The sequence below is a fragment of the Nostoc sp. NMS4 genome, assembly GCF_017115095.1.
GTDB lineage: Bacteria > Cyanobacteriota > Cyanobacteriia > Cyanobacteriales > Nostocaceae > Nostoc.
Window position 1 is genome coordinate 1 of sequence record NZ_JABXKI010000073.1, and the last position, 46,212, is coordinate 46,212.

Below are 46,212 nucleotides of genomic sequence, written 5' to 3' on the forward strand. Positions count from 1 at the left end.
CTGAGTTAATAACTCGCTTTACTAGTAATAAAAAATCTATTTTATTGATTTGTAATGGCAAACTTATCAGATGATCCAAATCTAGGCGATGAAAATTTCAATCTAACTGGTAACATCGGCACAAATTTCTGGTTTGACCAAGGTTTTACACAGCTAGTATACTTTTTTGCTGTGATTACCGTTGCAGTACTATTTTTGATGAGTTGGGTAATTTTACACGAAGCTCTACCAGCCATTAAGCAGTTTGGATTGGGGTTTTTGTGGGGTCAAGATTGGGATACAGGTAATCAGATTTTTGGTGCATTACCCTATATTTATGGAACTTTGGTAAGTAGTGCGATCGCTATTTTTTTTGCTGTCCCGGTGGGAATGGCAGTAGCCTTAGTCACGAGTGAAAACTTTCTACCTATATCGCTGCGAACCATCCTAGCATTTGTTGTTGAATTAATTGCCGCAATTCCCAGTGTAATTATTGGTTTATGGGCGATTTTTGTGTTTATTCCAGTTCTAGAACCTCTACAAAAGTGGCTAGCTAGTACTTTTAAATGGATACCACTGTTTAATACAGAAGACCCTTCTGGGACTAATATGTTGACTGCTGGAATTATTCTAGCCATCATGATTTTGCCCACAATGGCAGCAATTAGTCGTGATGTCTTAATGGCTATTCCTAAAGAATTACGTAGTGCATCTATGGCTTTAGGTGGCACTCGTTGGGAAACAATTTTTCGAGTCTTGTTACCATCGGGATTTTCTGGAATAGTCAGTGCAGCAATGCTCGCTTTAGGGCGGGCTTTGGGTGAAACAATGGCTGTCACGATGGTGATTGGTAACTCTGCTCAAATCAGCGCTTCTTTGCTCGATCCAGCTTATACAATTCCCTCTGTATTAGCTAATGAATTTGCCGAAGCTGAACCGGGTTTACATATAGGTGCTTTAAGTTATTTAGCATTAATTTTGTTTGGGTTAACTCTAATTGTAAATATTGGCGCTGTACTATTGGTAAAGTGGGTTGGCAGGAAAAATAAATAGTACTATCTCATTTGGAGATTACTACAAATAGCTGAGTGTAAGAAGACATTACATTTATCAATCAAAAATTGTCAAACTTATGAGTGGTTATATTAAGTCAGAAACAGATGAATCTTTGGCGGCAGAATTATGCAGTCCTCTGCCAACAGAACGATTAATATTTACTTATGCAATGAATGCGATCGCCTTTGGTTTGACAGGTCTAGCACTCATTCCTTTATTATCAATTTTGTGGGAAATTTTCTTCCGGGGAATATCTGGACTCAAATCAGAAATGTTTGTCAAAGCAGTTATTGATAATGGCTTTGGTAATGCCATTTTGGGAACCATAATCATGGTGGTAATTGGTTCTATTTTAAGTATTCCCACAGGGATCATGACAGGAATTTTCTTAGCAGAATTTAGTCAAACCAACCCAGCTGCTAGTATCGTTCGTTTTATCACTAGTATTCTTACAGGCGTGCCTTCAATTGTTGTCGGCGTATTTGCTTATGGTGTGATAGTTTTGGTAACTAAAGGATTTAGTGCGATCGCAGGTGGTTTTGCTTTAGCCGTGATTATGCTACCTGTAATTATACTGACAACCGAAGAATCCTTAAAACTAATTCCCACATCTCAACGCCTCGCCTCTGCTGCTTTAGGTGGAACTCGCTTTCAAACTACTTTTCGCATTGTTGTAACTACAGCAATCCCTGGAATTACTACAGGCATTTTATTAGCAATAGCTCGTGCGGCTGGTGAAACAGCACCTTTAATTTTTACTTCTTTATTTAGTCTAGATTGGTCAGAAGGATTGTTAAGTCCAACAGCTTCTTTACCAGTATTGATTTTTAACCTCTACAATGACCCCGACCCACAAAAAAGTCAATTAGTATGGACTACTTCTATAGTTCTACTCGGTTTAATTTTATGTGTCAGTATTGTTTCCCGCTTAGTTATTAGGCAGAGAAGACTAAATTGAAGAAGAATTCAGAATTCAGGAGTCAGAATCAAGATGTTTGCAGACTCGCTCTCAGCAAAGCTATAACAAAGACTTTACGCTGCACTATTCGCTTTTTCGGTCAGAATACATACTAAATTCTAAATCCTGACTCCTGAATTCTGTTTTGATAAATTTTTATTTCGCACCCTGAGCAAGCATGAGTAACCTAATTCCAGCTATCAAAGTTAAAAATATCAGCTTTTACTATGGCACAATAAAAGCAATTGAAAAGGTGTCAATAGACATTTATAAAAACCAAGTAACCGCAATTATTGGCCCTAGTGGTTGTGGTAAATCTACCTTCATCAAAATTCTTAATCGCATTAGCGAATTAGAAGGGCCTGTAAAAGTTGAAGGAGATGTAGAATTTTTTGGTCAAAATATTTACGCTCCTCGTGTCAACATCAATCGGTTACGTCGCCAAATTGGTATGGTGTTTCAAAAACCAAATCCTTTTGGAATCAGCATTTACGAAAATGTTGCCTACGGGATGAAAATAGCAGGTAGATATTCAAAATTAGAATTAGATGAAATTGTCGAATCTGCACTTCACAGCGCTGCTCTTTGGGATGAAGTCAAAGATAAGCTCAATAAATCAGCTTTAGGGCTTTCTGGTGGTCAACAACAAAGATTATGTATTGCCCGTGCTTTAGCAGTCAAGCCAAAAGTTCTGCTGATGGATGAGCCTTGCTCCGCTCTTGACCCCATCGCTACCATGAAAGTTGAAGAACTACTCCACAGTTTGCGGTCTGAGTTGACAATTGCGATCGTTACTCACAATATGCAGCAAGCCGCTCGCGTTTCTGATTTTACCGCTTTCTTTAGCACCGATGAAAGTCGGATTGGTCAAATGGTTGAATTTGGTGCTACAGAGCAAATTTTTAACAACCCATTAGACCCCCGCACCCGCGACTACATTTCAGGGCGTTTCGGTTAAGGTACGTTCTAGCGTGACTGATTGATTTTTGTCGAGATGTCTTGTATTAGATAATACTCATAAAGTGTAGTTTAAAAAAATTAGTAATTTATCTTTATAAATAAATTAACTCCTCACTACCCATGAGGGGTATATGATATTAATATTTTTATGTTATACCAGCCCAAATCCTTTTTCATAAGAAAGGATGATATATAGTTAAGGGGCAAAAGATGAGTATTGAAAAACTTTAAACAAAATATATTTAAATCTAATCAAAAATATTCAGTTACCTCAAAGATGGTATATTAATTGAATATTGAAAAAAGTTATGATACGTCAAGTTGAGAAACACATAATAAAAGAGGTGCATGAGTGGTTTGATTATTGCGCTGAAATTACCACAGTTTCCCGCCAGCTTTACAATACGGCTCAATTCACTCAACGCCAAGGGTTTTTCTATGGGTGGGGAACTCGAACACAAGCTAAATTAGACTCTCTATTTAAACAAGACGAAAATTACAAAGCACTTCCTGCAAAAGTTGCTCAACTTGTATTAAAACAAAATGCCGATGCCTCTTCTTTTTTCTGTAGCTTAAATCCTCTTCATGCAGCGATAGACATTGGAGTGGATAATCTCGCAACCATTGTTTTTAACGATCCGACAATCCAACCGATTGCTGTAAATGGTAAGCCGCTAAAATCGGCTAATCAATTTTACAACAAGCAGATTGCAAAATTCCGGGGCTTCCTGCCTAGCGGAAAAGGTAAATCACGGCGTATTACAAATATTGTTCGCAACCGCAACAACTGGCGTTTAACTCCATTGTTCCGGCGCGAACGTGCTAAAAGTGGTGTTGCTTAAACCCAAGTTTTATCATGTCTGATTATATTTGACTAGAAAATTTGGAACTATAAAAAGTCTGTAAAAGATAAATTTTGGCACACAAGTTTAATACAAGTACGTACTAACAGTTTATCTGCTGCATGGCTACTGTATGGCTACGTAATTTCCATGAATCTCTCCTTTTGGAGGTAACATAGTGAAACAGCGACGTTGATTTTTACTACTTTACCTAGTCAAGTTTTGTTTCACACGTTTTAGGAATATGAGTAAACTAATTCCAGCCATCAGAGTCAAAAACTTCAGCTTCTCTTACGACACTCAAAAGATAGTTGAAGGCGTGTCAATGGATATTTACCAAAACCAAGTCACGGCAATTATTGGTTCTAGTGGTTGTGGGAAGTCTACTTTTCTTAAATCGTTAAATCGTATGACTGAATTAGAAGGAGATGTGAGGGTTGAAGGAAAAGTAGAATTTTATGGGCAGAGTATCTATGAGCGTCGTGTCAACATCAATCGCTTACGTCGCCAAGTTAGCATGATTTTTTCCAAACCAAATCTTTTTCCCATGAGCGTTTACGATAATGTTGCTTATGGGGTGAAGTTAGTTGGATGGCATCCGAAAGTCGAATTAGATGGGATTGTTGAATCTGCCATCAAAGCTGCCGAACTTTGGGATGAAGTGAAAAATAAGCTGCACAAATCTGCTTTAGAGCTTTCTGGCGGTCAACAGCAAAGATTATGTATTGCTCGTGCTTTAGCAGTCAAACCGAACGTTCTATTGATGGATGAGCCTTGTTCAGGTCTCGATCATATAGGTAGTATGAAAATTGAGAATTTGATCCATAACTTGCGCTCTGAGTTGACAATTGTGATTGTTACTCACAATATGCAGCAAGTTACTCGCCTATCCGATTTTACGGCTTTCTTTTATAGTAATGAAAATCGCATTACTCAAATGGTTGAGTTTGGTACTACAAATAAAATCTTTACTAACCCTGTGGATTGTCGCACCCGTGACTACGTTTTCGCTCGCGTCATGTGAAGTGTTTCTAAAATTCTAGCTATTCAGAGGGTTACTACATGGTGCAAGCGGAAATGAGGGGTTAAATTTAATTTCCGCTTGCTTTGAGTTTTTCTTGTGCTGGGCAATACGAACTGACATTGACAGTATTTTTTTATACTATATATTTAAAGACAAGTATTTGCTCTATACCACCTAATCATGAAATGTCCCCGGTGCGAATCTACTTCATATCGTAAAAATGGTCGTCGGAATGACAAGCAGAATTACCTCTGCAAAAATTGTGGTAAACAATTCCTTGAGTCTGCATTCCCGCGTTCCCTAGAAACTGACTTGCTTGCTAACAGCAACGGGCATAGTAAAGTATCTATACCTGAAGCTAGAGAACTTTTTTTAGTAAAAAACCTATCAGAAGAAAAAGTTACAGAGAAAAGTCTTAGCCCTTTTAGTTTTATCTTAGCTGAAGAACTGCTGCAAACTATATTATCGTCTGATTGGCTAGAATCTGCTGCGTTCAATCAATTACTTCTCAAAATTCAGCAAAAAAATGAAATTAAACCTCAGCTAGAAACAGGAATTTCTCTTTTACTTTTGGATGCAGAAAACTTAAAATTAGATATTAATTCAGAATTATTTTTAGCTAGCATCTGCAAGTATCCTCTGCAAGTGAAAATAGCATTTGCTAACTGGAGAAATTCAAGTACTGGTAAGCAAGATATTGAATTATATAACCGTGGCTATCAACTTGTCCATGTACCTGGAGGTAAGGACAGTGCTGATGCAAAAATGATCGCATTTGGTTCTTGTATTTTAGACTCTTATCCAACAGTTAAAGAAATCTTGGTCTGTTCTGGCGATGGAATCTTGATTCACCTTTGTAACCAACTTCAAAACCAAGGATTGATTGTTTATTGGGTTCGTAGACAAGGGCAAACTTTGCATATAGACAACCGAAATAGTGGCAAAGTTACTGATTATTCCTTAGCAAGGGCAGCAGAAATTCCATCTTTGGAAAAAGTGGTTGAGATAATTGAAGATTTAATTAAAACTGAACAGGAATCAATTAATGAGCGATTAAACAGTTTAGTCAATGTTGCGAATTTATTTCAAGAAAGATGCGATCTTATTAATATTAAAGAGCATCCCAAAAAACCAGAAGTTGAGAAAACAATCCCCGGTTTAAATAACTCATTTACTGAATCTATTCAAGAAGAAGAAAAAAAAGAAGATTTAGCGGAAAATCCTAATGGTAAAACATTAGATAAAATGCTCTTAAAAATTATTCAAGATATACAAATCAAGTCTCCTGAAACTAAATTATCTGTGTCTAAGCTAGGCTCAGAGTTACGGAGAATAACTGGGGAATCTCCTAATTCAATTATTAAAAAATTAAAGTTAGGTTCCAATTTTACTAAATATTTAGAATCATCTCCCATATTTACATTAAAGGCGATTGGCAAGGAATATGAGGTAATGGCGCTACTCTGCGAGTAAATACTTTTTAGATGTTTACGTACAACCTGAGCCTGTAATTCTGTATTATGTAAAAAGATGTAAAGAAATGTAAATAATACAATGCAGGATAAAGTTGTTGTTATTGTCGGTGCTACTGGTGGTATTGGTTCAGCTTTAACACAAAAACTTGCGCCTACTGGAGTCCGATTGGTGTTGGCTGCGAGAGATGCGGTTCGTTTAACCGCACTGGCTGCTGATTTACCAGGACAAGTTTTGACTGTTCCTACCGATATTACTGACCCCCAACAGGTAGATATTTTGATCGAAAAAACCATCGCTGAGTTTGGTCAAATCGATATTTTAGTGAATGCGGCTGGTGCTGGTATACTCAAGCCCTACAACAGCCTGGAACCTGCTGATTTAGACAAGATGCTAGATGTCAACTTAAAAGGCAGCTTTTACACCACTCAGGCGGCGGCTGAAGAGATGCAAAAGCGCAAGTCTGGTCACATCTGTAATGTAGTTGGAATTCTGGGTAAGCATTCGATGGGGATGGCTGCTGCTTATTCGGCTTCTAAATTTGGTGTTGTTGGTTTCAGCAAATGCATGGCAGAGGAACTAAAGCGTTTTGGTATCAAGTTCACGTTATTCTACTTTGGTGGGGTAGATTCTCCTTTCTGGGATAACGTCAACCTAAAAGTAGACCGGAAAAAAATGCTCAGTGCTGAAACTGCTGCCAATGCGATTTTCTTTGCCCTTTCTGCCGAACCGCAAGCTGTGCCAATGGAAATTAACATTCAACCTGATAGTCATTTGTTCTTTTAGAGTGGCAGTACGTGTACATAATTCTTGCTTAGGAAGGACGTGAAAATCTAGCAAAAAAGGCAAAATTTACAGATATATAAACTGTTATGCTGGATTTTCAATATCTATGAAAATTGATCGCGTTCATTTTTATGTAGAAGATGCCAAAGTGTGGCGGGACTGGTTTGTACGCCATCTTGGTTTTCAAGCAGTAACCGATCGCATCAGTTCATTTCACACTTGTACAGAAGTGGTAAAAAGTGGCGATGTCTGCTTTTTTCTGTCTTCACCACTATTGCCTACAAGTCCAGTAGCTGAGTTTCTGCGCCAATATCCACCTGGCGTGGCAGATGTCGCTTTTGCTGTGGAAGATGTTGAAGGCGCGATCGCCCTAGCTGAAAAACACGGTGCTACAATTCTACAACCCATCCAGGAACGCCAGGTGGGTACGGAATTTCTCAAATATGGCAAAATTGCCGCCTGGGGTGGATTGACTCATACTTTGATCGAAAGGTCATTAGTTTTTGACAAAGGACAAATGACAAATGACAAAGAACAAATAACCAATGACAACACTTTTACCGCCATAGATCACGTAGTTCTGAACGTGGCAGTTGGTGAATTGGATGGTGCTGTAGCTTGGTACGAAAAGATTCTAGATTTTCAACCCCAGCAAGCATTTAAAATTAAAACCAATCACTCTGCTTTACACAGTCAGGTGATGGTTTCGCGTAACGGTAGCGTCCAATTGCCAATTAATGAACCGGCTTCGAGGAATTCTCAAATTCAGGAGTTTCTTGATGTCAATCGGGGGCCAGGAATTCAACATATTGCCTTGCGGACGACTAATCTTGTGAGTGCGATCGCTAAATTTCGTGCTAGTGGTTTATCCTTACTCTCGGTTCCCGAAACCTATTACACCCAGCTAAAACAGCGTCCAGGACTCACCCTATCACCTCTAGAACTAGAAGCGATCGCCCAACAAGAAATTCTCGTAGACTGGCAAGAATATACTTCTTTAGAGGGAGGAAATACTGCGCCCTTATTACTACAAATTTTCACCCAGCCAATATTTGAACAGCCGACATTTTTCTTTGAATTTATAGAACGCCGTTTCCAAGCTCAAGGTTTTGGCGAAGGTAACTTTCGCGCCTTATTTGAAGCCATTGAAAGCGAACAAATCAAACGCGGTACGCTGCAATGATGCCTGAGTACAAAATATCAATTGAAATTCAGCCAGACTCCAAACAAGTTGATTTTTCTGAGATAATTTTAATAAAAATTAACATTTTCCGCCGATGCTAAGACTGATTACTGACTTCGACGGTCCCATTATTGATGTTTCCGAACGGTATTACCGCGTTTATCAATTCTGCTTAGAGAAAACCCGTCACCCAAACCAAGAAGTGCAAGAACTTCCGAAAGCGGAATTTTGGCAGTTAAAGCGATCGCGTGTTCCTGAAAAACAAATCGCCTTAAATTCCGGGTTAGACGAAGCCCAAGCCCAAGAATTCGCCCAATTGCGGCGGCAAACTGTGCATACAGAACATTATTTTAACTATGATACTCTCGCGCCTGGTGCTGTGGATGCACTGTTAAAAATTCAACAAGCTGGAATTGATTTGGCAGTTATGACCATGCGCCGAGTTCGAGAACTAGATTATGCTTTCAAAAAATACGATTTAGGTAAATTTTTCCCAGAAGATCGTTGTTATTGCCTGAGTAACGACTACGTTAAAACTCGTGATATTGAAGATAAGCCCTTGTTAATGGCTAGGGCATTAAAAGAACTGCCCCCAGTTGCTGATACCTGGATGGTGGGAGATACGGAAGCCGATATCACTGCTGCTAAAAATTATAGTATTAAAGTGATGGCTGTAGAATCTGGTATCCGCGATCGCACCCAATTAGAACTTTACCACCCCGACTTAATCGTTAAAGATTTTAGCGCTGCTGTCGATTTAGTCCTAGAACCTAAACGCCTTGTCTAGAAAGACTCTGTAGGCTGCAACAGCTTGAATTATATAATTACTCCCGGTTCGCCCATTTTTTTAGGAGTTAGGAAAATAAATATACCTAAAAGCGTATTTTCAAAAATGAATATCGTTGTCGAGAATTTGGCAGTCAAGAACCTGGTAAAGAACCATAATTTAGCTAAAGCAATTAGTGATTGTGGTTGTCAGAATTTACCAGACAACTAAAATACAAGTCAGAAAAAGAGGGAATCATTGTGACGAAGATTTTCAGACGCTAATTACTGAAGAAATGGAAAATTTGCCTCATTATGAGGATTAAAGAAGAATTCAGGAGTCAGAATCAAGAATTTTTATCAGTATAATATCCTGGATATTGTTAAAAAATTCGCCGCTAATAACTCTTACCTTCGCGGTTTGATATCCTAACTATGTCCACCCAAACTATGTCCACCCAACCCAAAATTCAAAGCATATACACTGATGGTGCTTGCACTGGTAATCCTGGCCCTGGTGGTTGGGGTGTTGTCGTCTACTTCAGCGACGGTTCAATCCACGAAATGGGCGATGCATCCTCTTATACCACTAATAATAAAATGGAGATGCAAGCTGCGATCGCCGCCCTTGAATTTCTGCAAACATCTCAACAAGCCCAACCCATTACCCTTCATACCGATAGCGAATACCTGATTAACTGCGTTACCAAGTGGGTGAAAGGCTGGAAAAATAAAGGCTGGAAAAAGTCAGATGGTAAACCCGTCCAAAACCAAGACCTTTTAGAAATCTTAGATGAACTCAATACCCAACAAGTAAAATGGCAACACGTCCGGGGACATTCTGGTAACATAGGTAACGAACGTTGTGATGCGATCGCTCGCACTTATGCAAGTGGCAAAACCCCCTCCCTACAACAATTATCTTCCATAGATTTTTATAAATCTTTACCTTCCACAAATGAACTAAATGTAGCAAAAGTAGCTGATTATGAAAAAAACTCCAGAATAACTAACCAAAGTCCACAAAAAATCAGTACTTCTGCACCCGAAATAACCGTTATGGAACCATCAACTGGGCCAACTGCGACTGTAAGCGATGAAAAACCATCAGAAATGAGGGTATCGCAACTTCGCAGCTTGGTTGAAACTCTGCGTATAGCTGACGAAATTTCTGAAAAAGGCTACTTAATAACCAGTTCTGAATTAGCAGACTTGATGGATGTCCACGCCAGCGCTGTCACCAGTCGTGGAGATCAATGGCGTTGGCGAAACTGGATAGTGTCACGGGTACGCCGTGAAGGAAATCAAATTCTTTGGGAATTAGAACGCGGGGATCAAGTAGGAGGGGAAGAGGACTAAGGAGTTCTGAGTGCTGAGTCCTGAGTTTTGAATTTTTAACTCTTCACTGCTCACTCTAAACTCTTCACTGCTCACTCTAAACTTCCTACTCAGCACGGGCTAAACCTTAGCTATCCGCTAACAGCACTCCCTACTCAGCACTATACTTGCGTCCCCGCCACTCGCGTGGGGTGCGGAACGCAGATAAGAAGATTCTTAGGACAGCTAGGGGATCGGCCAAAGGGGAAAGCCAGAATAACCAGCTGCCTTTAGCGTTTGTGCGATCGTAGGAAGGTGCGATCGCAATCAGCATACCAAAGCGAATCACCAGCAGGAATAAATTCAGTCCCAGCAGTAAAAATAGGGGAGTGGGCGAATATGAGAGTGTGGGAGAAATCAACAAAAAAGTTAGGACAATTAAAATGGGTAAACCTTGAACCGATGTGAGTAGCCATAAATCTCCCCACAGTTGAGAACGAGAAGTTGCATCTTTGAGGTCGAGACTCCGCCCCCATTCCTTCCACGTCTCCATCGCCCCTTCATACATCCGTACCTTCAACACCTTCGCGCCATCTAAAAAGCCTACTTTATACCCTTGGATAGCAATATTCCGTGCCAAGGTGACATCATCACAAAAAGAACCACTTGCACTGCTATAACCACCCACAGCAGCTAAAACGGAGCGGCGACACAAAAAACACTGCCCATTTGCCATTACGCGTTCTGGTTGCTCTGTATCGATCCCGGCTGGGTCAAATCGGTAAAGCAGAGTCATCAACAAAGCCGGTTGTAGCCAGCACTCCCCAGGATATTTGAGGATGAATTGAGGTGAAAGAGAAACCAAATCATAGCCTTGTGTTTCGGCTGTCTTCACCAAACCAGCAACTAAACCAGGATGTGGTTGGATATCAGCATCCAGCCCCAGAAACCACTGACTAGCCTGTGAGCTATATAGAAAACCATTATGCAACGCCCAAGGTCGCCCCACCCAACCAGAGGGTAAGGGATCATCTGTCATCAGGCGAAAGCGCGGATCTTTCTGCTGTGAGGCTTTTACCAAGTCGGGAGTACCATCACTGGATTTGCTGTCTACAACCATAATTTCCCGAACTTCATAGCTTTGCTGACTTAAACCAGCCAACAGAGGGCTAATGCGAAGCGCCTCGTTCAGTGTGGGAACGACGATACTAACCCTACCCAAAAGCTCAGGTGTCGGCTGTTGGGGTTCTATTGCAGGATTGCGTCTTGGCCCCTTTAATAAGCGCGAAAACAGAATTGCAGTTGCTGGTACTTGGATAAGTAACAATAAAAGAGAGATAGCGCTTTCTACTATCAAAGCGTTGTCATTAGTCATTAGTCATTAGTCATTGGGCGTTAGGAGTGCTGTTAGCGGATAGCTAGGGTTTAGCCCGTGCTGAGTTAGGAGTTAAGAGTTAAGAGTAGAGACGCGATTAATCGCGTCTGTACAAGAGTTAGGAGTTTTGTTTATCTCCTTGTCCCCTTGTCTCCCTTGTCTCCCTTGTCTCCCCTGCCCCCTACTCCCCACTCCCTAATTTCTAGACTTATTTCAAGGCAACTTCAACCTTTGCCTTTGCTACTGATACTTCTTTGGTTACTGGTTCAACAGTAACTTGAGCAGGTGTGGTTGAACTCCTTGACCACAGCGCTACAGCCGGAATCACACCTAGCAATAAGCCAATTAACACAGGAATGGAGAATCCAGCGGCCAAGCTGAGTCCGGCGGCGAAGGCAAAGTTAGTTAAATAAACGACTAAAGGTAGATTGAGTTGCGATCGCTCTAATTTAATCGAGGTATTTCTCCACAATAATCCTGCCACACTCATAAACAGAGCGCTAGTCCCAAACCAACCTAAATAGTTCTGGTAAGGTGTTCCAAAAAAAGCTCCTGGTTGTTCCCAATACCAGAACGGCAGAGAAGTTTGACTCATAGCCGGTTCAAGGGCAAAGTCCCAGCAAGTGAAGAGCAAAGCACCAACGGCGATAGCAGCAATATGGCGACCCCAACTGGGTTTTTGAGCCACTTTCAAACCAGTTCTCGCAATTAAGTAAGACGACAACCCAACATAAAACCAAGATAGAGGAATTGTGAAAGGAACTAGCCCCCCAATTTTATAACCCAAGCCACTTAAGTAGCTATAATCACCAAATGGAAACCCTGTACTAGTTCCCAGTAGTTCACTCCCCAAAGAGATAAACATAGCCGGTAGCATAAATGCTAGCCAAGTTCCTAATCCCAATGTCCGGTAGGCATAAATAGAAACAGCTATTGTCCCTAAGATGATATCAACTACACCACCGCCAGCCATACTTAACTGTACGGCAGTTTCTCCTACCTGCGATAAGTTAAAAATTATTTCGGCATTAGGTACTACCAGTAGCATCCCTACCAGTCCAAAGGCTTTTGACGCGATATGACCAATGAGGCATACGCGTTCAGCAATAATAAGTTGTCTCATGATAATTCCTTAACAAGATGTGACACGCGGCTACTCGGCTGCTAACAGTTTACAAATCTTTAACTAATTTGTACCGCAATTCTCGACAAACTTGTTTGGCTTTCTTGGGAATAGCATAAAGGTCTATTGATTGAAGCTACTATAAAAATATGATGGTAAACTTACTAGTTTAAGCCATATATTCAAAATCTACATATTATCTGTAAGAACTTATGGTTTCTTCTGTTACCGATGTCCATTTATACTGGTAATTCGTTAAAAACGCGAACGTACCTTTAGGTCGAGGAGTGTCAAGCAATAAGACCTTAACCCCATACTAGAAATATAAACCCATGTCAATTTTGAAAAGAGTTCCTTGGGTATCCCTGGCGCTAGTACTGCTGAGTTACAGTACTTTGGGCTGGGTAATATCTGAAACACATGCTTCTATATCTGTATGGGTGGCAACCGTAGTTGCTATCTTGCTTCTAATTGTAACTTTAACGGCTCCTTGGCCGAAGATGACATATTACTACAGTCTTTTTCTGCAATCAAATACTAGGGCTTTCGGCGTTGCCGTCTTAGCAGCTTTCTTATTCTTTATTATGATTGCCTGGTTTCGGGTATTTCTTGATACTTTACTCATCATTTCAGCAACTATATTAGTCAGGATAGACTTTCAAAGAGCGGGTCTTAGGGAAGGGCTAGCTTTTTCAACTGCCTCTATCTTTTCATTGGGAGGTTTAGCTTTGGGTGCGCTAATCTACAAGTTTATATATTCTCAAATTCCGCTAACGTGATAAAATATATCAAAAAATATATCAAAAGCTTACCCATAACTTTCTTTTTCGCTCAGATTCTCAACTTCTTAAAAAAGCCAGGAATCTTGTTTACTATTTACTTCGGTTTAAAACGCAGGTTGATCGAACAGCAGTAGAGAGAGGAAAAAATCCATAATAAAAATGGATACCCAACTAGTAACAACTGCTTTTGTTGCCGATTCTCCTACTTCCTTTGCTCCCCCTTTAGTAGTTAAACCCCAGCTACAGCCAATGACAGCAACCAGCACTCCAAAAATAAACCCTTTTAGCAAAATAATAAATAAATCTGACGGTTCTAAAAAATTTCTGACTGATTCTAAAAATGTTTCGGGAATAATTTGGTAAAACTTTGATGCGGCAAAAACTCCGCCGATGATGCCCATAACTAAAGCCAAAATTGTCATCAAAGGTACCATCAAACTACAAGCAATTACTCTAGGAAGTACTAGATAATCAATGGGATCGGTTTTGAGCATATAAAGTGCATCAATTTGCTCGGTGACTCGCATTGCACCTATTTCTGCTGCAAAAGCAGAACCTACTTGTCCCGCCATAATACTAGCGGTCAAAATTGGAGCCAATTCTCTACAAAAAGCTAAAGCAAAAGCACCTCCCACAGCATCAACAGCCCCAAATCTTACTAATTCTCTCGCCGTCTGAATAGTAAAAATCATTCCGGCAAAACCGCTAACAAGGAGAACTGGAGAGATAGAACCTGGCCCAGCCGTAACAAGATGTTGCAAAATCTTGCGATAGTACGTTTTCCCTTGGAGTAAATGTAGCCACACTTGACCAAAGAGCAGTATTGCTGCAAAACAGCGTGTAATCCAAGATTGCTCAAAATTTGTTTTTGGTTGCAATTTTATCGTCCTTACGACTGATTTTTTTTGCACATTTGTTATATCAATTCTCCAAAATAAGACTACAGATACAAATGGTGGAAACCCAGCCAGATGTAATCTGACTTTAGCTGAAAATAGCACATAAAGCATTGTGAGCTTTTTTGCTGCTGCTCTCATGCGTTGTCTGCTAGTCTGGTCTGTCAAACTAGGAAAAGTAATTGAATCAACTCAAAAGGTTTAAAACTTTAATCATATTTCCAAATAATGTTAAATAATTTTTTATGAGCAGAATAAAATACATAATATTTGTGTTGTTATTAATACTACCTTTCTGCGTGGTGCATCCGGCTTTTGCATCTGTATGTCGCAATTACGATGTCTACGACGGGCTACGCCACCAGATTTGCATTCTCAGTATCAGCAGAAGTGCTAAAAATTACTGGGAATACAGGGTAACCGTTAGCGTGGATGGCATCAAAAGACCCACAGAAGTTTACAATTGTCGGGAACGAGTCAAGGTTCAACAAGCTGGGACGGTTTCGCCTTTTGAGCAAAAAGGCCCTGGTGAGATGATATGCAGCTTTTTTAATTCTTCTCGGCGGTAAACACGCACCAGATAATGAAGACGGTGAAACCTAGATAGATGAATACTGTTAGCCATTCTTGCCAGCTACCAAATGGGTTGTTCATCAGCAAAAGCCGATTAATATTTATTAATCCTACACGCTGATGTTACCAGTAGGTTGCTGTATTTTGAAAGTTGAAATACTCACCGTCCAGCATGAGCAGTGATTCTTGACGCTTCAACGGATTCTGCTACCGAAATAGTCTTACAATTCCTCTGCGTCCGTTTAGAGTCGTGGCGATTCCCCATCCCGACTTGTTCTATGTTTTTGACGGCGTTCCCATCTCTATCGTGTTCAGTGTTGCAATTTAAGCAAAGTATTGAACGAATAGAAAGGTCAACTTTGCCCCATTTAAATCCACATTCGGAGCATACTTGGCTTGTAGGTTACCATCTGTTAACTGTGCGAAAATCACGGCTAAGTTTTTCGGATTTAGCCTCGCACAAGTTCCTAAATTCTCTCCATCCTTGCAAGCTAATTACTCTAGACAATCGGCGGTTTTTAACCATTCCTGACACGTTTAAATCTTCCAAAACAATAGTCTGATTTTCGCTAACTATTTTGGTAGATAGTTTATGCAAGAAGTCTTTGCGGGTATCTGTAATTTGATTATGCAGTTTTGCAATCTTAACGCGAGTGATATTTCTGCGTTTTGATTTTTTAGGCTGACGTGCTAGTTTTTTCTGGAGTTTGCGAATTTTTCTATTCTTACTTGAATAATTAGGACTTTCAGCCGTTTCGCCATTACTCATGAATGCAAAAGTTTTCAAGCCTAAATCAATACCTATGCTTTGGTTTTTAGCATCAATATGAATAGGCTCAGTTTATACTACAAAACTCAAAAAATAACGATTAGCACAATACCCATTTTTCTGATAAAGGAAGACTAGTCAAAAAATCTTAGCTAATTTTCTGGAATCGGTAACAACTGGGTGGTAGTACATATTAGAGCATCGATATTATACTGAACTTCTATAACTAACCTTCGGGGAATATATCCCCATTGTTTCCACTCAAAAACCCGATCGTGAAGATCGGGTTTTTGATGTTTATTAGGACTAATTAGTAAAGCAGTTGGCATACATACCTGTGCGGATAATGTGTAGCGTGCGATCGCATCGCCAGATCTCCACTTTTGCACCTATAGCTTAGACTGATAAAAAAGCTTAGTATCGATGAATCAAAGTGCAAGTGGTACTCCCAGCCTAAAAAAACACACTCATGAAAACCCTGTTGCTACTAAACAACAGCTATTTGGGAAGCAACTAATTGTCCTTACCTTGGAAATGCTTTTGGCATTACCTCTGGGTTTACTCCTGGCAAAATTCCAAATTGGCAGAGTTGCCTGGATATTTGGCGGGATTGCGGCTGGTACAGTTATTCTCCAAGGATGTCGCATTTTTTATCAATATTCTCCCCAACCTAACCGCACCGCCAGAAAAGTGGGAATGGCACTTGTCGGCTTAACTGTCGGGGCTTCCAATGCCCACGCTAATCTAGCCAGTGTTGCTTCTGGTATTCCCATATTTATTTTTCTTACCTTATTTATGCTGTTGAGTGGAAGCTGTATCGGTTACATTTACTCCCGCGTCAGCAAAACCAACCTATTTACAGCAATGCTGGCTACAGTTCCTGGTGGTGTCGGAATTATGGCAGCGATCGCAGCCGATTACAATAAAAATGTTAGCTTGGTTGCCCTCGTTCAGGCGATTCGCGTCACCTCTGTAGTTGTTCTAATTCCCTTCATCGCTAGGACATCAGTTGGTAATGATTATCCGCAAACACTCCCAATCAACGCTGCTTGGCTCAATCTCGATCCATCTCAACTAGAATTACTCTTATTAGTACTGCTAATCACTGGATTAGTAGTTTATCCAGCTATATTATTTAAAATTCCTGCCGGCGATTTCTTTGGTGCATTGTTGATTGGGATCGGGTTTAATCCTTTGCTACATTCGCTGCCTTTTGTGGGTGATATTAGCTTTAGTCCGCCGCCAATAATAAACTTATTGGGTCAAATGCTTCTGGGAATTACCATTGGTGAATATTGGGGAGACAAACCCAACTTTAAAAAGCGGACTGTCGGCTATGCTTTGATGTCTGTGGGCATGACTCTCGTAGCCGGAGCGATCGCTGCTATACTTGCGATGCAATTAACCTCTTGGGACTGGTTAACCTGTCTTTTAGTCACAGCACCAGGAGGATCGGCAGAAATGATTCTAGTTTCCCTGGCATTGAATCATAATGTTGAAATTGTCACAACTGGTCATTTAGTGCGACTAATTGCGATTAATAGTTCCTTACCACTTTGGGTGTTTTTGTTTCGCCGTCTAGATGAGCAAGTTTCTGAACCAGTTTAATTTGCTTAAAAATAAAGGTTATAACAGAGCGATCGCATGAAATTTAATCCAGATTGTGTACCAAAATTCCGAGCGTTCCACCTATCACATATAACTAAACAGATTTTCTGTCAAAACAACTTTAGCAAAGACGATACTCTGAGTCAATTACTCAGCTTTTAATTATGAAAATACAACGCACGATTTACTGGGACAAGCTGACAGAGATTCAAGAATTAAAAGAGTTTTTTGAAGAAGATTTTCAAGGGTTTAAAAATCTCATAGAAAATCGTATTGAAGAGGTTGAAAAATTTTCTGATGAAGCTCTAGATAAATTTAGCAAACTGCGGGCGTTAGAAGTAACTAATGGTTGCACTCAATGGGGATTTCGTCGCGGCGATAAAGAATGTTTGTCTCTAGAACAGACCCGTGAATGTATGAATCTAGTCATGGGATTTATGAAACGGACAGAATTATATTTCCCCAGTGAGGGTCAAATTGAATTTGATGACGAAGAAAAAGCATTTATTCAAGCAGTGCGATCGCTTTACAAAGATGCATTTAAAAACAATGTTAAAGAGTCAGAGCGTGAATACTACGCTGCATCAATAGCCCAGTTTATTGTCATTGGGCATGAACGTATGGAGCGAGCTATGGTATTAGTCAAGCAAAATTATGAAACTCTCTTTTCGTCCTACTACATTGAACGAGGACAAAAATATATTGCTCCCTATTTAAGAGGGTTTGAATAGACATCTCTGAAATATAGCAGTCCTAAATCTTTAGAGGAGTTGGGGTTCTACATTTAGAATTAAATTCTGATTATTTACGGAGCTAAATAATGAGCCTTTCAATTGAGCGTGTTTTAAGTGAAATTGATCAATTGACTCTAGTAGAGCAGATGCAGGTATTAGAGCATTTGGTGAAGCAGATCAAGCAATCTGTTGAAGCTGTTGCTGTAACTGAAAAGCCTAAGCATAAGGTGACTGATTTTTATGGGATAGCTCCCAATCTACTAGAGGGAATGGATGCTCAGGTATGGGTAAATCAGTTGCGGGATGAGTGGGAAGATCGCGAAGCATGGAAGTCAACTTAACGTTAAAAGGGCGGTTAGAAACCGCGTCTACACAGACGAAACCCGCCTACGCGGGTTAAAAACATTAATTTTCTCTTAGTCCGCGTAGGCAGACTTTGTTTGTGTAGCCGCGAATTCCATGAGACTGTTGGCGAATTAATAAGGGGTTTAACCCATCATTCCTCATTACTCTAATTTCAGTCCGTTTCAACGGACTTGAGCTATTAGCCCGAAATTTATTTCAGGGCGGGAAAGCAACGCCAAACCAATGTTTTAGGGGTGAGGGGTCAAACCCATCGAGAATTGACCAACAGTCTCATTCCATTCGCCCAGGCTTAAGTTGACACCAATGGCAGGATACCCACCCCACAAGATGGATAATTTATTTCTTGGAAATCCCTTAAAGGGGGTAACTAAAGTTTGCTAGAGGTTTAAATTTCGCCTCTTAACCTGAACACTCAAATAGATGTAAACCCAACCTTTGGGAAAGTTCTTCACAAACCTTTACCCCCCGTACACTATTACCACGCACATCCAACAACGGTGAAAAAACTCCGATGCCCATTTTATTGGGTACAACGGCGATAATCCCGCCACAAATCCCGCTTTTCGCCGGAATCCCAATTTTATAAGCCCACTCACCCGCAAAGTTGTACATCCCACAGGTATACATCACACTCAAAATATCTTTGATGTAACGCTTATCTACCGCCTGTTCTTTGGTGATGGGGTTAATACCTCTGTTAGCAAGAGTAGCCGCCATCACTGCTAAGTCTTGGCAATTCACCATCACAGCACACTGCTGGAAATAAAGATCCAAAGCCTCTTCAATATTCGGGTCAATCATGCCAAAGTTGAGCATCAAATGCGCCATTGCGCGGTTGCGATGCCCTGTACTGCGTTCTGAGGTAAAAACTGAAATATCAACAAGCACGTCGCGGCCAATATATCGCCGAAACATATCTAGCATTCGGTTGAGGCGTTCAGTAGGGCCGGAACCTATAATTAAACTAGTAGTGGCGATCGCACCTGCATTTACCATTGGATTATAAGGTCGCTTCGATTGCTCATCCAAAACAATCGCGTTGAATGCATCCCCCGTCGGTTCTACGCCAACTCTAGTTAAAACGTAATCCAGTCCATGATCTTCTAAGGCAAGTCCATAAGCAAACACCTTAGAAATTGACTGAATGGTAAAAAGTTGCTCGTAGTCCCCAACTTTGTAAACCTGACCATCTACTGTCACAATGCAAATGCTGAACAAATCCGGGTTTGCCTTTGCCAGTTCGGGAATGTATTTCGCTACTGCACCCTCTCGCAGTGACTTGTACTGGGAATGCAACTCGTAAAGAAAAGCTAATAATGGCGATGGTTCTATTTCTAAATCTCCTGGATGTGCTTGGTTAGTCATTAGGCAGATGGCATTTCCCAAAATACCTACTATATATAGAAGAGGTACACCTGTATATCCCTACAGTTACAAATATTTTGTCAAAAACAGCTTGCTCTCAAAAATCATCCTTGAGCAATTACTGAAATTAAACCAGATAAGATGTATTTTTTGTTACATGAAACATCTGTTATCCAAGCGATCGCAAAGTTTTCTTAATTTTTAAGTCATTAATCCTGAAAAATATTAACTTGGGTATTGTCCTTTTTTTTATACTCAGCAATACGGTATCAAGAAGTTATATATATCACCCATATCAGTCTAGTTATGGAGAACAAAAGTAATGATTGATGTAAGTAGAAAAAACTTTAAAAAAAGAGATTAGACTCAAACTAATTTGCATAATTATTTAAGATGTAACTCATATCACGACTTATTCAGAGTTAAATCTAAATATTTCATTAAATAAATGATTTTAAGTATTTATGCCGATGCCATTTAATAAAAGTTATATTAGCTTCTTATAGGAAATAGCTAAAATCAATGTGATCTAGAATACACGAGTAGTTACGAGCCTTTAGAAGTGATGTGAATAGGGTATCGCTACTTTAGTGTGAAATAAGCGTAAAGTTTTTTTAATAAATTTTTGACTTGCATTAAAAAGCGTTACATAGCCAAAGTCCGCTTTTGAGAAAGGTTTCGCCCTTCAAATTGGCATGGGAATTTGAGAAAGTGGCCGATAGTTACGCTAAAACCCTGATCCCCATGCCAAAAGGTTCGTGTTAGTCTGTTGCAGTTATAAGGAACAAAGTGAAAACGGAACGAGTTCGAGTTTTTCAAAAGGGAAATCACTTTCATTAGTGAAAAATCCCGCAAGTTATAAAACTTTAAGTTCTACAGTCGCTTTCAAAAACGGACGCATGAATCAAAGACATTTGTGGATTATTGTTGCCCTGTCTATGGCTGCTTTGGGTATACCTTCAGTCGGTTGCACTCAAACCACCAAGGGGAATGCGCTAGCATCCCAAAAATCACCTGCCCCTGATGTGGTTAAGGTGGGAGAGTACCAATCCAGAGCAGGGAAACAAACCTTGGATGCTGTGATTACAGAAATTCATCCTCACAACATTAGAGGACGTAAGGCGGCAACCCTTTTTATCAAAAATATACCTGTTCTGACCTTTTTGAGTTCTGTATCAAATACGAATCTTGAGACTAAAAAAGTTGGTGCAATTGGCAATACTGGGGGCGTACAAGGGTACGCCCTTATTGCTAGCAATTTACCGAATGCATTGAATACTGGGAACGCAACAGATGCGATTAACCAGATCAGCGAGGGTGACAATGACCCGGTTCAGATAGCTGGTGTAATAGCAGCTAAGATTAACCAGTTGAACCGGGAAAACGTAGATGGTAGTAAGATTACCGTCAGTTGGAAAGCAGGGGAAAAATCTACTGCCAACCAAGCCCAAAACAAAAGCGTTCCCCTCCAACAAAATGGCGATCGCTATATAATCAAAATTAATGGCGAAGAGTTGGTAGAAATCAACGAAGGTACGCGATTAGCAGGTACTACCAACGATCTAGCGCAAGATGCATTGCAAGCAACCAATCGCCTACGGAGACTACTAGGCAATGCGTCTCCCCTAAAAGAAATTGCGAATTTACCAGTGCGTCAACCAATATCAATACCAAAGCTACCCCAACAGATTGCCGTCGGAGTAGTGCGAGCCACCTTGAGAGGCATGGCTTCTTATTACGGCTATGATGGCTCTGGTACTCGTACTGCTAGCGGTCAGAGATTCAATCCAGAAGAAATGACTGCCGCCCATCGCAGCTTACCCTTTGGTACGCAAGTGCGTGTAACCAACACCCGCAACGGTCGTTCTGTAGTACTGCGGATTAACGATCGAGGCCCATATATTCGAGGTCGAATCATCGACGTATCTGCTGGCGCAGCTCGGATTTTGGGAATGATGGGCAGTGGTGTTGCACCAGTACATATTGAGGTCTTGGGGAAATAATTTAGAGGCTGGGGAGTGAGGGAGACAAGGCAGACAAGGGAGACAAGGCAGACAAGGAGATAAACAAAACTCCTAACTCTTGTACAGACAAAGATTTTTCGCGTCTCTCTACTCCTAACTCCTAACTCTTAACTCAGCACGGGCTAAACCCTAGCTATCCGCTAACAGCACTCAGCACTCCTAACGTTCAATCACCTCTTCCGTCTATTTCGGATATAAACTAACGGGGGAGGGATCGATAAGAACTAGGGGTATTTTTGTGCGCTTGCTGACAACAGTTGCAGCTTTACGCTGCTATTTAACTAAACGCTGCTCAGAAAACAAGCTAATTGCGGTTACTGAGGATCTGAGACTAGATGAGATGACTGGCTGGTATCAGACGGCAGTTGGTCTGGTGCCAACGATGGGGAATTTACATCAAGGTCATTTAAGCTTAATCCAACGGGCGCGGCACGAAAATTCTACGGTGATTGTGAGTATTTTCGTCAATCCCCTACAATTTGCTCCTAATGAGGATTATCAACGCTATCCCCGCACTTTAGAGCAAGACCAAGAATTTTGCGAACAAGCTGGGGTAGATGCCATTTTTGCACCGACTCCGGGAGAAATGGCAGTTCCTCAGAAGAATATACAAGAATCTAAGGTTACACAAGTTATCCCCCCATCTGCTATGATCACAGGCTTGTGTGGTCGTTCTCGGCTGGGTCACTTTCAGGGTGTTGCTACGATTGTTACCAAACTTTTCAACTTGGTACAGCCTGACCGTGCCTACTTTGGTCAAAAGGATGGTCAGCAACTAGCAATTATTAAACGCTTAGTAGCTGACTTAAATTTGCCAGTAGAAATTGTTGCTTGTCCAACAGTGCGGGAAGCGTCGGGTCTTGCCTTCAGTTCTCGCAATCAATATTTGACTGCAACGGCACAAGAGCAAGCGGCTGCATTATATCGTGGCTTGCGACGAGCTGAAGCTGCATTTATTGCTGGCGATCGCAATAGCAACAAGTTGATAGCAGTGGTACAGCAAGAAGTGGCAATGGTCAGCACGGTCTGTGTGGAATATATTGAATTGGTTGAACCGACTACGTTGATGTCTTTAGAAAAAGTTGAGGAGGAAGGAATATTGGCGATCGCAGCTCGTCTTGGTGCTACACGTTTGATTGACAATATAATATTGCGCGATCGTCAACCCATTATCGCCATTGATGGCCCGGCTGGTGCTGGAAAATCTACAGTGGCGCGGCAAGTGGCAGCAAACCTGAGTTTAGTGTATTTAGATACAGGAGCGATGTACCGTGCTGTCACTTGGTTAGTATTGCAAAAGGGGATTGATATTGATGATGAGTGTGCGATCGCAGAATTAACTAATCAGTGTAAAATTGAACTTACTCCTAACCAGGATTTACAATCGTCCGTGCGGGTTTGGATTGATGGCACTGATGTTACCCAGGTAATTCGCACCATTGAGGTAACTTCTCTTGTATCGGCGATCGCGGCACAAAGCGCTGTCCGTCAAGCACTGGTTAAACAACAGCAAAGTTGGGGTAAAAGAGGTGGTTTAGTTGCTGAAGGTCGGGATATTGGTACTCATGTATTCCCCGATGCCGAAGTGAAAATCTTCTTAACCGCTTCTGTAAGTGAACGCGCCCGTCGCCGCCATCAAGACTTTAACACCCAAGGTCAACCCGAAGTGAGTTTAGAGCAGCTGGAACACGACATTGCCGAACGTGACTGGAAAGATAGTACACGCAAAGTTTCTCCTTTGCAAAAAGCTGCCGATGCGATCGAACTTCAAACTGATGGTTTGGACGTTTCTGAAGTCACCGCACAAATCGTTAACTATTACCAACAGCGTTTATCTCAGTGTTAATTACCGCTATTTGCTGTTAGTTTTTTAGTTTTAAAGGGTGGTGGGTGAGTGAATAATCACTCACCATCCTCAAAATTGAAGAAGAATTCAGGAGTCAGAATCAAGACGCGACTCGAAAATCTAATCTTTAGGCAGCTGTAAAAATATTCTAAATTTATTTAAATATTAAATCAATCTCGCTTTCGACTGATTTTTCACATCGTAATTAATCCTACTAAAGATAGAAGTATGAAAGCTTTAATTGCTAAATGCTAATTAGTTATTGGCCTTTCATAATTAGGACTTAGGCACAGGTAACGAAAAATCGAACCACAGTAGACGCTTTGCGGCTACTCTACGAGAATGCTAAGAGCGAACCCGCAGGGTGGCGCAGAGAACACAGAGAAATGAAAGTTTTAGAGATATTTTGCGTAAGTCCTGATAATGAAATATTAGTCATTTTTATTTATAGTCAGGAATTGCTAGCGATTTGACTTATCACCGAAGTACTTTGTTTTCATATTCACTTTGGTAGTAGAATGACGATGTTAAGTTTTATGTTCCCTGATTAAAGACATAAAACCTCTAAAAATAAAAGCTATTAATTTTCCAAACATCTGCAATAGCTTAAAACTGGAAACCGGTAAAGAGAGGATTTGACACAATGGCATTTGTACAAGACCCACTACCCTTTGAAAAGAATGCTCTAGAGCCTTTTGGCATGAAAGCTGAAACTTTCGAGTATCACTATGGCAAGCATCACAAAGCTTATGTAGACAACCTCAACAAGCTCACTGAAGGTACAGAACTTGCTGATAAGTCGCTGGAAGAAGTGATCAAAATTTCCTTTAAAGACTCTTCTAAGGTAGGAATCTTCAACAATGCGGCCCAAGTTTGGAACCACACTTTCTTCTGGAATTCCTTGAAACCCCAAGGTGGTGGCACACCCACAGGTGAACTCGCAGCCAAAATCGATAAAGATTTTGGTAGCTTCGACAAATTCAAAGAAGAGTTCTCTAACGCGGCTGCAACTCAATTCGGTAGCGGTTGGTCTTGGCTCGTCGATGATGGTGGTACGCTGAAGGTGATCAAAACACCAAATGCAGAAAATCCCCTAGCTCATGGTCAGAAGGCACTCCTAACCTTGGATGTTTGGGAACATGCCTACTACATTGACTATAAAAACGCCCGTCCAGCGTTCATCAAGAATTTCCTAGACAACTTGGCCAACTGGGACTTTGCTGCTGAAAACTTGGCTAAAGCTTAATTACTTGGCAGCTTTGAACTGGCTGCGATACCTTTTAGCCAGAGATGTAAAGTAGAAATAATTCAGTTAACACCCTTGTCAGCAGTCACGATAGTAGTCAGTCAAGTTTAAATTCATGGGTAAACGAGTTCGTAGTAAGGACTTTAATCCTTATTTTCTAAGCACTAAAGTGCTTACTACAAACCCTGAAAATTAGCTTAGACATTGTACTAGTATCGTGACTGTTTTTGGTTAGGTGTTGAGGGATGGTGGAGAAATCAAAATATAAAATATATGGATAGCCAAGAACTAGCGCAATACATCGAAGCTACGAATAGCATCTCTAAACCTTGGGTATTGGTACAACTGCGCCTCAAGAAATTGCAAGAGCGTCGAGCCACCCTGACAAACGATGTTTATACTAAAGAATTAGAAGATATTTACCAAGACTTGATGAATTTGGGGGAATGGTGGCGCGGTATTGAAGATGAGGTATTTTAAAGTGAGGAGTTATGAGTTATGAGTTTTCCTAACTTTTAACTCCTAATACCAAGTTCTGTATGAAGATGCGCTAAACCATAAGTACAAAAAAGAAAAACGAACCGCAAAGGACGCATTCGCGCAGCGTCTCGTCAGAGAAGGACACAAAGAAAGAAGTTAAAAGGGAAAAGGGTTTGGCGCAGCCTCACAAAGAAATGGTATAACTCCTAACTTAAAACACTAACTTAAAACACAACCTGATGGCTCAAGCTCTCGATCAAGTCGATTACGATACTCTCGATGCTGCAAAACGACGCTTCATTGATGCCGCAAAACGCACACTTGGCTTTGCAAGCGCTTATGGCATCGTACCCGCGTCAGGTCTGGGAGCGAGCGCTAACGCTTTCAGCTTCAACCTCGCTCCGTTTCTAGAGGCTGGGGCTAGAGAACTTTCGATGACACTTGTACCCGAAGGACTAGGCACAGCAGACGATACCCGCCCTGATGACCTTTCCGAAGAAGAACTTCGACGATTTTGGTGGAATATTGGTATCAAGATCATCTCGTGTCTTACGAATGATGCCGCAACTTCAGGTATGCAGACTATACTTCTCGGTCTTTATCTGCCGTCAAGCACTCCTGAAACAATCTTTACTCCTGCTTTCCTTGATGGGTTTCTGGATGGAGTCGTTGAAGGGTGCAAACGAGTCGGGTGTGTCTATCTCTCTGGGGAAACTCCTCAACTAAAAACTAAGATGATTCCAGGGCGGCTCGACATCGCCGGCTCGGTTTTTGGGGTTATGCCCGCTGGTATCGCTCCCATTGATAGCTCGCGTCTGGATGCCGGAAATACCATTGTTCTCGTCGAAAGTTCGGGGCCTCATGAGAATGGCTTTACCCCACTGCGAAAGCTCGCTGAGTCGCTTCCTGATGGCTATAGAACAAAACTTCCGAGTGGGCAGGAGTTTTGGGAAGCGATGAATGCTGCGTCCTATCTCTACACGCCCCTTGTACAGGCAGTACTTGGCGAGGGGATTCGTCCGACGGCGATGGAGAATATCACTGGTCATGGCTGGCAAAAGCTGATGCGGTCGGTGAAGCCGCTACGCTATGTCATTGAAACGATGCTCCCAGTACCAGAGATATTTACGTTTGTTGAGAGTCATCTTGAGGGCGGGACCCAGACGATGCTTTCAGTGTTCAATTATGGTGCTGGATTCGCATTCTATACAGAGTCGGAGCAGGATGCAGAGAGAATTGTCCTGCTGGCAAGAGAACATCAACTTGCGGCTGTGATTGCCGGCAGGGTTGAAGCATCCCTTTCCCGCGAGGTAGTGGTGGAACCTTTGGGAGTCACCTTGAAGGGAGATACTTTTGGAATTGCGCGAGGGGTATGATGTAGGCCAAGCGATCGCGGCAATAAAAAAGAAGAATTCAGGAGTCAGAATCAATTTAAGTATGGTTTTACACCATGCTTAATTGTACACCGCCATCGATATTTATATTACAGTACAATTTTGATTAACCCAATTATCAGGAATTCTTTCTAAAATACCAGAACCAAATACCTTATTCATTTCTAAATATTCTAGATGAACATAACCAATATGACAGTGACAAGTTTGGTTGCTACAAGGTTGTTCAAATAAAGCTGCTTCCCAGGTATAATCGTAAATATTACCAATTGCTGCTTTAATAAAATGACATCGGTACATTGTCCCGTCACCATCAATAGAAATCACTGATTTTCCAGCCTGACAAGAATGCCCAAAGCTAGGATAATGTTGAGTATTTAATTCATATAATGGGTCGATAGATTGAAAAAATTCTCGATTTTCTGGTGATAAATTAGGAAGTTCAGCTTTCACAGCATTAATCCACAAATAAACGTGGTTTGGTAACTCTTGACGTAAAGCTGCTATTTCCGCTTGAAACTTGGGAAAACCTACAACTCCAACGCTAAATTTGACATTTTTGTTGTCTAGATTTAGGCATTTTTGTAAAAAGCGATCGCGTGACACCCATTCGGAATGAAAAGTTGCCCAAAGCGCCAATTTATCTTTGTTACATTCCTCTACCCAATCTAAATTACAAGATAGATTAGTTTGAATTGCTGCTTTATTAACATTAGGCAATTGCGTTAATTTTATCAGTGCTTGCTGATACCAAGAATGGATTAGGGCTTCTCCCCAAGGAGTAAAAAGAATTGAAAATTGATGTTGGGGATGTTGGGAAATAAAATTAACAAAACGTTCTAAAGATTGTTTATCGATTGCTAATTCGGCGGCTGTTTGTTGGCGTTTAGCAAAGGGGCAATATTCACAACCATAGTTGCAACTGATTAAAGAACCGCGATAGAGGATAGTGAGGTGCATAGTAATAGTTATTATTGAATATTAGTTAAATTTGATTATTCGCAGACAGAATAATATCTATCTGGTGTTTTTTGTCTCTCGGAAATAACTTCAATATCAAATTGATTAAATTCTTTAATTATCTCATCAGTTAAATAATTATCAGTAATATCAAGAGTATCTAGTTGACGAATAGATGGACAATTAAGTAAACATTCTGCACCCTTGCATCCTAAGTTTCCAACTGAAAGGTCTAGTTCTAGTAAATTTTCAAGAATTGGAGAATCTACTATAGCACAAGCCAATTCATCTGAAAAGTTACAATCACGTAATCCTAAATATTTAAGATTTGGAAATATATAAGGACAATCTGTGATGAATTTAATAACAAAGTCATACGCCCAATTACTTGATCCCAACCATAATTCAAGGTATTCCAAGGCTGGTAATTCTAGTTGGCAAATTTCATCAAGCACATCATAATGGGAAAATGCATATGACTCGATAATAATTGCTTTTAAATTTTCATGTCTAACTGGAATGAATTGCATCCCGGTGAAGTATTTGTAATACCTGGAAGAACTATTGCAGCGAATCTTTAATACTTCTAATTGTGGATAAGCTAACAAAATATAACTTAAATTACTGTATACAAGTGGCAAGTAACCCAATTCATAATCATTAACATCTCCTATAAATAAAGCTTTAATATTACTAAGTTGTTCATGAGCATTAAGTAATGCATCCATAACAGGACGGAAAGTGTAATCTTCTAAAGAACTTGTGTACCACAATCCGAATACCAAAGCTTCAATCTGATTAGCGAGAGGACTTTGCAACAATATTTGCAGCTTGTCTACACTACTCATAACGAGTTTCCCATAGCGTTCTGCTGGGATAATCCTTAAAGCGTAAGCTATATCAACTGTGTCACTAATCTTAGTGGTAGGATCAAATTCAATCACTTTCCGGTTAGCGAATGTAGTTGAATAACCACAAGGAATACTATAGACTTTTTCAAAGCTCGTCCAGAATTTGTAATTTTTTAAAGCTAATTCTACTTGAGGATCTTCTATATTTTTTAAAATTTTTAATGCTGCTTTTTGAACTTTCCTAGATTTATTTTTCAAAGCTTCAATTAGCAAATATAACCCTGCATCGCCATAGTTTAATGCTTCACTTACCGCTGCAATTCCAACTTCAATATTGGAACTTGATAAACGTCTTTTAACACCTTCAATCCCACCTAAAACAACACCTTGTACTGGTGGCGGTGCTTCTCCTCCGAGTACTGCATCAAATTCTCCAGGCTGATTTTGATTGTTTGTCATATTTTTTCCAACGGTAGATGTAATATAAATATCCGTAGAAACGTGATTAATCGCTTCTCTACAAATCTTTTTGAAACCCCACTATTTCAATTCATAATCCTGCATTAATTCCTGAACTTTCTCAGAAAATAACCACGCGCCAATAGTGTCAGAACGCTCAATGCCAAATTCAGTTAACTGTAAAATATCCTCATCTTTTATCGCCAAATTCAAAGCAAGCAGTTCTGAAAATTCTGGAAAATCAGCGTATACTTCACTACCAAATTGCTGACGATAACTAGCACAATTCAATCCTTCATCGGAAAGCAAAGATAACAAAATATAGCGCCGACGTTGTTCTTCAGCATTTAGTTGAAAACCATAGTGCGCGTACTCAAATGACTCATCTGCTGTTTGAATATATGCTTGTAAAATCTCGCTGATTCCCTTTGCTCCCACTGCATATTCGTTGGAGTAGTGCAAAGTATTAGTATAAGAACGTGCGCCACAACCTAAACCAATCATCCCGTCGGCTTGACAGCAGTAGACGGGAGATGAGGGAGAAAGATTGCTACCTTGTCCCTCTTCCAAGCGTCGAAACATCCGCATGGAAACTTGCGTATATCCTTCTGACAATAATAGCGATCGCCCTTCCCGATAACAAGCTAAACGAATATCGTCCCATTCTCGATCTGTGCGTCCCAAACCTGTGAGCGATCGCACGTACAATGGATATAGATAAATTTCTTCTGGTTGAAAACGCAAGGTAGCTTGTATTGATTGCAACCAAGTATTTACTGTTTGTCCGGGTAAACCGTAAATCAAATCAATATTCAGAGTGGGAAATCCCATCTCTTTTATCCTTGTCAGGGTTGCTTCTACTTGGGTAGTAGATTGACGGCGCTGGGTGGCTAAAACTTCCGAATCGATGAAGCTTTGGACACCAATGCTAACACGATCGACGGCGTGCGATCGCAACAACTTTAACTTATCCTCAGTGGCGGTTTCTGGCGAAACTTCCACAGAAATGGGAATTTCCAGTAACTTTGCACCCATCGTACTTTCGGCAATATTGAGAATAGTTTCGAGGTGCTGAATCGGTAATTGGGTGGGAGTTCCGCCACCAATAGCGAACCTAGCAAATGACGCATCACCCAACACCGCTTTCATTCGTTGCGCCTGTCGCTGTAACGTGCGGACATATTGACTCATAAAATCTTCATTGTGGCTGACTGTAGTAAACAGGTTGCAGAACCCACAACGCATTTCACAAAACGGTATATGTATGTAGAGAAATAGCGCTTGCCTATCTTGCTGCGCCCAAAGTTCTGGGAGATGCACAGGTGGAGTGAGGGGACGGTAAGCTGTTTTGTGGGGATAAGAATAGACGTATGCTTGATAAGGAGACTCGGCAATTTTTGATTTAAGATTTTGGATTGTCAGCATAAGATTTAAAAGAATTTAGAACTCTGCGCCTCTGCGCCTTTGCGTGAGTTTTCATAAAATAAACTCTGCATAGGGAACAGTCCAAACCACAGGATGGCTAAGTCGATGTCCAGTGTAACCATCTTCACCATAAGTTGTCCCGTGGTCGGAACAGAGAATGCAAAAAGTAGAATGCCTTTGTCGTATAATATTCCAGAGTTTGGCCAATTGGCGATCGACATATTCCAAAGCTGCGGCGTGAGATTCAATGGTATCGATTTTATCTTTTGCATCGGGAAGATAGAAATAATTTGGTTGATGCAAAGCCGAAATATTTATAAATAAAAATATGCGTTGATTATTTGGCGTTTTTTCTAAAATTTGTCGCGCCAGATTTACCTGATTTTCTGTAGATTCGGGGTTAGTAACACCTAATTCTGGACTCCAATAACTTTCGGCAAACATTGAGGGAATTACATTACCTAAAGGGTTGCATTTGTTGAAAAAACCAACTCCACCAATGCAAACTGTATAATATCCCTTTGCAGCTAATCCATTAACAATATTTGAGCTATCTAACACACAAGTTGTATCAGTTGTAGTGGTACTTCCTTCAAATCCCAAAGCAAAAAGACGGGGGTGAATTCCAGGCGTTACAGGTGTGGGTAAAAAGCCTGCAAAAAACGCATGATGAGAAGCATAAGTGAAATTTCCGGGTGAATGGCGTTCTTCCCAGCCTGTTTTAGGAAGTACTTTTGCTAAGTTTGGAGTGCGTTTTTGTGCGAGTAAATCTTTGGCTACGTCGTAACGTAGTGTGTCTAATGTGATAAATAAGATATCGTGATTTCCAACTATTTGATTCATATTGAACATGGCGAAGAAAAATATTTTTTTATGCTCACGCAGAGGCGCAGAGTCGCAGAGAGTAAAGAGAAATTTATAAAAATCTCTGTGTTTTCTGTGTCTCTGTGGTTCGTTCCAAAATAGCCTTAACTTCACTCGTGTAAGTATCCATACCATTCCACAAAATACCTGGTAGTAAATCACCGAAAGCATTAATCTCTAAAATCGCATGAGTTTTCCAATCTGGTAAAATTAATAAATCAACTCCGCAATATAAACTATTAGGAAATAGCGCTGCTGCTTGTTCACAAGTTCGCTTCATTATCTCCCAATTTTCTACACCAAGTTTTGCTAGAAATTCCTCAGTATTTCCCCGTTCATTGCCCAAATGCAAATTTGTCATGGGACTTTTACCAAGGCGAACAACGATATGCTGTGCTTCACCATTGATAACCACCACACGCACATCAAATCCGCATTCTTGTAAATGTGCTTTGGGTAGCCATTCTTCAACTTGTACGCCTTCTGCTGTCAAGATATTGATAATATCGGCGATTTCTTCGTGATGGGTATAGTGCCTAATTTTCCGGGAGTTGTAAAGCAGAGTTTGCCCATTTTCTCGCACTCGTTCGACGGTGGTAATGGCTGATTCAAAACGCGAATTTGCGCGGTAAGCAACGACTCCAGAAGCTGCGGAACCGTGGGAAAGTTTGACGAATACTCGTTCTATTCCCTGCATTTGCATTTGTTCGCGTAAATGTTCGTAGTTGTGGATTTTACCTAATGAACGCGGAACGGGGATATTATGATGGCTGAATCTTTCGTGACAAGCTGGTTTGTCAAACATCACAGCGATATCTTGGGGATGGTTCATCAACTCGCCATTTGTGAGGAGGGGAGAAAGTTGGGTTTCCCATTTTTGCAATAGATACCGCCAGCCTAAATACCACTGTCGCGGATAGAGGATGAGTCCTTTGTCAAATTCTAATTTTGTTGCTGCTTCTGCACTGATATATTGATGACTGGAAGTAGAAAAAATCTCCTTACTCCCTTCTGCAATGATGGCTTTATCAACATCAAAGTTTTTTTCTGGAGAGTCAAAGCGGATAATAGTGTTGGGTGTATTGAATTGTTCGAAAGTTTGTTTTCCTGCTATTAAGTCGGCGTAATCTACTACCGTGGCTGGTGGTAAGTTGAAATGGGCGATCGCTTCTTGGAGGAAACCGACACGGCGGTTTTCGGGGTTGGCGATGAGGATAAAATTTAGCATTATCTAATATATTCTTTATTCGTGTAATGCCCAATAACGTGAACCTGCTTCTCCTCGACGATAGTTTTCTTCCTGCGAATCTGCAATTAATCGACAATCAAGTTGAGACAATTGTTGAATTATCTGTGGTGATATACAGTTTTTAGAAATATTGAGTGTATGAAGCCGATTTACACTTGGACAATTTAGCAAATTTTCTGCACCGTTATCAGTTAAAATTCCCATAGATATATCAAGCACTGCTAGACGTTCAATAATTGGAGATTGTACTAAAGCTTCTACAAGCACGTCAGTATTTTCAAAGCTTGGTAGAGCAAGATAAGATAAATTAGGAAGTAATTCACCTGAAAATAGTGTCTCAAAAAAATCAAAATGTGAGTATCTACAGCGTCCTCCCCATAATTCCAGATATTCGAGTGATGGCAATTCCAGAGTACATACTTGTGCTAATGCGCGAGCATAGTTATCTGCTGTTTCTAAGATTAAAGTTTTTAAAGATTTAAAGTTTTTAAAGATGGATGGTAGATTTTTTTTGAAAAGAGATTATTATGAGGATTTCCGTGTATTTTCAGCACTTCTAATTTGGGAAAATTCTCTAAAATAGAAATCATATCACTTAAATAAATACGTGATTTTTTATATTCATGTTGACGGCGATCGCCAATAAATAAAGCTTTTAAATTTGTTAATTTTTGACTAGCTTTACAAAGCATATTTATGAGTGTCAGACACTCTTGGTGATATATTTCTAAGTAACTTTTATCAGGCATCCAACAAGCTAAAGCTTCAACTTCACTGACTTGGATATCATTGAGGAATACTTGAAGAGCATCTAGATTAAAATCTTCAACTACACGAAATTCTCCACGAGGATTTGGCTCCTCACGATAGAGGTTAACATTGTAAGCTGTACTAATTGCAGAAGTGATTCCAATATTTGGATAAAAAGTTTCAAATTGCCAATCTTCTAGCATAGTAAAACATTGCTGAGGATTATGTCTCAATAAAGTTTCTTTACCCTTTTCTCCACCTTTATCCCGCAGAAGACAAGCAGCAAACATCTGCACTTTATCTGAAGGGTCTTTCAAGGCTTGAATTACTAATTGAAAACCTTCTTCTTGATAGCGTAAAGCATCAATCAATGCAGATGCTCTTTCTCTAGCTTCAGGGCTTTTCAAGCGATTTTTTACGCCTTCAATTCCTCCTAAAACCACACCACTAACAGGAGGTGGTGCTTCACCACCAAGTACAGCATCAAATTCTCTGGGTTGATTTGGATTGTTGTTCATTTTAGATAATCTTGTATTATTTTATTATTTTATTCCCAGACTGAGTAATAGCGATCGCTAAACTGAGAATCTGCAATTACTCGACATTTCAACTCAGAAAATTGCTCAATTATATTTTTAGGTAAACGATTTCCAGAAATATTGAGAGTATGCAAGTAATTAATTATTGGAGACTTTAATAAAGCACTTCCATTACCTATATTTCCATCTGTTAACTCAAGTACCTTCAGATTTCCCATAATTGGAGAATTAACAATAGCTTGAGCAACCTCGCTCATATTTCCACATTGTCTTACTGCTAGGTATACCAATTTAGGGAACGACTCACCCGAAAGCATAGGTGCTAAACTATCGATATTGATGTTGCTTAAATCACTTCTACTTAGCCATAGCTCAAAGTATTCTAGAGATGGTAAATTTAAATTGGAAATTTTCGCAATATTACTATCAGATATCCCATCAGCATCAACAATCAAAGTTTTTAAATTCTCATGTTTTAAAGGGTTTATAGGAATAATAGAATTATTTTGAGAGTTGCGAACCTGTAGTATTTTTCGTTCAGGCTTGAGAATATCTTCTTCAAGCATTCGACCCCGGATATGAAGTAATTCTAAGTAAGGATAGGATTTTAGTAGAGGATGAATACTACATACCTTGATATTTGATTCTCTATATTTTATATTGATGAGGTCGCAGCAATCTCCAATTAATAATGCTTTCAAACTCGTAAGCAATTCACGAGCGTTAACAAGTGTGTCAGCAAAATCTTTAAAGGCGATTTTGCAATTCGGATCTTTGTAGTAAGCTTGAAACTTGATTGCTTCTATGTCTTTAGCTTTCGGATCTTGAAGGAAGCGCGATAATTTATTTTTACTATTTACATAGTTTTCATTATATAAACAATATGCCTGACCTATTGGGTCTTTAATTCTGTCATAATAGTAATCTTCCCAATCTTGAAATGTCGTTAAAACTAACCAAGGGTCATAATCTAGTAATGCCTGCTTACCTTTAGTACCAGCTTTGCGTAGTAAACAAATAGCACGATCGTGTATTTCTTCTGAAGGATCGTATAACGCTTCAATAATTAAATCTATTCCTGCGTTACCATATTTCAGCGCATCTTCAAGTGCTGAAGTTTTCACTTCATCATCTTGGCTATTTAGACGATTTTTTACTCCTTCAAGTCCTCCCAAAACTACAGCGTAGTTTTGATTTTGCTGTTCTCCACCAAGTACTGCGTCAAATTCTCCGGGTTGATTATAATTATTATTCATAGTTAAAATTGAACTAATTAAGAGAAAGTTTTTTAACCCGCGCAGGTGGTCACTGAGCTTGTTGAAGTGCGGGTTTTGTCTGTGTAGCCGCGACTTCTAGTCGCTCATTACTGTAAATTTCACTCAGAAACAGAACAATAGCGACCGTCAATGTAACTATCTTCATCTTCTGCTTTCTGATTATTTGCCAAAACACGAACATCCAAATCAGAGAATTTCTCAATCATTTCCTGAGATAAGAAGTTTTCTGAGATATTGAGAATATCAAGATTATTTATCGCAGAAAAATTCAGCAATTCTTCCGCACCAGCATCAATCAGCGTTCCCATTGAAAGGTCAAGTACGCTGATATAATCAAGAATTGGAGAACCTATAATAACGCTGACTATTTCATCGGTAAATTGGCTATTGCGTAATCCTAAATAATTTAACTTGGGAAATTTTTCTGCAAAAATAATTGGATTTAAATCTTCAACCCAACAATCTCCGCCGTAATCTTCACTACCAAACCATAATTCTAAATGTTCCAAGGCTGGCAGATTCATATTACAAATTTGTGCAACAGTATCCCGACTTAATCCCCCAGTTTCAACAATCAAGGCTTTGAGGTTATTATGTCGTATTGGCGGACTAAATTGTAAACGATCGCCTCCACGAACTTGCAAAAATTCGAGTTTGTGATAAGCTTGTAAAATGGGACTTATATCGCTTTGTTGAATCCAAGATATTTCCGAATCCTCAGAAGTAATATCACCAATAAAAACAGCTTTGAGATTAGTTAAACGTTGTTTAGCATCAACTAAAGCTTGGACAATACTACTTGAATCAGTCTGTGATGTTTCTGCCCACAAACCAAACACTAAAGCTTCTAATTTGTCGGCATTGGGTTCTTGCAGAAGTCTACTAAGTTTACTGGGTAAATTCTCATGATTTTCATACTCAAACCTGAGAGCATAAGCATTGTTAACAGGTTCAACAATACCTACATTTACATCGAACTCTATAACTTGCCGATTAGCAAATTGAGGAACATGATAACCTTGATACCCTTGATACTGGTTAAATCTCTCTTCCAAGTTCCAAGATTTATATGCTTGCAAAGCTTGTTTGACTTGCGGTTCTACTTGTTGCTTCAATAGTCGATAAGCAAAACGCTGCACCAATCTCGATTTATCTTGCAATGCTTGAATTAATACATCCAACCCCGCATCACCATATTTCAAGGCTTCGCTAAGTGCAGCAACCCGCACTTGAGTCACAGGATTTGATAAACAACGTTTAACCCCCTCAATTCCTCCTAAAACAACTCCATCCACAGGAGGCGGAGATTGTCCTCCCAAGACTGCATCATAATCTCTGGGTTGATTTTGGTTCTCTGTCATGGTGCTTTACCTTTTGATTCTTTATTAGAATTCCCAAAAATGCTACGCATACATCAATGCAAATAATTGCCGTTGACGGAAATTTAGTAGAACATAGAGATAATTGTGGCATTTCTAACACCCTGAAAAAATCAAGAAATTATACTTATGGCAGAGTATCAGAAAGTTGAGTATCGCATTGCTAAAGATGGTAAAATTACTGAAACAGTAATTGACGCTTCTGGTGCAGCTTGTACAAGCACAACATCTGGAATCGAAAACGCTTTAGGAGAGGTAGAAACTCAAGAACTGCTTCCTGAATATTATGAGGGAGACGACAATGTGACTGGAACAGAACAACAGTCTCTCAAGCAAAAATAGGAGGGACTTAGACGATCGCAGATAACCTGTTACATATCTAAGGAATGGGGATGTTTTCTATGGAAAGCCTTTTGGCGATCGCAATCGGATTTTTAGCGTTACTTTTGATTATTCCAGCAATTAGCGCTGCGATCGCCTCTCAATCAAACAGCCTAACTGACAAGTTACAGTTGGCGCGATCGCAAATTGAATTACTCGAAAATGAACTAAAAGCAACTCATCAAAATTACTTAGAGCTAGAGCAAAAGTTACACCAGCTTGTTTTGGAAAAAGCAGCACTGCATCAAGATGGCTTGCGACTGCATGAGGAATTGCAGCAGCAGCGTCTTGAACTGACAGACGAAATACGTTCTTCGACATTTGAGCAATTGCAGACATTGTTAACAAACTATCCCAGCATCCATCAGATGGTGCGCGTTAAGCCAGAATTACCTGCGAAAAATCTGCTTTCGATGTTTACGTCTTTAGATAACCTCCTCAATAAATGGGGTTACGAACAGATAGGTAAACCTTGGGAACAAGTACCTTACAATCCGCAAATTCATCAACCAGACACTGCTGATATTGCTGAAGATGAGTTAGTTTATATCCGATTCATTGGTTATCAGCATCAAGGACGAATTCTTGTCCCTGCGAAAGTTAGCCGCACCTTACCGGGAGGGGGGAGGTGAGGGGGCAATCAATTCAAAATTCAAAATTCAAAATTCAAAATTAAAGAACTTCTGCCTCCTGTCTCCTCTTTCCCAATGCCCAATGACAAATGACAAATGACAAATGACTACAGTAATAATTGATTTTGGTACTAGCAATACTGTTGTTTGTACTACTGATTTGATTACGCAAAAACCACGGACATTGAGATTTGAATCGATGTCGCGCCGCTTTGAGGTTGGGGCAGAACAAGTTAGCGTTGTACCCAGTTTAGTATTTGTGGAAGGGCGCGATCGCATTTCTTTTGGTGAATCTGTACGCGCCAAACGCTTAGGGTTTGCCCAGCCGGAACGCTGTTTTAGAGCTTTTAAACGCGATTTGGCAGCAGATTTTGTCCCACCTCCCCGACAGTTGGATGGTAATAGTTATAGCGCTGAGGTGGTTTCGGAACTGTTTCTCAAGGAAATTTGGCAACAGGTTGAACAGCAATTACAACCCACTAGCGTTATTTTCACAGTTCCCGTCGGTGCATTTGAGCGATATCTTGACTGGTTCCGCAACTTGGGCGACAAGTTAAATATTCCCGCAGTGCAAATTGTCGATGAATCTACCGCAGCCGCCCTTGGTTATGCTGTCAAGCATCCTGGGGCTGTAGTTTTGGTGGTTGATTTTGGCGGCGGTACTCTAGATTTAAGTTTAGTACGAACTGTCAGCGCTGAATCTGAACAGCAAGTAGTGCGTGCCGAAGTTATCGCTAAATCCGATGCTTTTATTGGCGGCGTAGATATTGATACATGGATTGTCGAACATTACCTGCAAAAAATCGGTTCCTCCCGTGCTGATGTTGGAGAAATCGGCTTTATGAATTTGCTGGAAGTAGCAGAAAGGGTAAAAATTCAAATTTCGGCAACAGATGAGGCGAAAGAAAGTTGGTTTGATGACGAAAATTTTATGTCCCATGAATTGCAATTACATCGGGACGAATTAGGCGAAATTTTAGAAAATCAACAATTATTAGAACAGCTAAGACAAACCCTAGATGAAGTATTAGCGATCGCACTTGCTAAAGGTATCAGCAAATCTACAATTGAACAGGTTTTATTAGTGGGTGGTACTTGTCAAATTCCCGCCGTGCAACAACTAGTAATTTCCTATTTTGGACGACAGAAGGTAAAGTTAGACAAACCCTTTGAAGCCGTCGCACATGGCGCATTAGCTTTAAGTGAAATGGCAGCAATTGATGATTACCTGCGCCACAGTTATGCTATTCGTCTTTGGGAACCCCACAGCAAAAGTTATTCTTATTTAACTTTAATTGAAAAAGGGGCAAAGTATCCAGGAGCGCGTTCTGAAGCTTTAACTCTGCAAGTCGCCACAGAGGGACAGCGAGAAATTCGCCTTGATATTGGGGAAGTAGCAGAAGTTTCCCAAGCGGAAGTTTATTACGATACTCAAGGAAGGATGACGAGTAGCCAATTAGTCAAACAAGATAGTTATCGCTCTTTGGAAACTCATCATCAACAGGTATGTGTCGCTCATATCGAACCGCCTGGACAAACGGGAATAGACCGAATACAAGCACAATTTGAAGTGAATGAACAACGGGTGTTAGTAGTGACAGTAAAGGATTTATTGACGGGGGAGATGTTAGTTGATAAGGGTGCGATCGCTAAACTCAAATAATCTTATCTTTGCGCCTTTGCGGTTCGTTTAAAAAAGAACTGTAATCAAAAATGGGAATACTAATAATAGTAAAGTGGTAAAAATGCAATGACAGAGAATCAGAATCAACCTAAAGAATATGATGCTGTACTTGGTGGACAATTACCACCACCTATTCATGGCTTAGTTTTAGGCGGAATAGAGGGTGTAAAGAAGCGTTTGGTTAGTATATCTTTTGAACAAAGAATTGCGGCGCTAGAAGATGCACTCAATTATGGAGAAGCAGGTTTAGAATTACTAATTCAGACTTTGACAGATGTATCACCAGAAGTACAACAAACCGCTGAAAATTTGCTTTTCCAGCATCGGACAGAACCAAGAGTAAAACAAGCACTACACGAGTATGATCCTTGGCTACTTTTTGAATGTCTGCAAACAATCATCGGACACACAGATGATGTTGATAGCGTAATCATCAACCCTGATGGGCAAACTATTTTTAGTTGCAGTAGTGGCAAAACAATTCGACTATGGAGTTTATCACAAAGACAGGAAATCTCTACTTTGCAGGGACATTCCAGAGGTATCAATTCTATTGCTATTCACCCTAATGGGCAAATTCTCGCAAGCGGTAGTTATGATGAGACGATTAAACTTTGGGATGTCGAGACAAGACAAGAACTCCGTACACTCACAGCACACTCTGGTGGAGTTCATGCGATCGCCATTAGTCCAGATAGTCGAACTTTAATCAGTGGTGGTGCAGACAATACTGTTAAAGTATGGGATTTTCAGACGGGAAATTTACTTCGCACTTTAAATGGTCATTCAGAAGCTGTTTATGCTGTTACCTTTCACCCTGATGGACAAACTATTGTCAGTAAAAGTGATGATAAAACTCTAAAGCTGTGGTGTTTTGATACAGGGAAGGAACTTTACACCCTGCCTACTGGATCTTCAGGTGGGCGTACATCTTTAGCTTTTAGCCCCGATGGGCAGATATTAGTTAGTGCTTGTCGTGAAACACTAAAGCTGTGGGATTGGTCAAACAAACAGGAACTTCACGTTTTGAGAGGATATTTAGACTATATTCAATATCTTACTTTCAGTTCGGGAGGAATTAATAGCTTTGCTATTAGTCCTTATGGTCAATTGCTTGCTTGTAATATTATAAATCAACGGATGATATTAGTGTGTGATTTACAAGTAAAAGAGCAATTAAATACACTGAAAGAACCTCATCATAGCGCTTATAGTCATTGCCTTGCACTTATACCAAATAAACAAATTCTTGTCGATGCTAATCTTCATCTTCTTGATCTATGGAATTTAGATACAGGAAGACTAACCCGTACTCTAACAGCACATTCTCAGAATTTTAAGTCTATTGCAATTAGTTCAGATGGAGAAACTTTAGTTACTGGTGATAAGAACAGTATAATTAAAGTTTGGGTTTTGCCTACAAGAGAGGAAAAACTTACCATAAATGCACAATCAGGTAGTATTCTGTGTGTTGCTATCAGTCCAGATGGACAAAATCTAATCAGCGGTTGTGAGGATGGCACCATGAAAGTATGGGACTTACAGACAGGGCGGAGAAAAGCCATTTTCAACGGACATACAGATGGGGTTTATTTTGTCGCTATTAGCGCTGATGGGCAAACTCTTATTAGCGGTAGTGTAGATGGGACTATTAAAATATGGGGAATGCCATAAGGGTAGAAAAAAGTGCGATCGCACTTCTGTATTTGAAAAAATTATCCCATAGAAAGCGTATTTATGAAATTAGGTGATTATAGCGATCGCACTCAACAATATTATCATATAACTAAGATACAAATTACCACAAGAACTGCAATTTTACTCAAAAAACCATCAAATGATTGACCACGAATGCGCTTCGCGCACGCTACGCGAACGCCTATTTAAAGAACTTCTTTCCAACTTCTTCCCAGAGTTTATCGAGCTATTTTTCCCAGATATAAGTGCTTATTGGGAGAGAGATTCAATAGAGTTTTTGCCACAAGAGGTATTCACAGATGTGACTGAGGGAGAACGGAAAATACTCGATATAGTTCTGCAAGTCTCAGTTAGAAACCAAGATACTTTATTTATCATTCACACTGAACATCAATCTTATTCTCAAACTAACTTCAATCAGCGAATGTTTACATATTTCGCTCGACTGCACGAAAAATATGCCCTCCCAGTGTACCCGATAGTCATTTATTCTCATGACTCTCCCCAAACACCAGAACCGAACTCTTATCGCATCGATTTTCCCCACAAGCGGGTGCTGGAATTTAATTATGAAGTTGTCCAGCTAAATCAATTAAAATGGCAGGATTTCGTCAATCAGAGAAATCCTGTAGCCAGCGCTTTGATGGCGAAAATGCAGATTGATGTTCAAGAACGCCCAACAGTAAAGCTAATGTCGCTACAATTGCTAGCGAATTTGGGACTCAATCCCGCACAAATCCAGTTAATTTCTGGCTTTATTGATACATATCTCGATTTGAATGCTCAAGAAGAAATCATGTTTCAAGAACAACTTGCTAGTATTGAACCAAAGCAGGAGGAAAGAGTTATGCAAATCGTCACCAGTTGGATGAGACAAGGTATACAGCAAGGAGAATTGACGCTGATTTTACGCCAACTAAACCGCCGTATAGGTGAAGTGAATCCGCAGTTACAAGAACGTATTCAAACTTTGTCAACAGATGAGTTAGAAAATTTGGGAGAAGCTTTACTAGATTTTACAACTACTGCTGATTTAGAAGCTTGGTTTGAGAGTAGATAAGTACGAAGGAAAGAGTTATGCAAATCGTCACCAGTTGGATGAGACAAGGTATACAGCAAGGCGAATTGAAGATGATTTTACGCTTGCTTAACCGCCGTATAGATGAAGTGAATCCGCAATTACAAGAACGTATTCAAACTTTGTCAACAAATGAGTTAGAAACTTTGGGAGAGGCTTTACTAGATTTTACAACTACTGCTGATTTAGAAGCTTGGTTTGAGGCTAGATAGTTAGGGTTTTTCCCTCTTTTCTAGATGAAGGGGTTAAGAGCGATCGCTCAAAATTTATCAAGCCAATAGTAGCGATGGCAAATTAAATAAGCTAGTTTCAAAAGTAAAAGCACGATGTCAAAAAAGTCCAATCGACCAAGACTTTATGATGCTGTCCTTGTAGGTAAAATTCCAAATAAGTGCGATCGCATTTCCTGAATTGGGAATACTGGTATTAGAGTCGAGGAAGAGAATTATGCCAGAAAATCCCAATCAACCAAGAGAATATGATGCTGTACTTGGCGGAAAAAATCCTCCGCCAGTCGATGGTGTAGTTTTAGGCGGATTGGAAGGCGCAAAACGAAGTTTCGCTAACAGTGATGAAAATTACCGCCTTTTAGCGCTTTCGCAACTCATTAACTATAGACAGGAAGGCTGGGATTTAGTAATTCAGGCTTTAAAAGACCCATCACAACGGCTACAGCTAGCAGCATATAAACTATTGCGGGATATCTCAGAATTAAAAGTAAAACAGGCAATTTTAGAATTTAATCCCTATCGGTTTTTTGAGTGTGTTTATACAATTGAGCTTAATCAGTATTATGATGCAGCGATCGCCATTCATCCCGATGGCAAAACCCTAGTCTGTTGCGATGCTAGCGACACTTCTGATGAAGAATCTCAAAGAAATAGCAGTATTATTGGTGGGACTTCTCTAGATTTTAAAAAGTGGGATTTGAAGACAGGAAAAAGTCTTCGCACCATCAATAAAACCTTTGCTACGAGAATAAAGGAATACCCAGAACATTTAACTTTTAGTTCTGATGCTCAAACGTTGGCGATAGTTGGTTTTCAGCATGACAAGACCATTATAACTGAAATTTGGAATCTCAATACTGAGCAATTAAGTCATCTTATTAGCGGACAACCGTTGGGGGACTCTAGAATTAGAAGGCGTAATACTATTACCGCTACTACTCTTAGTTCTGATGGCAAAATATTAGCTAGCGGTAATGAAGCTGGTCATATTATCGTCTGGGATTTAGAAAATAAACAAAATATTGACATTACCAAAGGACATTTACAACGTATAACTTCTGTCGCTATTAATGCAGATACAAACATCCTCGCAAGCGCTAGTTATGATAAACCTATAAAAATCTGGGATTTTAGAACTGGAAGTGAAATTTACACATTGGTAGGAGAGGATACTTTTGACTATAATTCTAATGGTGCATTGCTGGCAATTAGTCCCAATGGAAAGACTTTAATAACTAGCGACCATCATATGCCAGAACTCATCAGAATATGGGACTTGAGAACTGGTAAAGAAATTCATAAATTATTTAGTAATACCGGTCCATTGAGATGTTTTACTTTGAGTGCAGATGGAAAAATCTTTGTTAGCGTTAGTTGTGGCGGTTATGTTAATATCTGGAATTTGCAAACACAAGAATTACTTGCTAAACTTCCTCATGATGCAACAAGAACAAGTGTTGCTATTAGCCCAGATGGACAAACTATTGTCAGTTACATTGGGAAATTCATTCAAGTATGGCGAGTTCCATAGAATCAAGGATAGATGCGATTCCAAATAACTTACTTTTAATACAGCACCTATAGATTCTCTACCCATGATTACTCACGAAGAAATAAGAGGTGGACACTACTATCAAATTCCGCTAATTTATCGTTCAGATTTGTAATAACTACAAATAGGTTCAGATCCCCGACTTCTTGAAGAAGTCGGGGATCTTGATTCTCACGATATAATTACACCCAACGTCCTACAACTACTCGCACAGTTCCATCTTCTAACACTTCTTCGTCCTCCACATTAAAGCCTTGTTCTTGCACTGTTGCCATCAAGGTTTTATGAGCATATTTTTGGCTGATGGAGTTAACAAACTGCTGTTGATTAATTTTTGCTCCCCAAAAGTCGGCAACTATTTCGTAATTTTCACCACTGCGGCGAAAACCTAAATCATAACCATTCTTCTGGCGAATCACATACTCGGCTTGAGTCGTATCGCCTTGATATCCGCGTACATTTGTGTTGCATTCAACTTGATAGTTTAATTCTTGCAAAACTTCATGCAGAATTTCACCGCGTTTGATTTGGACTTTTATAGTTGTGAAATGAGACATAATACCAATTTTGGATTTTAGATTTTGGATTAAAAAACGAGGCGCAGGAAACACGTATTTTTTCTATTTTAATCGACTTCTAAAGGGCCTATTCCTTGTTCAGTTGAGTATTGTTTTAATTCTTCTACCAACAGCACATCGTTGGAGGCGGTTCTAGCACCGGCTTGTGCTGCCCATTGCTTTAATGCTTCAATTTGCTCATGTGCGATCGCAGCTAATGGCACTGTCTGCGCTACAGCCTGTAAAATATCCTCTGTATTAAAGTCTCGGCGCTGTCCCTCAACTCTTGTGGAAAATGCTTGGTGCATGGCATCAACAATTACCTGCTCAATTTCCGCACCGCTAAAGTTGAGACTTTGTTTAGCTAACAAAGCTAAGTTAAATTCTCGCAGCCGATTCGGGCGTAACCGTTGCAAATGCACCTTAAAAATCTCTTGGCGTTCGGCTTCTGTAGGTAAATTCAAAAAGAAAATTTCATCAAATCTTCCTTTTCGCAACAATTCGGCTGGTAATATTTTGACATTATTTGCCGTGGCGACAATAAACACACTCGCGGTTTTCTCCTGCATCCAGGTAATCAAACTGCCAAACACGCGGCGCGATGTCCCCGAATCCCCATCAATGCTACTGGTAATATTGCCAAAGGCTTTATCGATTTCATCAATCCACAAAACGCACGGTGCCATTGCTTCAGTTAACTGAATCATTTGGCGCACCCGGCTTTCACTTTCGCCGACAATCCCACCAAATAAACGCCCAGAATCTAATCTTAATAACGGTAAGCGCCATTCATGGGCAATTGTCTTCGCTGAAAGAGATTTACCTGTTCCCTGAATGCCCACAAGTAACATCCCTTTGGGGTTAGGAATACCGTAGCGTCTGGCTTCTTCGGTAAAAGCATCTTGGCGCATTAGTACCCACTGTTTGAGTTGATCTAATCCACCAACTCGTTTGAGTGATTCTTGGGGTGTGAAAAATTCTAAAATCCCAGTTTGGCGGATTGCTTGCTTTTTCTCTTCTAACACGCCGTCAATGTCAGACTCATTTACCTGCTGTTTAGCAGCTAAAGCTTTTGCCAAAACTCTCGAAATCCGGGTGCGACTTAAACCTTGACAGGCTTTAACTAACTGTTCCCGCGCTAAACCGGAAACATTTAATTTATCTGGTACTACTAACTGTTGAATTAAATTATCTATTTCGCCAACGCTAGGTAAGGGAAAATCCACTACTGTCACTTCTTGGAGTAACTCGTCGGGAAGTTCTAAAGTATGGCTAGTGGTGATGATAATTTTACGCGATCGCTTTAACTCCCGTGTCAAGTTTCGCAACTCCCGCACAATTGGGGCATTCTTCTCAGTAGTCGGATTTTTTACAAATGGATGCAAATCCCGCAGTACAAACATTGCAGGTATTTGGGCATCAGCTTTGCCAATTCGCCCTAACGCCGCCATCACCGAACCTTTATCTGCACCATTGTCACTCCAACCCCGGACAATATCCCAAAATAAAAGCTGTCGTTTGGGCACAGAACGCAATGCAACTTGCTGCAACACTTCTTCCACAGGTTCTTCTTCAACGGAAATCACATACAGTAAGGGATACCTTGCCCGAATCATCAAATCAAGTTGCTCTACTAAGGAGGCGTATTGCTGATTCTCGCTGTTATGAGTTGCATCTCCTTTTCCATATTGATGAAAATTGCTCATTTCTCTTGAAAATGGGT

Annotated in this window: 44 protein-coding genes and 1 pseudogene; 27 read left to right on the forward strand and 18 right to left on the reverse strand. The window is 40.2% G+C overall.

Going from position 1 to position 46,212, the window contains the following annotated elements:
- The first annotated feature begins 54 nt into the window (after positions 1-54).
- The 10 genes from pstC to rnhA all read left to right on the forward strand — a co-directional run bounded on the left by pstC (position 55) and on the right by rnhA (position 10,385).
- Positions 55-1,032: a phosphate ABC transporter permease subunit PstC gene (gene pstC / locus HWQ37_RS03740; protein WP_292743951.1), complete on the forward strand. Its 978-nt coding sequence runs from the start codon at positions 55-57 to the stop codon at positions 1,030-1,032.
- A 79-nt stretch (positions 1,033-1,111) separates the two neighbouring features.
- The gene (pstA, locus tag HWQ37_RS03745; RefSeq protein WP_292743954.1) at positions 1,112-1,993 is read left to right on the forward strand and encodes a phosphate ABC transporter permease PstA; all 882 of its coding nucleotides are present in this window, start codon (positions 1,112-1,114) and stop codon (positions 1,991-1,993) included.
- 178 nt (positions 1,994-2,171) lie between these two features.
- The gene (gene pstB, locus HWQ37_RS03750) at positions 2,172-2,951 is read left to right on the forward strand and encodes a phosphate ABC transporter ATP-binding protein PstB (protein ID WP_292743957.1); all 780 of its coding nucleotides are present in this window, start codon (positions 2,172-2,174) and stop codon (positions 2,949-2,951) included.
- A gap of 310 nt (positions 2,952-3,261) precedes the next feature.
- Entirely contained in the window at positions 3,262-3,795 is a 534-nt protein-coding gene (locus tag HWQ37_RS03755) for a transposase (protein ID WP_292743959.1), read from the forward strand.
- 244 nt (positions 3,796-4,039) lie between these two features.
- Positions 4,040-4,819 (forward strand): phosphate ABC transporter ATP-binding protein, encoded by a 780-nt coding sequence (locus HWQ37_RS03760; RefSeq protein WP_292743961.1) that lies wholly within the window; start codon positions 4,040-4,042, stop codon positions 4,817-4,819.
- 180 nt (positions 4,820-4,999) lie between these two features.
- Positions 5,000-6,292 (forward strand): IS1/IS1595 family N-terminal zinc-binding domain-containing protein, encoded by a 1,293-nt coding sequence (locus HWQ37_RS03765; protein WP_465249663.1) that lies wholly within the window; start codon positions 5,000-5,002, stop codon positions 6,290-6,292.
- A gap of 81 nt (positions 6,293-6,373) precedes the next feature.
- Positions 6,374-7,078 carry an SDR family oxidoreductase gene (locus HWQ37_RS03770; protein WP_292743966.1) on the forward strand — a complete coding sequence of 235 codons (705 nt, stop codon included), beginning with the start codon at positions 6,374-6,376 and terminating at the stop codon, positions 7,076-7,078.
- Positions 7,079-7,184: 106 nt separating this feature from the next.
- Complete coding sequence (gene hppD / locus HWQ37_RS03775; protein ID WP_292743969.1) at positions 7,185-8,261, forward strand: 4-hydroxyphenylpyruvate dioxygenase; 1,077 nt, start codon at positions 7,185-7,187, stop codon at positions 8,259-8,261.
- 94 nt (positions 8,262-8,355) lie between these two features.
- Positions 8,356-9,048, forward strand: coding sequence for an HAD family hydrolase (locus tag HWQ37_RS03780; protein ID WP_292743972.1), 693 nt, complete (start codon positions 8,356-8,358; stop codon positions 9,046-9,048).
- Positions 9,049-9,476: 428 nt separating this feature from the next.
- Complete coding sequence (gene rnhA / locus HWQ37_RS03785; RefSeq protein WP_292743975.1) at positions 9,477-10,385, forward strand: ribonuclease HI; 909 nt, start codon at positions 9,477-9,479, stop codon at positions 10,383-10,385.
- Positions 10,386-10,515: 130 nt separating this feature from the next.
- Here rnhA and cruG read toward each other — a convergent pair whose 3' ends face one another.
- Both cruG and cruF read right to left on the reverse strand, forming a co-directional pair.
- Positions 10,516-11,718, reverse strand: coding sequence for a 2'-O-glycosyltransferase CruG (gene cruG, locus HWQ37_RS03790; protein ID WP_292743977.1), 1,203 nt, complete (start codon positions 11,716-11,718; stop codon positions 10,516-10,518).
- Between the two features lie 208 nt (positions 11,719-11,926).
- Positions 11,927-12,841 (reverse strand): gamma-carotene 1'-hydroxylase CruF, encoded by a 915-nt coding sequence (gene cruF, locus HWQ37_RS03795; RefSeq protein WP_292743980.1) that lies wholly within the window; start codon positions 12,839-12,841, stop codon positions 11,927-11,929.
- 332 nt (positions 12,842-13,173) lie between these two features.
- Here cruF and HWQ37_RS03800 point away from each other — a divergent pair, with 332 nt between their 5' ends.
- Positions 13,174-13,620, forward strand: a complete 447-nt coding sequence (locus HWQ37_RS03800; protein WP_292743983.1) for a hypothetical protein — start codon at positions 13,174-13,176, stop codon at positions 13,618-13,620.
- 107 nt (positions 13,621-13,727) lie between these two features.
- Here HWQ37_RS03800 and HWQ37_RS03805 read toward each other — a convergent pair whose 3' ends face one another.
- On the reverse strand, positions 13,728-14,501 hold the full coding sequence (locus HWQ37_RS03805) for an MlaE family ABC transporter permease (RefSeq protein WP_292743986.1): 774 nt from the start codon (positions 14,499-14,501) through the stop codon (positions 13,728-13,730).
- A gap of 263 nt (positions 14,502-14,764) precedes the next feature.
- Here HWQ37_RS03805 and HWQ37_RS03810 point away from each other — a divergent pair, with 263 nt between their 5' ends.
- The gene (locus HWQ37_RS03810) at positions 14,765-15,088 is read left to right on the forward strand and encodes a hypothetical protein (RefSeq protein WP_292743989.1); all 324 of its coding nucleotides are present in this window, start codon (positions 14,765-14,767) and stop codon (positions 15,086-15,088) included.
- 164 nt (positions 15,089-15,252) lie between these two features.
- Here the strand turns inward: HWQ37_RS03810 and HWQ37_RS03815 are convergent.
- The 3 genes and pseudogenes from HWQ37_RS03815 to HWQ37_RS03825 form a co-directional block, all read right to left on the reverse strand.
- Positions 15,253-15,480 (reverse strand): annotated as a pseudogene (locus HWQ37_RS03815) (zinc ribbon domain-containing protein); the annotation flags it as partial.
- Between the two features lie 15 nt (positions 15,481-15,495).
- Positions 15,496-15,924, reverse strand: a complete 429-nt coding sequence (locus tag HWQ37_RS03820; protein ID WP_363318086.1) for an RNA-guided endonuclease InsQ/TnpB family protein — start codon at positions 15,922-15,924, stop codon at positions 15,496-15,498.
- Between the two features lie 89 nt (positions 15,925-16,013).
- Entirely contained in the window at positions 16,014-16,250 is a 237-nt protein-coding gene (locus HWQ37_RS03825; protein WP_292743991.1) for a hypothetical protein, read from the reverse strand.
- Positions 16,251-16,284: 34 nt separating this feature from the next.
- On the opposite strand from HWQ37_RS03825, the gene HWQ37_RS03830 reads away from it, so the two are divergent.
- The 3 genes from HWQ37_RS03830 (at position 16,285) to HWQ37_RS03840 (ending at position 18,544) form a co-directional block, all read left to right on the forward strand.
- The gene (locus HWQ37_RS03830) at positions 16,285-17,469 is read left to right on the forward strand and encodes an AbrB family transcriptional regulator (protein ID WP_292743994.1); all 1,185 of its coding nucleotides are present in this window, start codon (positions 16,285-16,287) and stop codon (positions 17,467-17,469) included.
- 164 nt (positions 17,470-17,633) lie between these two features.
- Positions 17,634-18,200, forward strand: a complete 567-nt coding sequence (locus HWQ37_RS03835; protein ID WP_292743997.1) for a hypothetical protein — start codon at positions 17,634-17,636, stop codon at positions 18,198-18,200.
- An 89-nt stretch (positions 18,201-18,289) separates the two neighbouring features.
- Positions 18,290-18,544, forward strand: a complete 255-nt coding sequence (locus HWQ37_RS03840) for a hypothetical protein (RefSeq protein ID WP_292744000.1) — start codon at positions 18,290-18,292, stop codon at positions 18,542-18,544.
- Between the two features lie 424 nt (positions 18,545-18,968).
- Here HWQ37_RS03840 and glsA read toward each other — a convergent pair whose 3' ends face one another.
- Entirely contained in the window at positions 18,969-19,934 is a 966-nt protein-coding gene (gene glsA, locus HWQ37_RS03845; RefSeq protein WP_292744003.1) for a glutaminase A, read from the reverse strand.
- Between the two features lie 899 nt (positions 19,935-20,833).
- On the opposite strand from glsA, the gene HWQ37_RS03850 reads away from it, so the two are divergent.
- From HWQ37_RS03850 to HWQ37_RS03870, 5 genes are all read left to right on the forward strand, one after another.
- The gene (locus HWQ37_RS03850; protein ID WP_292744006.1) at positions 20,834-21,937 is read left to right on the forward strand and encodes a septal ring lytic transglycosylase RlpA family protein; all 1,104 of its coding nucleotides are present in this window, start codon (positions 20,834-20,836) and stop codon (positions 21,935-21,937) included.
- 259 nt (positions 21,938-22,196) lie between these two features.
- A complete protein-coding gene (locus HWQ37_RS03855) occupies positions 22,197-23,804 on the forward strand; it encodes a bifunctional pantoate--beta-alanine ligase/(d)CMP kinase (protein ID WP_292744009.1) in 1,608 nt (535 codons plus the stop codon).
- A gap of 643 nt (positions 23,805-24,447) precedes the next feature.
- A complete protein-coding gene (gene sodB / locus HWQ37_RS03860) occupies positions 24,448-25,050 on the forward strand; it encodes a superoxide dismutase [Fe] (RefSeq protein WP_292744012.1) in 603 nt (200 codons plus the stop codon).
- Positions 25,051-25,323: 273 nt separating this feature from the next.
- Positions 25,324-25,530, forward strand: a complete 207-nt coding sequence (locus HWQ37_RS03865) for a hypothetical protein (protein ID WP_292744015.1) — start codon at positions 25,324-25,326, stop codon at positions 25,528-25,530.
- A 239-nt stretch (positions 25,531-25,769) separates the two neighbouring features.
- Positions 25,770-26,906: an AIR synthase related protein gene (locus HWQ37_RS03870; RefSeq protein WP_292744017.1), complete on the forward strand. Its 1,137-nt coding sequence runs from the start codon at positions 25,770-25,772 to the stop codon at positions 26,904-26,906.
- Between the two features lie 102 nt (positions 26,907-27,008).
- Here the strand turns inward: HWQ37_RS03870 and HWQ37_RS03875 are convergent, their stop codons facing one another.
- The 9 genes from HWQ37_RS03875 to HWQ37_RS03915 form a co-directional block, all read right to left on the reverse strand.
- A complete protein-coding gene (locus HWQ37_RS03875) occupies positions 27,009-27,884 on the reverse strand; it encodes an STM4011 family radical SAM protein (RefSeq protein ID WP_292744019.1) in 876 nt (291 codons plus the stop codon).
- 35 nt (positions 27,885-27,919) lie between these two features.
- Positions 27,920-29,194: a leucine-rich repeat domain-containing protein gene (locus tag HWQ37_RS03880; RefSeq protein WP_292744022.1), complete on the reverse strand. Its 1,275-nt coding sequence runs from the start codon at positions 29,192-29,194 to the stop codon at positions 27,920-27,922.
- Positions 29,195-29,275: 81 nt separating this feature from the next.
- Positions 29,276-30,619 (reverse strand): STM4012 family radical SAM protein, encoded by a 1,344-nt coding sequence (locus tag HWQ37_RS03885; protein ID WP_292744025.1) that lies wholly within the window; start codon positions 30,617-30,619, stop codon positions 29,276-29,278.
- A 51-nt stretch (positions 30,620-30,670) separates the two neighbouring features.
- Positions 30,671-31,462, reverse strand: coding sequence for an STM4013/SEN3800 family hydrolase (locus HWQ37_RS03890; RefSeq protein ID WP_292744028.1), 792 nt, complete (start codon positions 31,460-31,462; stop codon positions 30,671-30,673).
- Positions 31,463-31,535: 73 nt separating this feature from the next.
- Entirely contained in the window at positions 31,536-32,711 is a 1,176-nt protein-coding gene (locus HWQ37_RS03895) for an STM4014 family protein (protein WP_292744031.1), read from the reverse strand.
- Positions 32,712-32,726: 15 nt separating this feature from the next.
- Positions 32,727-33,137: a hypothetical protein gene (locus HWQ37_RS03900; RefSeq protein WP_292744034.1), complete on the reverse strand. Its 411-nt coding sequence runs from the start codon at positions 33,135-33,137 to the stop codon at positions 32,727-32,729.
- 65 nt (positions 33,138-33,202) lie between these two features.
- Positions 33,203-34,000, reverse strand: coding sequence for a HEAT repeat domain-containing protein (locus HWQ37_RS03905; protein ID WP_292744036.1), 798 nt, complete (start codon positions 33,998-34,000; stop codon positions 33,203-33,205).
- Between the two features lie 29 nt (positions 34,001-34,029).
- Positions 34,030-35,277, reverse strand: a complete 1,248-nt coding sequence (locus HWQ37_RS03910; protein ID WP_292744039.1) for a hypothetical protein — start codon at positions 35,275-35,277, stop codon at positions 34,030-34,032.
- A 119-nt stretch (positions 35,278-35,396) separates the two neighbouring features.
- Positions 35,397-36,659, reverse strand: coding sequence for an STM4015 family protein (locus tag HWQ37_RS03915; RefSeq protein WP_292744042.1), 1,263 nt, complete (start codon positions 36,657-36,659; stop codon positions 35,397-35,399).
- 147 nt (positions 36,660-36,806) lie between these two features.
- Here HWQ37_RS03915 and HWQ37_RS03920 point away from each other — a divergent pair, with 147 nt between their 5' ends.
- From HWQ37_RS03920 to HWQ37_RS03950, 7 genes are all read left to right on the forward strand, one after another.
- The gene (locus HWQ37_RS03920; protein WP_292744045.1) at positions 36,807-37,019 is read left to right on the forward strand and encodes a DUF2997 domain-containing protein; all 213 of its coding nucleotides are present in this window, start codon (positions 36,807-36,809) and stop codon (positions 37,017-37,019) included.
- Between the two features lie 59 nt (positions 37,020-37,078).
- A complete protein-coding gene (locus tag HWQ37_RS03925) occupies positions 37,079-37,690 on the forward strand; it encodes a nucleotide exchange factor GrpE (RefSeq protein ID WP_292744048.1) in 612 nt (203 codons plus the stop codon).
- Positions 37,691-37,793: 103 nt separating this feature from the next.
- On the forward strand, positions 37,794-39,353 hold the full coding sequence (locus tag HWQ37_RS03930) for an Hsp70 family protein (protein WP_292744050.1): 1,560 nt from the start codon (positions 37,794-37,796) through the stop codon (positions 39,351-39,353).
- 87 nt (positions 39,354-39,440) lie between these two features.
- Complete coding sequence (locus HWQ37_RS03935) at positions 39,441-41,048, forward strand: WD40 repeat domain-containing protein (RefSeq protein ID WP_292744052.1); 1,608 nt, start codon at positions 39,441-39,443, stop codon at positions 41,046-41,048.
- A 163-nt stretch (positions 41,049-41,211) separates the two neighbouring features.
- A complete protein-coding gene (locus HWQ37_RS03940) occupies positions 41,212-42,132 on the forward strand; it encodes a DUF4351 domain-containing protein (protein ID WP_292744055.1) in 921 nt (306 codons plus the stop codon).
- A gap of 17 nt (positions 42,133-42,149) precedes the next feature.
- Positions 42,150-42,362, forward strand: coding sequence for a DUF4351 domain-containing protein (locus HWQ37_RS03945; RefSeq protein ID WP_292744058.1), 213 nt, complete (start codon positions 42,150-42,152; stop codon positions 42,360-42,362).
- A gap of 235 nt (positions 42,363-42,597) precedes the next feature.
- Positions 42,598-43,911, forward strand: a complete 1,314-nt coding sequence (locus HWQ37_RS03950) for a WD40 repeat domain-containing protein (protein WP_292744061.1) — start codon at positions 42,598-42,600, stop codon at positions 43,909-43,911.
- Positions 43,912-44,114: 203 nt separating this feature from the next.
- Here HWQ37_RS03950 and HWQ37_RS03955 read toward each other — a convergent pair whose 3' ends face one another.
- Entirely contained in the window at positions 44,115-44,489 is a 375-nt protein-coding gene (locus HWQ37_RS03955) for a DUF1257 domain-containing protein (protein WP_292744064.1), read from the reverse strand.
- A 68-nt stretch (positions 44,490-44,557) separates the two neighbouring features.
- Positions 44,558-46,105 carry an AAA family ATPase gene (locus HWQ37_RS03960; protein ID WP_292744070.1) on the reverse strand — a complete coding sequence of 516 codons (1,548 nt, stop codon included), beginning with the start codon at positions 46,103-46,105 and terminating at the stop codon, positions 44,558-44,560.
- Positions 46,106-46,212: the final 107 nt, after the last annotated feature.

Excerpts from the sequence above, each read along its gene's own strand:
- HWQ37_RS03800 (WP_292743983.1), top strand. The coding sequence starts at position 13,174 with ATGTCAATTTTGAAAAGAGTTCCTTGGGTATCCCTGGCGCTAGTACTG.
- sodB (WP_292744012.1), top strand. The coding sequence starts at position 24,448 with ATGGCATTTGTACAAGACCCACTACCCTTTGAAAAGAATGCTCTAGAG.
- pstC (WP_292743951.1), top strand. The coding sequence starts at position 55 with ATGGCAAACTTATCAGATGATCCAAATCTAGGCGATGAAAATTTCAAT.
- glsA (WP_292744003.1), bottom strand. The coding sequence starts at position 19,934 with ATGACTAACCAAGCACATCCAGGAGATTTAGAAATAGAACCATCGCCA.
- HWQ37_RS03925 (WP_292744048.1), top strand. The coding sequence starts at position 37,079 with ATGGAAAGCCTTTTGGCGATCGCAATCGGATTTTTAGCGTTACTTTTG.
- HWQ37_RS03930 (WP_292744050.1), top strand. The coding sequence starts at position 37,794 with ATGACTACAGTAATAATTGATTTTGGTACTAGCAATACTGTTGTTTGT.
- HWQ37_RS03905 (WP_292744036.1), bottom strand. The coding sequence starts at position 34,000 with ATGAACAACAATCCAAATCAACCCAGAGAATTTGATGCTGTACTTGGT.
- HWQ37_RS03755 (WP_292743959.1), top strand. The coding sequence starts at position 3,262 with ATGATACGTCAAGTTGAGAAACACATAATAAAAGAGGTGCATGAGTGG.
- pstB (WP_292743957.1), top strand. The coding sequence starts at position 2,172 with ATGAGTAACCTAATTCCAGCTATCAAAGTTAAAAATATCAGCTTTTAC.
- HWQ37_RS03835 (WP_292743997.1), top strand. The coding sequence starts at position 17,634 with ATGAAAATACAACGCACGATTTACTGGGACAAGCTGACAGAGATTCAA.
- HWQ37_RS03810 (WP_292743989.1), top strand. The coding sequence starts at position 14,765 with ATGAGCAGAATAAAATACATAATATTTGTGTTGTTATTAATACTACCT.
- HWQ37_RS03760 (WP_292743961.1), top strand. The coding sequence starts at position 4,040 with ATGAGTAAACTAATTCCAGCCATCAGAGTCAAAAACTTCAGCTTCTCT.
- pstA (WP_292743954.1), top strand. The coding sequence starts at position 1,112 with ATGAGTGGTTATATTAAGTCAGAAACAGATGAATCTTTGGCGGCAGAA.
- HWQ37_RS03945 (WP_292744058.1), top strand. The coding sequence starts at position 42,150 with ATGCAAATCGTCACCAGTTGGATGAGACAAGGTATACAGCAAGGCGAA.
- HWQ37_RS03770 (WP_292743966.1), top strand. The coding sequence starts at position 6,374 with ATGCAGGATAAAGTTGTTGTTATTGTCGGTGCTACTGGTGGTATTGGT.
- rnhA (WP_292743975.1), top strand. The coding sequence starts at position 9,477 with ATGTCCACCCAACCCAAAATTCAAAGCATATACACTGATGGTGCTTGC.
- cruF (WP_292743980.1), bottom strand. The coding sequence starts at position 12,841 with ATGAGACAACTTATTATTGCTGAACGCGTATGCCTCATTGGTCATATC.
- HWQ37_RS03915 (WP_292744042.1), bottom strand. The coding sequence starts at position 36,659 with ATGACAGAGAACCAAAATCAACCCAGAGATTATGATGCAGTCTTGGGA.
- HWQ37_RS03885 (WP_292744025.1), bottom strand. The coding sequence starts at position 30,619 with ATGCTGACAATCCAAAATCTTAAATCAAAAATTGCCGAGTCTCCTTAT.
- HWQ37_RS03955 (WP_292744064.1), bottom strand. The coding sequence starts at position 44,489 with ATGTCTCATTTCACAACTATAAAAGTCCAAATCAAACGCGGTGAAATT.
- hppD (WP_292743969.1), top strand. The coding sequence starts at position 7,185 with ATGAAAATTGATCGCGTTCATTTTTATGTAGAAGATGCCAAAGTGTGG.
- HWQ37_RS03960 (WP_292744070.1), bottom strand. The coding sequence starts at position 46,105 with ATGATTCGGGCAAGGTATCCCTTACTGTATGTGATTTCCGTTGAAGAA.
- HWQ37_RS03920 (WP_292744045.1), top strand. The coding sequence starts at position 36,807 with ATGGCAGAGTATCAGAAAGTTGAGTATCGCATTGCTAAAGATGGTAAA.
- HWQ37_RS03895 (WP_292744031.1), bottom strand. The coding sequence starts at position 32,711 with ATGCTAAATTTTATCCTCATCGCCAACCCCGAAAACCGCCGTGTCGGT.
- HWQ37_RS03765 (WP_465249663.1), top strand. The coding sequence starts at position 5,000 with ATGAAATGTCCCCGGTGCGAATCTACTTCATATCGTAAAAATGGTCGT.
- HWQ37_RS03850 (WP_292744006.1), top strand. The coding sequence starts at position 20,834 with ATGAATCAAAGACATTTGTGGATTATTGTTGCCCTGTCTATGGCTGCT.
- HWQ37_RS03950 (WP_292744061.1), top strand. The coding sequence starts at position 42,598 with ATGCCAGAAAATCCCAATCAACCAAGAGAATATGATGCTGTACTTGGC.
- HWQ37_RS03870 (WP_292744017.1), top strand. The coding sequence starts at position 25,770 with ATGGCTCAAGCTCTCGATCAAGTCGATTACGATACTCTCGATGCTGCA.
- HWQ37_RS03830 (WP_292743994.1), top strand. The coding sequence starts at position 16,285 with ATGAATCAAAGTGCAAGTGGTACTCCCAGCCTAAAAAAACACACTCAT.
- HWQ37_RS03865 (WP_292744015.1), top strand. The coding sequence starts at position 25,324 with ATGGATAGCCAAGAACTAGCGCAATACATCGAAGCTACGAATAGCATC.
- HWQ37_RS03840 (WP_292744000.1), top strand. The coding sequence starts at position 18,290 with ATGAGCCTTTCAATTGAGCGTGTTTTAAGTGAAATTGATCAATTGACT.
- HWQ37_RS03780 (WP_292743972.1), top strand. The coding sequence starts at position 8,356 with ATGCTAAGACTGATTACTGACTTCGACGGTCCCATTATTGATGTTTCC.
- HWQ37_RS03880 (WP_292744022.1), bottom strand. The coding sequence starts at position 29,194 with ATGACAAACAATCAAAATCAGCCTGGAGAATTTGATGCAGTACTCGGA.
- HWQ37_RS03940 (WP_292744055.1), top strand. The coding sequence starts at position 41,212 with ATGATTGACCACGAATGCGCTTCGCGCACGCTACGCGAACGCCTATTT.
- HWQ37_RS03935 (WP_292744052.1), top strand. The coding sequence starts at position 39,441 with ATGACAGAGAATCAGAATCAACCTAAAGAATATGATGCTGTACTTGGT.
- HWQ37_RS03910 (WP_292744039.1), bottom strand. The coding sequence starts at position 35,277 with ATGAATAATAATTATAATCAACCCGGAGAATTTGACGCAGTACTTGGT.
- cruG (WP_292743977.1), bottom strand. The coding sequence starts at position 11,718 with ATGACTAATGACAACGCTTTGATAGTAGAAAGCGCTATCTCTCTTTTA.
- HWQ37_RS03875 (WP_292744019.1), bottom strand. The coding sequence starts at position 27,884 with ATGCACCTCACTATCCTCTATCGCGGTTCTTTAATCAGTTGCAACTAT.
- HWQ37_RS03890 (WP_292744028.1), bottom strand. The coding sequence starts at position 31,462 with ATGAATCAAATAGTTGGAAATCACGATATCTTATTTATCACATTAGAC.